Annotated in this window: 50 protein-coding genes (2 of these 50 cut by a window edge); 9 read left to right on the top strand and 41 right to left on the bottom strand. The window is 38.3% G+C overall.

Annotated elements, in window-relative coordinates; genetic code table 11:
- The 4 genes from ACMX9J_RS22235 to ACMX9J_RS22220 form a co-directional block, all read right to left on the bottom strand.
- On the bottom strand, positions 1-1,390 hold the 5' portion of the coding sequence (locus ACMX9J_RS22235; protein WP_028413932.1) for a glycoside hydrolase family 68 protein. It extends 62 nt beyond the left edge of the window; only the first 1,390 of its 1,452 coding nucleotides appear in the window; its start codon is at positions 1,388-1,390; its stop codon lies off the left edge, out of view.
- Positions 1,391-1,981: 591 nt separating this feature from the next.
- Positions 1,982-3,442 carry a protein adenylyltransferase SelO gene (locus ACMX9J_RS22230; protein WP_416226179.1) on the bottom strand — a complete coding sequence of 487 codons (1,461 nt, stop codon included), beginning with the start codon at positions 3,440-3,442 and terminating at the stop codon, positions 1,982-1,984.
- Between the two features lie 273 nt (positions 3,443-3,715).
- Positions 3,716-5,173: a glycoside hydrolase family 32 protein gene (locus tag ACMX9J_RS22225; RefSeq protein ID WP_416226191.1), complete on the bottom strand. Its 1,458-nt coding sequence runs from the start codon at positions 5,171-5,173 to the stop codon at positions 3,716-3,718.
- A 21-nt stretch (positions 5,174-5,194) separates the two neighbouring features.
- Positions 5,195-6,436 carry an MFS transporter gene (locus tag ACMX9J_RS22220; RefSeq protein WP_033578514.1) on the bottom strand — a complete coding sequence of 414 codons (1,242 nt, stop codon included), beginning with the start codon at positions 6,434-6,436 and terminating at the stop codon, positions 5,195-5,197.
- 326 nt (positions 6,437-6,762) lie between these two features.
- On the opposite strand from ACMX9J_RS22220, the gene ACMX9J_RS22215 reads away from it, so the two are divergent.
- Both ACMX9J_RS22215 and ACMX9J_RS22210 read left to right on the top strand, forming a co-directional pair.
- Positions 6,763-7,746, top strand: a complete 984-nt coding sequence (locus tag ACMX9J_RS22215; protein ID WP_028413936.1) for a LacI family DNA-binding transcriptional regulator — start codon at positions 6,763-6,765, stop codon at positions 7,744-7,746.
- A 90-nt stretch (positions 7,747-7,836) separates the two neighbouring features.
- On the top strand, positions 7,837-8,046 hold the full coding sequence (locus tag ACMX9J_RS22210) for an alpha/beta-type small acid-soluble spore protein (protein WP_013058452.1): 210 nt from the start codon (positions 7,837-7,839) through the stop codon (positions 8,044-8,046).
- Between the two features lie 89 nt (positions 8,047-8,135).
- Here the strand turns inward: ACMX9J_RS22210 and ACMX9J_RS22205 are convergent, their stop codons facing one another.
- Both ACMX9J_RS22205 and ACMX9J_RS22200 read right to left on the bottom strand, forming a co-directional pair.
- Positions 8,136-8,336 carry a hypothetical protein gene (locus ACMX9J_RS22205; RefSeq protein ID WP_028413937.1) on the bottom strand — a complete coding sequence of 67 codons (201 nt, stop codon included), beginning with the start codon at positions 8,334-8,336 and terminating at the stop codon, positions 8,136-8,138.
- A 369-nt stretch (positions 8,337-8,705) separates the two neighbouring features.
- Positions 8,706-10,091: an amino acid permease gene (locus ACMX9J_RS22200; RefSeq protein ID WP_033578512.1), complete on the bottom strand. Its 1,386-nt coding sequence runs from the start codon at positions 10,089-10,091 to the stop codon at positions 8,706-8,708.
- A 464-nt stretch (positions 10,092-10,555) separates the two neighbouring features.
- Here ACMX9J_RS22200 and ACMX9J_RS22195 point away from each other — a divergent pair, with 464 nt between their 5' ends.
- A complete protein-coding gene (locus ACMX9J_RS22195) occupies positions 10,556-11,287 on the top strand; it encodes a ZIP family metal transporter (protein WP_416226178.1) in 732 nt (243 codons plus the stop codon).
- Between the two features lie 96 nt (positions 11,288-11,383).
- On the opposite strand, the gene ACMX9J_RS22190 is transcribed toward ACMX9J_RS22195, so the two are convergent.
- The 4 genes from ACMX9J_RS22190 to ACMX9J_RS22175 form a co-directional block, all read right to left on the bottom strand.
- The gene (locus tag ACMX9J_RS22190; RefSeq protein WP_028413940.1) at positions 11,384-11,608 is read right to left on the bottom strand and encodes a hypothetical protein; all 225 of its coding nucleotides are present in this window, start codon (positions 11,606-11,608) and stop codon (positions 11,384-11,386) included.
- Between the two features lie 147 nt (positions 11,609-11,755).
- Positions 11,756-13,342 carry a DNA-binding protein gene (locus ACMX9J_RS22185; protein WP_155008590.1) on the bottom strand — a complete coding sequence of 529 codons (1,587 nt, stop codon included), beginning with the start codon at positions 13,340-13,342 and terminating at the stop codon, positions 11,756-11,758.
- A gap of 181 nt (positions 13,343-13,523) precedes the next feature.
- Positions 13,524-13,670 carry a hypothetical protein gene (locus tag ACMX9J_RS22180; RefSeq protein WP_155017158.1) on the bottom strand — a complete coding sequence of 49 codons (147 nt, stop codon included), beginning with the start codon at positions 13,668-13,670 and terminating at the stop codon, positions 13,524-13,526.
- 68 nt (positions 13,671-13,738) lie between these two features.
- A complete protein-coding gene (locus tag ACMX9J_RS22175; protein ID WP_165635728.1) occupies positions 13,739-13,882 on the bottom strand; it encodes a hypothetical protein in 144 nt (47 codons plus the stop codon).
- Positions 13,883-14,098: 216 nt separating this feature from the next.
- Here ACMX9J_RS22175 and ACMX9J_RS22170 point away from each other — a divergent pair, with 216 nt between their 5' ends.
- Complete coding sequence (locus ACMX9J_RS22170; RefSeq protein ID WP_034266664.1) at positions 14,099-15,772, top strand: ribonuclease J; 1,674 nt, start codon at positions 14,099-14,101, stop codon at positions 15,770-15,772.
- A gap of 227 nt (positions 15,773-15,999) precedes the next feature.
- The gene (locus tag ACMX9J_RS22165; RefSeq protein ID WP_014460817.1) at positions 16,000-16,152 is read left to right on the top strand and encodes a YpzG family protein; all 153 of its coding nucleotides are present in this window, start codon (positions 16,000-16,002) and stop codon (positions 16,150-16,152) included.
- Between the two features lie 44 nt (positions 16,153-16,196).
- On the opposite strand, the gene ACMX9J_RS22160 is transcribed toward ACMX9J_RS22165, so the two are convergent.
- From ACMX9J_RS22160 to ACMX9J_RS22150, 3 genes are all read right to left on the bottom strand, one after another.
- Positions 16,197-16,337 (bottom strand): hypothetical protein, encoded by a 141-nt coding sequence (locus ACMX9J_RS22160; RefSeq protein ID WP_013082476.1) that lies wholly within the window; start codon positions 16,335-16,337, stop codon positions 16,197-16,199.
- A gap of 69 nt (positions 16,338-16,406) precedes the next feature.
- The gene (locus ACMX9J_RS22155) at positions 16,407-17,750 is read right to left on the bottom strand and encodes an amino acid permease (RefSeq protein WP_028413943.1); all 1,344 of its coding nucleotides are present in this window, start codon (positions 17,748-17,750) and stop codon (positions 16,407-16,409) included.
- Positions 17,751-17,869: 119 nt separating this feature from the next.
- Positions 17,870-18,493, bottom strand: a complete 624-nt coding sequence (locus ACMX9J_RS22150) for a LysE family transporter (protein ID WP_080754396.1) — start codon at positions 18,491-18,493, stop codon at positions 17,870-17,872.
- Positions 18,494-18,663: 170 nt separating this feature from the next.
- On the opposite strand from ACMX9J_RS22150, the gene ACMX9J_RS22145 reads away from it, so the two are divergent.
- Complete coding sequence (locus tag ACMX9J_RS22145) at positions 18,664-18,900, top strand: hypothetical protein (protein ID WP_033578506.1); 237 nt, start codon at positions 18,664-18,666, stop codon at positions 18,898-18,900.
- A gap of 142 nt (positions 18,901-19,042) precedes the next feature.
- Here ACMX9J_RS22145 and ACMX9J_RS22140 read toward each other — a convergent pair whose 3' ends face one another.
- From ACMX9J_RS22140 to ACMX9J_RS22070, 15 genes are all read right to left on the bottom strand, one after another.
- The gene (locus tag ACMX9J_RS22140; RefSeq protein ID WP_049163757.1) at positions 19,043-20,482 is read right to left on the bottom strand and encodes an aldehyde dehydrogenase family protein; all 1,440 of its coding nucleotides are present in this window, start codon (positions 20,480-20,482) and stop codon (positions 19,043-19,045) included.
- Between the two features lie 481 nt (positions 20,483-20,963).
- Positions 20,964-21,254, bottom strand: a complete 291-nt coding sequence (locus ACMX9J_RS22135) for a putative quinol monooxygenase (protein ID WP_033578504.1) — start codon at positions 21,252-21,254, stop codon at positions 20,964-20,966.
- A 197-nt stretch (positions 21,255-21,451) separates the two neighbouring features.
- Positions 21,452-22,117: a type 1 glutamine amidotransferase domain-containing protein gene (locus ACMX9J_RS22130; protein ID WP_028413948.1), complete on the bottom strand. Its 666-nt coding sequence runs from the start codon at positions 22,115-22,117 to the stop codon at positions 21,452-21,454.
- A gap of 266 nt (positions 22,118-22,383) precedes the next feature.
- Complete coding sequence (locus ACMX9J_RS22125) at positions 22,384-23,604, bottom strand: MFS transporter (protein ID WP_416226177.1); 1,221 nt, start codon at positions 23,602-23,604, stop codon at positions 22,384-22,386.
- Between the two features lie 354 nt (positions 23,605-23,958).
- The gene (hutP, locus tag ACMX9J_RS22120; protein ID WP_028413950.1) at positions 23,959-24,423 is read right to left on the bottom strand and encodes a hut operon transcriptional regulator HutP; all 465 of its coding nucleotides are present in this window, start codon (positions 24,421-24,423) and stop codon (positions 23,959-23,961) included.
- Positions 24,424-24,630: 207 nt separating this feature from the next.
- Positions 24,631-25,590 carry an L-threonine 3-dehydrogenase gene (locus ACMX9J_RS22115; RefSeq protein ID WP_034266646.1) on the bottom strand — a complete coding sequence of 320 codons (960 nt, stop codon included), beginning with the start codon at positions 25,588-25,590 and terminating at the stop codon, positions 24,631-24,633.
- Positions 25,591-25,627: 37 nt separating this feature from the next.
- Complete coding sequence (locus ACMX9J_RS22110; protein ID WP_416226176.1) at positions 25,628-26,818, bottom strand: glycine C-acetyltransferase; 1,191 nt, start codon at positions 26,816-26,818, stop codon at positions 25,628-25,630.
- Positions 26,819-27,280: 462 nt separating this feature from the next.
- Positions 27,281-28,741 carry an MDR family MFS transporter gene (locus ACMX9J_RS22105; protein ID WP_047751323.1) on the bottom strand — a complete coding sequence of 487 codons (1,461 nt, stop codon included), beginning with the start codon at positions 28,739-28,741 and terminating at the stop codon, positions 27,281-27,283.
- A 302-nt stretch (positions 28,742-29,043) separates the two neighbouring features.
- A complete protein-coding gene (locus ACMX9J_RS22100) occupies positions 29,044-29,478 on the bottom strand; it encodes a ferritin-like domain-containing protein (protein ID WP_013056263.1) in 435 nt (144 codons plus the stop codon).
- Between the two features lie 106 nt (positions 29,479-29,584).
- On the bottom strand, positions 29,585-31,150 hold the full coding sequence (locus tag ACMX9J_RS22095) for a glycoside hydrolase family 32 protein (RefSeq protein WP_047751324.1): 1,566 nt from the start codon (positions 31,148-31,150) through the stop codon (positions 29,585-29,587).
- A gap of 96 nt (positions 31,151-31,246) precedes the next feature.
- Positions 31,247-32,701, bottom strand: a complete 1,455-nt coding sequence (locus ACMX9J_RS22090) for a glycoside hydrolase family 68 protein (protein WP_416226175.1) — start codon at positions 32,699-32,701, stop codon at positions 31,247-31,249.
- 585 nt (positions 32,702-33,286) lie between these two features.
- Positions 33,287-34,975: a gamma-glutamyltransferase gene (gene ggt / locus ACMX9J_RS22085; protein WP_033578497.1), complete on the bottom strand. Its 1,689-nt coding sequence runs from the start codon at positions 34,973-34,975 to the stop codon at positions 33,287-33,289.
- A 219-nt stretch (positions 34,976-35,194) separates the two neighbouring features.
- A complete protein-coding gene (locus tag ACMX9J_RS22080) occupies positions 35,195-35,911 on the bottom strand; it encodes a YjjG family noncanonical pyrimidine nucleotidase (RefSeq protein WP_311265165.1) in 717 nt (238 codons plus the stop codon).
- A gap of 36 nt (positions 35,912-35,947) precedes the next feature.
- The gene (locus ACMX9J_RS22075) at positions 35,948-36,640 is read right to left on the bottom strand and encodes a Crp/Fnr family transcriptional regulator (RefSeq protein WP_047751326.1); all 693 of its coding nucleotides are present in this window, start codon (positions 36,638-36,640) and stop codon (positions 35,948-35,950) included.
- Positions 36,641-36,813: 173 nt separating this feature from the next.
- Positions 36,814-38,187: an amino acid permease gene (locus ACMX9J_RS22070; protein WP_228307642.1), complete on the bottom strand. Its 1,374-nt coding sequence runs from the start codon at positions 38,185-38,187 to the stop codon at positions 36,814-36,816.
- Positions 38,188-38,476: 289 nt separating this feature from the next.
- Here ACMX9J_RS22070 and ACMX9J_RS22065 point away from each other — a divergent pair, with 289 nt between their 5' ends.
- Both ACMX9J_RS22065 and ACMX9J_RS22060 read left to right on the top strand, forming a co-directional pair.
- Complete coding sequence (locus tag ACMX9J_RS22065) at positions 38,477-39,091, top strand: LysE family translocator (protein WP_416226174.1); 615 nt, start codon at positions 38,477-38,479, stop codon at positions 39,089-39,091.
- 186 nt (positions 39,092-39,277) lie between these two features.
- Positions 39,278-40,417 carry a SpoIIE family protein phosphatase gene (locus ACMX9J_RS22060; RefSeq protein WP_416226173.1) on the top strand — a complete coding sequence of 380 codons (1,140 nt, stop codon included), beginning with the start codon at positions 39,278-39,280 and terminating at the stop codon, positions 40,415-40,417.
- 30 nt (positions 40,418-40,447) lie between these two features.
- Here ACMX9J_RS22060 and ACMX9J_RS22055 read toward each other — a convergent pair whose 3' ends face one another.
- The 11 genes from ACMX9J_RS22055 to ACMX9J_RS22005 form a co-directional block, all read right to left on the bottom strand.
- Complete coding sequence (locus ACMX9J_RS22055) at positions 40,448-41,302, bottom strand: CheR family methyltransferase (protein WP_028413962.1); 855 nt, start codon at positions 41,300-41,302, stop codon at positions 40,448-40,450.
- Between the two features lie 18 nt (positions 41,303-41,320).
- Positions 41,321-44,074: a CHASE3 domain-containing protein gene (locus ACMX9J_RS22050; RefSeq protein ID WP_034266623.1), complete on the bottom strand. Its 2,754-nt coding sequence runs from the start codon at positions 44,072-44,074 to the stop codon at positions 41,321-41,323.
- Between the two features lie 492 nt (positions 44,075-44,566).
- On the bottom strand, positions 44,567-45,619 hold the full coding sequence (locus ACMX9J_RS22045; RefSeq protein WP_416226172.1) for a pyruvate kinase: 1,053 nt from the start codon (positions 45,617-45,619) through the stop codon (positions 44,567-44,569).
- Positions 45,620-45,748: 129 nt separating this feature from the next.
- The gene (locus tag ACMX9J_RS22040) at positions 45,749-46,630 is read right to left on the bottom strand and encodes a glycine betaine ABC transporter substrate-binding protein (RefSeq protein ID WP_416226171.1); all 882 of its coding nucleotides are present in this window, start codon (positions 46,628-46,630) and stop codon (positions 45,749-45,751) included.
- 21 nt (positions 46,631-46,651) lie between these two features.
- The gene (locus ACMX9J_RS22035; RefSeq protein ID WP_028413966.1) at positions 46,652-47,515 is read right to left on the bottom strand and encodes an ABC transporter permease; all 864 of its coding nucleotides are present in this window, start codon (positions 47,513-47,515) and stop codon (positions 46,652-46,654) included.
- A 2-nt stretch (positions 47,516-47,517) separates the two neighbouring features.
- Positions 47,518-48,771, bottom strand: coding sequence for a quaternary amine ABC transporter ATP-binding protein (locus ACMX9J_RS22030; RefSeq protein ID WP_416226170.1), 1,254 nt, complete (start codon positions 48,769-48,771; stop codon positions 47,518-47,520).
- An 81-nt stretch (positions 48,772-48,852) separates the two neighbouring features.
- Positions 48,853-50,001 (bottom strand): aromatic ring-hydroxylating oxygenase subunit alpha, encoded by a 1,149-nt coding sequence (locus ACMX9J_RS22025; protein ID WP_047751332.1) that lies wholly within the window; start codon positions 49,999-50,001, stop codon positions 48,853-48,855.
- 66 nt (positions 50,002-50,067) lie between these two features.
- A complete protein-coding gene (solA, locus tag ACMX9J_RS22020) occupies positions 50,068-51,228 on the bottom strand; it encodes an N-methyl-L-tryptophan oxidase (protein WP_028413969.1) in 1,161 nt (386 codons plus the stop codon).
- 30 nt (positions 51,229-51,258) lie between these two features.
- On the bottom strand, positions 51,259-53,682 hold the full coding sequence (locus tag ACMX9J_RS22015; protein ID WP_416226190.1) for a GcvT family protein: 2,424 nt from the start codon (positions 53,680-53,682) through the stop codon (positions 51,259-51,261).
- Positions 53,683-54,044: 362 nt separating this feature from the next.
- On the bottom strand, positions 54,045-54,686 hold the full coding sequence (gene hxlA, locus ACMX9J_RS22010) for a 3-hexulose-6-phosphate synthase (RefSeq protein WP_013056245.1): 642 nt from the start codon (positions 54,684-54,686) through the stop codon (positions 54,045-54,047).
- 203 nt (positions 54,687-54,889) lie between these two features.
- Positions 54,890-55,255, bottom strand: a complete 366-nt coding sequence (locus ACMX9J_RS22005; protein WP_014460848.1) for a winged helix-turn-helix transcriptional regulator — start codon at positions 55,253-55,255, stop codon at positions 54,890-54,892.
- Between the two features lie 164 nt (positions 55,256-55,419).
- Here ACMX9J_RS22005 and zwf point away from each other — a divergent pair, with 164 nt between their 5' ends.
- Positions 55,420-56,934 carry a glucose-6-phosphate dehydrogenase gene (gene zwf, locus ACMX9J_RS22000; protein WP_080974242.1) on the top strand — a complete coding sequence of 505 codons (1,515 nt, stop codon included), beginning with the start codon at positions 55,420-55,422 and terminating at the stop codon, positions 56,932-56,934.
- Positions 56,935-57,116: 182 nt separating this feature from the next.
- Here zwf and ACMX9J_RS21995 read toward each other — a convergent pair whose 3' ends face one another.
- Both ACMX9J_RS21995 and ACMX9J_RS21990 read right to left on the bottom strand, forming a co-directional pair.
- Positions 57,117-57,365, bottom strand: a complete 249-nt coding sequence (locus tag ACMX9J_RS21995) for a hypothetical protein (RefSeq protein WP_028413972.1) — start codon at positions 57,363-57,365, stop codon at positions 57,117-57,119.
- 38 nt (positions 57,366-57,403) lie between these two features.
- Positions 57,404-57,671, bottom strand: the 3' portion of a protein-coding gene (locus ACMX9J_RS21990; RefSeq protein ID WP_416226169.1) for a PaaI family thioesterase. The gene runs 218 nt beyond the window's last position; only the last 268 of its 486 coding nucleotides appear in the window; its start codon lies beyond the right edge, outside the window — the gene reads right to left on this strand; the stop codon is at positions 57,404-57,406.

Genomic DNA, 57,671 nt, shown 5'->3' with positions numbered 1-57,671 from the left:
ATCCTTTAATACTTAACAAGAAGCTAGGAGCAAACGTAGAGTGTTCCTCTGAATAGAAGCCTCTGTTTGTCATGTAACTTGTAATCACGACATTGTCTCCTTTAACTTGCGGAACTGCAAAATGTGAATACGTGAACGTTTTGTCATTAGGATCGAGGTTCATATGTAAAACAAGTCCTGTATCATTTAGCGGTTTGTATTTTCCTGTCAGCGTATTTGATACGTATCCTAGCATATATACGTCATCTTGGCCGATACCATCAATGGTCATTTTAGACCCGCGAGAATCTGTGAATAAGTACCATTTTCCATCTTTTTTGAATACATTTGCGCGTTCAATTTCATCTGTTACCGTGTTTGAGGTAATCAGTGGATCCATTACTTTTTTTAAGGTATAGTCGTTATTTAGTTCTACAATGCCTAATGCGCCGTTTGCTAAAGAGGCTTTCTTTTTATTAGAACTCTGCAGTAATTTCTCTTTTTCTGATTGGAAAAATGGATTGTTTCCACCGTAGTAAGCTCGATTGTAAAGAGAATCCTCCCCTTGATAACCATCTTCAGTTCCTGTGTTTGCTTCAAACACAAGGTATTTATGCCCTTTATCTTCTACATAGTGAGGATCTCTCAACGTATGATTATCTTCTGAACCATATGCGCCTTCGTCGATAAACTGCTGAATATTTTGATATTTTTTACCATCACCATCAAAAATGGATTTATGATCTTCAACACCTTCAATTTTTAACGTATCTGCACTTGGCTGAGATACATTTACTTGAGCTGTTGTTAAAGTTTGTTTTCCATAGTTTGCACCTGAAAAATTAGTATAGAATAAGCGTACTTTTCCGTCTGATGTTAAAGTAGCAGATCCTGACCATTCTTGTGTTTGTTTTTTCAAATGAGGGTCATTCGGTACAAATTTATCACTGTCTTTGAACACTCTTCCTGCATTTTTCCAACTGTCAATCGACTCTTCACCTATTTTTTTATAAAACACATAAATAGATGTATCATCCGCATCTTTAGGATTGCCTGCTAGCGCAAATACAACTTGGTAACCATGGTAGTTGGCTACTGTTCCGTCAGCATTTTGCAGAGGCCAGCTGTCCCATACGTCTAAGTCAATTAAATTACCCGATTTATCATACCCTTTTGCAGAGGCAATATTTTTGATTGTTGCTTTATCAAAAGCTGGAACTTTAAACTGTTCGCTTTTTTGCTGCTGAGGAATTTTCAGCATGTTATCACGTGTAATATGAGAAACTCTATAATTATTATTTGTATCTTTATGATTGCTTTCAGCTGCCCATGTTTGAGATCCAGCACCTACTAACATAGCTGCAGCAAAAGATAATGCTGTTGTTCGCTTTGCGATTTTCTTAATGTTCATCTGTTTTCTCCCTTTTGTATCATACTTTTTCTTGTGTTACTCACAAGTGATCCATTTTCTATGTATCGAGAAGTCATATCCATCTGGTGAAATAACAGAACCGGTTCCATTACCTTTCCAAGATTACTTGCATAATATTGAAAAGTCAAATAGGTAAAATGGAGTGATCATACCCTTTTTTATCCCTTTGTTTTTTTAATTTAGTTATAAAGTCTTAAATCTTTAACTTTTTAATTAAATCGGCAAATTCATCATCATATTTAACCTACTATTCTTTTATAAGCTTTTCTACAGCTGTTAAAGTACCCAAACTTCAAGAAAATATCGTTAATGTATTTTTTGTGAAATAGTGGAATAATTTATTATATAATAGTTTCTACTGGTAATAATAAGAGACAAAAGAATTAGGTAATCTCTTTTTATTTTGATTCTTTTATACTGTTAAATTTTATGAAGCTCTTCCCAAGGAATCGCTATCATTTCAATTAATCAATCATACATTTTTCAGGAAATCAAAAAAGAGCTCTTTATAAAGAGCTCTTTTTGATTTCATTTATGCTGTCTTTAAATAGCTGTTCTTATCTAAATAAATCAAGTGCCGCAGTACGTTTGATAAGGCTGATTAGACGGAGCAGACGGTGTACAATACTCTGACTGATCCGGCGATTCATATGGGCTAGAAAGCACTTCTAGAAGATCTTCCATAACGCTGTAGTCTCCTTTTTGTGCTGCATCTAGCGCTGCTTCTACTCGGTGATTTCGAGGAATGACAGCGGGATTGTTATGTTTCATAAGCTCTTCCGACTCTGCTTTAGATTGTTTTTGTCTGCCTAGTCTTTTCTGCCATAACTCCTGCCACTGTGCAAATTCTTCGCTTTCAAACAGGTCACTCTTTCCTAGCTTATTGAAAGTTAATGCACGAAATGTATTTGTATAGTCAGCTTTATAGTTTTTCATCATGGTAAGAAGCTCTTGGAATAATGCTTCATCTTCTTTTTCTTCGTTAAAAAGCCCAAGTTTAGCCTGCATACCCGCCAGCCAGTTTTCTCGATAGAATTTTGGAAATTCCGTCACGGCGTTTTGTGCTATTTCAACTGCTTTTTCTATATCTTGATCCAACAGAGGTAATAAAGCTTCAGCAAACCTCGCAAGATTCCACCCTGTAATGCCTGGTTGATTTTGATATGCATAGCGCCCTTGTACATCAATTGAACTAAATACAGTTTCTGGATCATAGGTATCCATAAATGCACATGGCCCATAATCAATTGTTTCTCCGCTAATTGTCATATTATCCGTATTCATGACGCCATGAATAAAACCAATAAGCTGCCATTTAGCAACTAGGGTAGCGTGACGCTTAATCACTTCTTGAAGCAATGATAAATATTTTTTTTCATTCTTTTCTATGTGGGAAAAGTGACGTTCTAATGCATAGTCAGCTAAAGCTTGAAGGTTTTCGACTGTTCCCCATTTTGCAGCAAATTGAAATGTGCCAAAACGAAGGTGACTGGAAGCTACACGCGTCAAAATCGCCCCCGGCAGTTCTTTTTCGCGAACAATGGATTCGCCTGTTGTTACGACTGCCAGGCTCCGAGTAGTCGGAACACCAAGGGCCTGCATCGCCTCACTAATCATATACTCACGCAGCATAGGTCCCAGAGCTGCACGACCGTCTCCACCCCGGGAATACGGAGTTCGGCCTGAGCCTTTAAGCTGAAGATCCACTCGTTCACCCGAAGGCGTAACTTGCTCCCCTATCAGCATAGCCCGTCCGTCTCCTAGCATGTTAAAGTGGCCAAATTGATGTCCTGCATAAGCCTGTGCAAGTGGGAAAGCACCTTTTGGAACACTGTTTCCAGCCAAAATGCTAACTCCTTCTTGGCTTTGCAGCTGTTCTTTTTGTAACCCTAGAGATGCGGCTAAAGAGTCGTTAAATTTGACTATTTTAGGTGAACTCACTGGATTAGGATCAAGAGGCGTAAAAAAAATGTTTGGTAACTCCGCATAGCTATTACGTAAATTCCATCCTGTTTCTTTTTGATTAGTCATCGTATCTCCTTTTCTTCTTGTGTCTTAAAACATAACTCTTTTCTTTACTGATCGTGGTTTTATAAGTGCAGCAGCCCTGCTCTATCCTGCTTTCTTTTGGGCATCTTAGAGCAGGACAGTTTCTCTTTCATTCATTATCTCTTTTACTATTATATCGTATTTGCTCGTACTTTTAATCTAAAGTGCCTTATCCATTTATATACCGCCACTTTGTTGACGAGCTATTAAATGCTCAAAAAAGAAGAAGTATTAATATACTTCTTCCTCTGTATTTTACCCCCAAATATCTTTTAAATTCCAATACGTTAACTCTTTTACGATTACGTCTCCTCCTTCAGTAAATAACTCAATTCCAAGCCTGCTTTCTTTTGGATAAATGCGGCTTGTCATGGTAGCTTGTCCTTCGTTTGCAAATACTTCGATGGAAGAACGATCCACAAATATTCGTAAAGCTAGTGTCTCACCTGCTTGCAACGCTACTTTCCTCACTCCATCTTCTTTTCCCGAGTGAGTACAGTCAAGCACTAGCTTTTGCTCATTAAGGTTATAACACATAAGCGTTTCTTCATTGTTTATTCCACAAATTTTTATTCCTACTGATGAAGCTTGGCAGTCCGCTAAATCAAATACAGCTTGTATCTCTAGCAAATCTTCATTCACTTCTACTACATAGCTTTCAGAAAGAGCTTTATTGGTTAGCATATTATATTGAGTTTTCCGAAGTGATGTCAGCTCTTGGACGGGGTTCATTAACACTTTATCCTCTCTTAAAGTTAGTTCTCTCGGAAGCGTTAGCGCACCACACCATCCATCCTCTTTCGTTGGCATATTAGCTTCCCACATGTCCATCCACCCGATTGCAATTCGTCTTCCTTTATCATCTAAAAGCGTTTGAACAGCATAAAAATCGTGGCCGTGATCTAATTCAGTAAATGACCCATGATGAAAGGTATTGGTTTCATAACTATATTCTCCAACTAAATATCCCGTTTGGAAAAGGTTGTGATAGGAATCACCTTTTGCTTCTATCCCTTGAGGAGAAATCATTAACACATGCTTTCCGTCTAACTCAAAGAAGTCCGGACACTCCCACATATATCCTAGATCTCCATCGCTTTTAGCAAGGACGCCAACATATTCCCATTTTCGTAAATTTGAAGACCGGTATAAAATAACGCGTCCCTCTTGTTTCTTTGTTGAGTTTCCTAGAATCATATACCAGAAATCCTCGTGCTTCCATACTTTAGGGTCTCGAAAATGATGAGAACTATCTGCTGGCGGCTCCGCAATAACTGGGTTGACCTCTGCTTTTTCAAAGGTAATGCCGTCTTTACTAACAGCTATATTTTGGTTTTGAAAAAAAGTATCCAGCTCTTTGTCTATATAATTATGTCCTGTATAAATTAGCGTAAGCTCTCCTTCGTTATCCACGGCACTTCCAGAAAAACATCCATCTTTATCAAATGTATCTCCAGGAGCTAAAGCAATCGGTAAATGCTGCCAATGAACAAGATCTTTGCTTTTGACATGTCCCCAATGCATCGGTCCCCAATTCTCGTCATAAGGATGATGTTGATAAAAAACATGATATTCTCCTTTATACTGAACCAACCCATTCGGATCATTAATCCAGTTCGCTGGCGCCATAATATGATACCCTAACTGATATTGATGATTTACCTTTTTCTCTGCTTCATTTAATGAACGTTGAGCTTGCTCGATTTTATTTATCGTTAACATCATCATATCCCCCTATATAATCTGCGTGTTTTCTTGTACATCTTTTCTTGTAAACTTATGTTTTTTAGAGTTTAGTAGTGTAAACATGGAAATAACGTTAAATACCAAAACCATACCTCCCATAATTAAATAGGTACGGGAAAAGCCTACGCTATCATATAATCCTCCCGCTATGGGTGAAAGAACTGAAGCACCTATTTGTGAAGCGAATTGGAATCCAACCAAATAAAGGATAGAAGATAGGCGCGTGTCAAAGTTAGCTGCCAAATATTTAAAGATGGCAATGAGCATAATAGGAAGTTCTAATGCATGAATAAGCTTCATCGAAGATATTCCAATTGGACCAACCACAAGTCCTGACCCAATAATACGAAATCCCATTAGAAATCCTGCTAAAATCAAACTATTTTTTGCACCGATCTTATTTACAATAAACGGTGCTGCGAACATCATTCCGGCTTCTAAAAATACTTGAAACGAATTTAAGTAGCCAAATACTTGATTACCTATCGATTCAGTAGGAAACAAAGATGCGTAATAGATAGGAAATTGCTGATCGTATACCCCATACACGCACGTAACGCCAACAACATAAATCATAAAAAACCAAAATTCCTTCAATAAGAATAAATTACCTACATCTCTCAGCGTGACAGATTCAGCTTTTTCCATTTCATAGCTGCTCATTTCTACCTTCACAGAAAAAATAATAGCCACTAGGATAACCGCTGAAACGGATGCCACCCAAAAATTAATATGAGGATTAATGTTAAATAGTTGTCCTGCAAAGAATGTAGCTGCAGCCCATCCTAATGACCCCCACATTCTAGATTTCCCGTACTCAAATTTATATTTTCGGCTGACTTTCTCTATGTATGTTTCAATCGCTCCGATGCCCGCCAAAAACGCTACTCCTAAATATAAGCCTCCAATAATAGCTCCTATCAACACATTGTATTGAAGTAAGGGCCCATAAACAAAAATATAAAATGGTCCTACAAACACTAAAAGACAGCTAATAAAAAATAAAATGTGTTTCTTTAAACCTATCCTGTCAGATATATATCCGTACAAAGGCTGCATACACAATGCAAAGATAGCGTTTACAGAAAAGATTAAGCCTGTAGCTGATCCGTTCAACTTAATCTCTTGCCCTAACCAGATAGAAAATAAAGAGTAGCTCGACGACCACGTAAAAAAGAAGAAGAAAAAATATGCACTCAGCTTCCAATATAAACTTTTTGAACTTTTCATTTTAGTTACCCCTTTAGCTTAAGATATAAAATCTTTTATCTAACAAAATGAAAGCACTTTCAACTTGATTTTATGTCAACCGGTTTCATATGTCAACCGGTTTCACATTTTATATTGCAAAAAGCTTGTATTAGGCGTAAAAGTGGGCTTTGTGGTATGTTTAAGTTGTTCAATAAACCGTTTACAATCCTTACATAGATTTTTATGTATCAAAATAAAACGTAGCGACTGGAAAGCTGCTTGCTTGATTGCATTTATTTTAAGGCTTTTCCACAGCAGATATATACTATAAAAGCAAGGTTTTGGAGAAATTAGGAGGAAACTAGATGAAAGCCAAAATTAGTGATGTAGCAAAAATTGCAGGTGTTTCACCGACTACAGTTTCTCGTGTATTAAATAACCGTGGTTACATAAGCAAAGAAACGCGAGAAAATGTCTATAAAGCAATGAAAGAAATTAATTATTTCCCAAATGATATTGCGCGTTCATTATTTAATAAGCGAACAAATTTAATCGGGATGATTGTCCCGCAAACGAGCAACCCTTTTTTCGGAGAGTTAGCCTTTCATATTGAAAGTATATGTGCTTCCCTTAACTACAAAGTACTTCTTTGTAACAGTCTGAATCGCATTGATAAAGAAAAAAAATATGTAGAAATGCTTATCAGAAATCAGGTAGACGGTGTTATTGCCGTTACTTATAATAGAGGTATTTTTGATTCCGAAAGTCAAAGCCTTCCTGTAGTAGCAGTCGATCATTATTTATCAAAAGATATTCCTACCGTATCTTCTGATAACTATTCTGGAGGAGAACAAGCCACGGAATTGCTTATTTCAAAAGATTGTAAGCATATTATTCATATTAACGGTCCCCTTAAACTTGAAACTCCAGCTAACTTAAGAAGGAAAGCATATGAAAACGTGATGAAACAGTACGGAAAACAGCCTATCACGTATGAGATTTCAAATACCTTTGACCGCAACATTCAGCGAGAAACTATTTCTAAGGTTTTTGAAGAACATCCGGAAGTAGACGGTATTTTTGCAAGCGATGACTTACTTGCAGCTTTAGTAGTTGCTGAAGCACAAAAAAGAGGAAAATGCATCCCAAAAGATTTAAAAATCGTGGGCTATGATGGAACAGAAGCCAGTCAGACTTTGTTACCTGGCCTAACTACAATTCAACAGCCAATCGAATCGATTGCTCAAACAGCCATTGATATTTTACTAAAAGAAATTGAAGGAGAATTTAGTAATGTCCCCCGTGAAATCTGTCTTCCTGTTAAGCTTCTAGAAGGGCAAACGACGTAAAAATATGTTTTTTATAAAATAAATATCAGTTTGTTGCATATTCTTCTTCCTTTATTCACACCTTAACGTTACAGAAAGGAGTTGAATACAATGGCAAACAATAAAAGCAGCAATAATAATGAATTATTAGTATACGGAGCTGAACAAGCAATCGATCAAATGAAATATGAAATCGCTAGCGAGTTCGGAGTAAATTTAGGAGCTGACACTACTGCACGTGCAAACGGATCAGTAGGCGGCGAAATCACAAAACGTCTTGTACAATTAGCTGAGCAACAACTTGGCGGCGGACGTTTCTAAGACAATTTCATACACACCATGACTTAAGGAAGAATGGATATCCATTCTTCCTTTTCATATATTTAATTTCCATCTTTATATAAAAATTATTATTGCTCATCTTCTTTACTGACTGATTTTGTTTTTCCTTTCTTTAGTACAGCACTGATTCCTAAACAACAGACAGCTGCTATCCATCCGGAGATGAGAAAATAAACAGAAGTATTTGCAAAGAGTGTACCTATTAAAATAAACAGGCCTCCGAGAATAATAAAAAAGACGTGACCTTCACCAATTTTTTTCACCTTCATCACCTCTCCCCTACCTGCGTATACAAACTAATGTTCAGATACAAAAGAAACTTCTTGATAAACAAGAAGTTTTCTTACGTCCGTTTCTTTTTCAATAAAAAATAAAGGTGTTTTCTTTTTATTTATTCAACAAAACCACTCAATATTCTTCTCAATTACGTGCTATTTAATAATTTCTTCTGTTTTATACTCTTTCATAAATACATCAATAACATCTCCTGCTTCCTCGTTCTCCTCCTGCATTTGAACGAGTATTTCGTTTTGTGCATTTAATGACATTTTTTCTTATGTCTTTTATTTAAGCAAAACAAAAAAACGGCTTTTATCAGCCGTTTTTTTGTTTTGCTTTTCGATTATGAAAAAGCATATTTATTTCTTTATTTGACCGTTCTCTGTATCAGGTATCATACGTTTATTGATTCCGAATGCGTAAAAACTAATGACAACGAGAGCGAGGAAAATAACCCCTACAATAAGTGAAATACGCGTTTCATCATTAAACCACATGCCTACGAGCACCATTAGTAGAAAAGCAATGGTTACATAGTTCGTTACAGGCGCAAAAGGCATTTTGAAAGGATGACTATCCATTTCAGCACCTTTAGCTTTACGGAAACGAATTTGGCTGATAAGAATAATGAACCAAGGAATCATTCCAGGAAGCACGCTAGCACTGTATACATAAACAAATACATTAGGTGGAGCGATGTAGTTTAAAATAACACCAATTACTAATCCAATCATAACAGCGAGCGTACTGTAAATTGGAACGCCGTTGCGAGAAATTTTTGTAAAGAATTTAGGTGCTTGACCGTTTACACCGAGCGTATAAAGCATGCGTCCTGCACTAAAGATTCCGCTATTACAGCCTGACATCGCTGCCGTAATGACTACAAAGTTAATGATACCTGCAGCTGCCGTAACACCAACTTTAGCAAATGTAGATACAAATGGACTTCCTAAAGAATCTAACTCATTCCAAGGATATACCGTCACGATGACGAAAATAGCGCCAATATAAAAAATTAAAATGCGCCAGATGATGCTTTGAATTGCGCTTGTTAACGTTTTTTTAGGATCCTTTGCTTCACCAGCTGTAATCCCAATTAGCTCGACTCCTTGATAAGCTGCAATAACAAGAGATAGCGCGAAGAAAAAGCCTGACCATCCCCCTGCAAAGAAGCCTCCGTGTGCCCAAAGATTTGATAACCCGATTGCGTCTCCATCATTTCCAAATCCAAAGAAAATTAATCCAAGTCCCGCGATAATCATTAAAATAATTGTTACAATTTTAATCATCGCAAACCAAAATTCAAACTCTCCAAATGATTTCACTGAAACTAAGTTTGCTGTGCCTAAAATCAACATGGCGATAATACCAGGCACCCAAGCTGGTAAATGAGGGAACCAGTAATGCATATATGCTCCTACCGCTATAATTTCGGACATCCCTACGATTACAAATTGAAACCAGTTACTCCAAGCAGCCATATAACCTGCTAATGGATGAATATATTTGTGGCCAAATGTAGCGAATGAACCTGTGCTTGGTTCCATGTACAGCATTTCGCCCATAGCACGCATAATAAAGAAAATAAACATTCCGCAAATTGCGTAAGCAAGCAATACCGATGGACCTGTCCATTGAATCGTGCTTGCTGATCCCATAAATAATCCAACGCCAATTGTTCCACCAAGCGCGATCATTTGAATGTGACGAGATTCTAAGCCTCTTTTTAACTCTTTGTCTGCCATTCCATTTCCTCCTCCTAAACTTGTTATAGCTCTGTTAGGAAAGATACTTTCTGTTTCTGATGGAACAGCTGTCGTTTTTAAATCATTCCATTTTTACCTAGTACCTTTACAACTAAACTATTTTTTCTATTTTTAGCTATTCGACTGTATAATTACTTATTTTATAATAATAAATTTTCCTCAGAAATACAATTGTTTTTTTCAGAAAAACACTTAAGTAAACCATTTACCTCTGTCAAATCAGTCATTTTCGTAAAATAGTTTTTTATTTCAGTATAATTAAAATTTTATGAATATTAAAATAAATATAGTCTCAGCTTGGATGCTGGAACACTCTCTTTCACAAGGATAACGAAATGAAACCATTACTTAATCGAATAAATTCCTTTTTTCTACTTTTACGTTTTTTCTTTCTTTTCTTAGGGAAAGTATCCATAGAAAATAGAGATGAGGAGGGATTTTTCATGTGGCAAGCTGCGATGTGGGGCGGAATTTCAGGATCAGCTGTCCTTCTTGGTGCTTTGGCAGCAGTTTTTTTGCCTATCGGCAAAAAGATAATTGGTTATATTATGGCTTTTGGGACGGGTGTATTAATTGGAGCATCTACCTATGAGCTGCTTGGAGACTCGGTTCATAGCGGCGGGTTAAAAGCTACTTCTCTTGGGTTCCTTGCGGGGGCTGTCGTTTTTACTTTTTTAGACTATCTAATTTCACGTCAAGGAGCGAATAAAAGAAAGAGGTCTACAAAACAAATGGCCGCGAATAGTTCTGGAATTGCTATATTTATAGGAACCGTCATGGATGCAATCCCAGAGTCCATTATGATTGGAGCTAGCTTAATTGAAAAAGCAACCGTTAGCTGGCTTCTTGTTATCGCTATTTTTATAAGTAATATTCCTGAAGGACTGTCCAGTACGACCGGTCTAGTAAAAAGCGGATTCTCTAAGAGGAAAATTTTTTTACTATGGGCAGCTATTTTGTTCATTTCAGCTTTTAGTTCATGGACAGGCTTTGTTTTTTTAGATCATGCATCTGAGACACTTATGGCTGCTATTGCTGCTTTTGCCGGCGGTGGTATTATTGCTATGGTAGGTTCTACAATGATGCCAGAGGCCTACGAAGAAGGAGGTTCTATTACAGGATTGATTGCTGCACTTGGATTACTTGCTTCATTGATACTGGATCATTTTTCTTAATCGTCTTCATACTACTTTTATCGTTTCCAAGTAGAAAACAGAAAGCCTTCTACTTGGAGATATTTATCTCAAGCACATTATGATAAATGTGTCTTCTTAATAAATAAAATCGTAGTTCTCTCTTATTTCCTGAGTAAAAGCTTTCCAATCCGTAGCTTCAAATTCCGCATCCCGTGCTTTTAACTCTTTTTCCATTCCTTGAATCTCTTGAACAGCTTCTATTGTTCTTTCACTTCCTGGCCCTACTCTCCAAATTAATTCTTTGTATTCTTTAATTTTATCCATTAGATAACCTGTCTCTAATTCTTTATATTTAGACATATTAGCTGACTCCTTTTACTTCATTCTTTCTTCTAAGATATCATATTTCTCCTTTATGGATAAGCCTCTCCTCTGACGTTTCTTTAACCTCAAAGATAGGAAATACAACAACAAAAAAGCAAGCACAAGTGCTTGCTTTCACTATTATTAAGGCAGTGGTTCAACCGCTACGTTCCCTACCGTTACAGCTTCTGTATATGCGTTCGTACTGCTTTGGCGTAAACGGAGATTAGCACTCCCCGCTGCACTTGGATTTAGTTGGACATTTACAACCTTTTCTCCATTTCCAGCTGCGTCCGTTGTAATTGAAAAATTGCTGCTGTATCCATAGGATGACGGCCAGCTTCCATCTGCGTTTTGGACTTTAGCAATTTGAGTTCCCGATCCGTTATATACACCTAGATTAAACGTGCTGTACGCAGTGTTAGCTGAAAGCCCGCTTACCTTTACGCGTATTTGGAATACGCCGCTCGTTGGTAAAATGGCTTGATGTTCAAATGTGTAAGCACTAGCAGTTGGTGGTTGCGTAGTTCCACCTTTATAACCATATGAACCAGATGCAAAAGTTGACGTATCGTACCATTTATACCCTGCTGTAGGTGAAGACCATGGTTCTGGCTGAGGCTCAGTGGACTGACTTGGCGTTTCCGACGAAAGTAATGCTGTAGCTTGATCCAATTGAAGTCCTGATACTTGATTCAAAGAAATATAGCTTTCTTGCTTCGCTAACCAATTGACCATATTTACAAGCAGTGTAGAATCGTCTTGTTCCTTAAATCCGTCATATGTGGTTTTAGAAGATCCTGTATCTTCTCGTTTATATTTTGGTGTAGCATCTTCAACCGGTGAAGAATCTCCTATAAAAGCAGCTTTACCTGCCCCTACTTTTGAAACAGCAGCAAAAGGACCTTCTGCTCTTCCCCCTCCGTTATACACTCCTTGATCTACAGCATTTGACCATTTTGCCGTTGTCTTAGGAAGATACACAATTCCTTTTGCTTTGTTTGGGTCCGTAATTGCAACCGTAGAACCTGCATGCATAGCAACGGTGGAAACACCTAGCGTAATACCGAATGCTTGAGAAGGAGATACAATATCATTGGCTGTCACATCACCAATGGCATTATAGCGAAAGCGAACACCAAAGTTACTTGCTAACCAGTCAGAACTTGTTACGTTTTGCATTGCCTCAGAGTTTGCTTCTTCCGTTGTCATGCCTTTTGCTGGGTTTGTCCATGCTCCACGACGGTACCCGTTAAAAACTTCTGAAGAATCCCAGCGGTTTTTGTTTCGGTCTGCATTGTAATGATCAGCAATAAAGAAGACGCTTCCCCCGTTCTGAACATATTGTAAAAGGGCAGCTTGTTCAGAAGATTTATACGGAATATTTGCTTCTGGCACAACAAACACACTATAGCCGCTAAGGTCACTGTATGTAATCGGCGTAGATTTCCGCAGCTCTTTTACATCAAACCCGCTGCCAGCCAGCCCTTTCCCAAAATCAGAAAAACCTCCGTCAATAACCCAATCTGCTGTACCCGCCGTTTGACCATGGGTATTATCAAACAAGATTTTTTTACCATTGTTTTCATTTACAACAGAAGCTTTAATTTCTGGTGCAGGGTCAGCAGCGCTTTCTGCTGATGCTGGATGAGTAGTAAAAGGCAGTGAGATAGATAAAGCTGTACACATTGTCAAAACGGCATAACCTACGCGATTATATTTTTTCCGCATATAAAATGCTCCCCTCAAATTTTTGCAACGCTTGTCTTTTCAAGAGGATTATAGCAGGTTCATTTATGATTTTTTTAAATTTATTGTAAATAATATATATTTTTTCAAAAAAGGTTCTTTATACCTTATATTTGTCGAGACATTCCCTTTTAAATATGCCCATGATTATATGTAAAATTTGTTAACGATAACGACTTGAATATTCGAGAATACTGCGCAGCATTTGACGTGTACTCTTTGATTCGTTTGCGCGTTCTTTATATTCAAGAGGACGACTAGGCGTTGACTTATTTTCTTCTTTATACTGAGAATTTTTGTGTTCTGACACGTTTTTTCACTTCCCTATCTCTATTTTATCCAGAGCAGCTCAAAGCTGCTCTTTTGTCTGTCACTCTTTTATTTGTTATGACGACTTGCTTTTGCTTTTTGAAGCTCATCTGTATGAATATCGTTTGATAAAATATTTTTATTCACATTATCAACAGGAGCTGCTGCACTGCTGCTGACTCCTTGGTTTGTGCTTTTATTTTGTTTACTCATTTCATCCACCTCCATGTGTAACGTCTATATTTTATGGAGTTATAAAAAGAAAATAAGAGGTAGTATTAGGAAAATGACTTTCTTTTCTTTTTGCTTGCATCCTCATATTGAATAAAAATAAAATCTCCATATTTAACAGAATGCACCAGAAATAAATGTTCATACTAAGAGTAGAAATTCTGCATATTCATTTTGAAAATATAGGAGGAACTAAGTGTGAGTACAAATAGAAACACACTATCCATTTTTGCTTTAGGGGGCATTAATGAAATAGGAAAAAATATGTATGCCGTTCAATATGATGATGACATCATTGTAATTGACTGTGGCTCTAAATTCCCTGACGAAAGTTTATTAGGAATTGATTTGATCATACCTGATATTACATACTTGCAAGAGAACCGAGAAAAAGTTCGAGCACTGGTTGTTACACATGGTCATGAAGATCATATCGGAGGTATTCCTTATCTTCTAAAACAGTTAAGCCTCCCCATTTATGCAACAAGCCTTACACTCGGATTAATCGATATTAAACTCCAGGAGCATCAATTATCTGCTGAGACGGAGCTTATTGAAATCAACGAAGAGTCAGAAATTACATTAGGCAATATTCCGCTTTCTTTTTTTAAAACGAATCACAGCATTCCAGATTGTCTTGGAATTGTCTTTCATACGCCTGAAGGAGCTGTTGTACATACGGGAGATTTTAAGTTTGATTTAACTCCTGTTAACGACCAATATCCAGATCTTCATAAAATGGCGAAAATCGGCAGTGAAGGTGTACTGGCTTTAATATCAGAAAGTACAAATGCTGAACGCCCCGGATTTACACCTTCAGAAAAGCTAGTTGGCAAACATATAGAAGAAGCTTTTCGTAAAGCAAAGCGAAAAGTGATTATTTCTACTTTCGCCTCGAATGTTAACCGCGTACAGCAAATTGTCGATGCAGCGATTAAAACGAACAGAAAGCTTGCGCTGCTAGGAAGAAGCATGGTTAACGTTGTATCAGTTGCCTTAGAGAAAGGATATTTAACCATTCCTGAAGGGATGCTGATTGAACCTTATGAAGTACATTCACTTGCGCCTGAACAAGTCGCTATTCTCTGCACTGGAAGCCAAGGCGAGCCGATGGCCGCTTTATCTAGATTAGCCAGCGGAAATCATCGACAAGTAGAGATTCTTCCTGAAGACACGGTCATTTTATCAGCAGGGCCTATTCCTGGCAATGAACGTAATATCTCTCGTATTGTCGACAGTCTTTTCACACTCGGGGCTCATGTGATTTACGGTTCAGGAAGCGCAACAGGCATGCACGTATCAGGACATGGCTATCAAGAAGAGCTAAAATTAATGGCTACATTGATGAAGCCAAAGTATTTTATCCCCATTCACGGTGAGTTTCGAATGCTTCATCACCACAGCTTATTAGCAGAATCCGTAGGGGTGGAAAAAGCGAACATTTTTATTATAAATAACGGTGATATTGTCGACATCAAGGGCGGAACAGCTGTTCAAACAAGAAAAATCTCTGCAGGCAATGTATATGTAGATGGGTTTGGCATTGGGGATGTTGGAAATGCGGTTTTACGTGACCGCAAACAGCTTTCAGAAGATGGTATGCTGGTTATTGTGATTACTTTAAATAAAACGGAAGGAAAAATTGTGTCGGGTCCAGATACAATTTCGCGAGGTTTTGTTTATACAAGAGACTCAGAGCAGCTATTAAAAGACGTTAATCGACAAGTGACTAAAATTGTAAATCAATTGCAAAAAGCGCACGTTCACCAATGGAACATCATGAAAAAAGAAATTAAGACCACCCTTGGACAGTTCTTATATAACCAAACGAAAAGAAGACCTATGATTCTTCCCATCATTATTGAAGTTTAATCCCTCCAGCAAAAACTGCCTTAGTCCCCACTAAGGCAGTTTTTCCCTTATAAATCCGAAGCTTAACCTAAAGTTAGAAGTTGCCTTCTGTAGTTTATGAATAGGCACTGCTTTTATATGTATGGTTAAAAGTGTTAGGTGTATTTCTTCTTTTTTACCACATTCTATAAGAGAGATATTTCACCGCAAATATCTTGTGAAAGTATCCTATCCTTGAGGTGATTATGATGAATGATAAAAATCATGTAGATCAGCATTCAGAACTATTCCGCCACAACTGGACGAGACCGAAGCGTTCAAAGTCCCAAGTAAATGGACATACAGAGATGTCTCAAACGAACATCATCTTGCGAAGTAATGCAAAAGCTCATCGTTGGTAAGGATACACTTCAACAAAAAAAAGACGCGAACGCGTCTTTTTTTGTTATTGGCCGTCTGCCCCGCTTTGAGTTATCTTGCGAATATGACCATCTTCATAATTATTTTCTCGTAGCGCTTTTGCTTTGTCATCTACTACTTGTTTTTGATCTACTTGTGAAGAAGGAGTCTGCTTGTTTTTTGGCATGATCATAACCACCTTTTATTTTGTAATTGTACAACGTGCATAGTGTCCCTCATAAAGATTAAATATATGTTAACTAGCGGCTTCTTCTTCTTTCCACTTATGGCGCAGTTTTAAAATAACAAGGCTTATAACAATTAAAAAGCCTAAGCTTGCAAAGAAACCTGGTCTGCTTGCAGATTCTAACAGCGTACCGCTTACTGCTAGCAGGATTAATAAGAGGCCAACAGCTTGTTTTACTTTATCCCAAACGGTTTGTTTAATTAAGCGATGAAACGAAATTAAAATAAAAAACCAGTTATAAATCAGCATCAGTCCAGCTGCTGTTGTAATGTACTCATAAATTTTCCCGGGCAATAGCAAGGAAAGGACAATAGAAATAACTAATCCCGCTGTTGTTAAAAGTAAAGCCGGTAAAGGAAACTGCAGCTTTTTCTGTTTTTGTTTTGAAAACAATGCAGGAGCATCTCCATCTTCTGAAAGAGTGACAATCATTGTTGTTACGGAAAAAAAAGACGCTGACATCGTTGAGAAACCCGCAATAATCATTGCTCCATTAAAAACATGAGGAAAAAATGGAAGATGATATGTTTCTAAAGCCTTTATAAATGGACTTTGATTTCCATGGAAATCATGAAATGGCACAATTAAAATAGCTAAACTCAGTGAAACAATATAAATAATTCCAAGAAGAATAAGCATACTTCTTCCCGCTTTCGGTGCGTCTTCTTTTTTTTCTAAACGAACCGTCATGATTCCCATGACTTCGATGCCGCCGAAAGCATAAAAGGCATAAAGCAAAGCGCCCCATAAACCTAAAAATCCATGAGGAAATACTTCACTTATCGTTCGCGGCACTCCTTGTTTGGCACCTTCGTCAAGAAATCCAAATAAAGCGAGACTAGCTAATACAATAAACATTAAAATAGCAGCCACTTTTGTGACAGCAAATACATTTTCCATTCGTTCAAAGCCTTTTGTCCCGATTAATACAACACTAATGCCTAAAACAGCATAAATAGAGGCAAAGACCCACAGTGGAATATCTTCAAACCAAAAACGTGTAAAAAGAGATAAAGCCGTGAGCTGACTCCCCATGATCAGCATCTCTGAACTCCAGTACACCCATCCGCTGCTAAATCCTGCCCATCTTCCATAAGCTTTTTTAGCATAGGAGCGAAACGAACCTTTTTGAGGATCTTGAGCACTCATTTTAGCAAGCGCCTCAAATACAATAAATGTGCATACTCCTGCCAGTAAAAAAGCAATTAAAACAGAGGGACCGGCTGCTTTTATGGCAATACTTGATCCTAAAAAATAGCCTGTGCCGATTATGCATCCTACTCCGATTAAAGACAGCTGCCACCATTTTAATTTCCCTTCAACTTGACTTCCGCAGCCTATTTTCTTTTTCACTCTATCACTCCTCACACTTCGATGTAGTGTGTGATAGTTTGAAAAATTTATGCGTAAAAAGAAGCATCTTTTCTATTATTTTTCAACGTACTGAAAACACTTTAGATTCAGCACTTCTTTTAGCCTAATTGCTGTGCGGCTTGCCAGCCGAAATATAGGCCAAACCCTATTAAAGATAACCCCGATACAACGGACACGGCAGTTAAAAACGTCGCAGCTAAGTATCGTCGAAACGTGCTTGCTAAAGCTGCCATCGCAATATCCCAGGCCAGAATTCCCGTAAAAATAGCGCAGCTATATAAGATAAGCTGTTCAGTTTCATATGTATTAGCCGTTTTTGCTAAAACAGAGCCATAAATACCAAGCCAAAAGAGAATTGTAAGCGGATTCGTTAATGACAGCAAAAAACCTGAGAAAAAACACTTTAACACAGAATCACCGTTTGTTTTTCTATGCTGTGTAATCCTCCCTGCACCCATTAGCCCCTCAACACCTGTATAAATTAATACAAAGCACCCAAACGAAAAAAGAAACGTTTTCATAAAATCGCTACTTAAAAAATGAACGGACCCAAAATAAACTACAAGCATATAAAGAGCGTCAACCGATGTTGCTCCTATACCTAAGAACCAAGCATGCAAAAAACCACTTTTAATTCCTTTATCAAGCTGAGCTGCATTGATTGGACCGATTGGCGCAGCTAATGATAGCCCTAATAATACATAGCTGAAAAAAGCCCCCACATACATCCACCCTCTATCACTTCTAAGATTTTATAAATTGAACTATGATAAATCTATGCAACCTGCTTAGCTTGTACTACGTAATTTTTATTTTATTTCTAAATCCTTTTGTATAGCTACGAAAAACCAGCGCATGTTAACTGTAAATACTATACAGAAGGGTGAGAAGCATGAATTCATACACTCATATTAAAGAAGCATTACAATTAGCTGAACAGGCTGTTTATCAAGGGCAGATGAATTTGGATGCAGCCAATTTTCAAAAAGCTCAAATGCAGTTGAATATGGTTCAGCAGCAAATTAATGAACAAAAAGAAGCGGCGTCTGGTGATAAAGAATTAAATCGAATGGAAGAACACTTAAGACATTTACGCGAAGCACAGCAAGCTATTCAGCAAAATTTTTAATAAGAGTAATAAACATAACTGTTTTCTCACTTCCAGATAAACAAATCTGAAAAAGCTCTAAGAACACACTGCGTTCTTAGAGCTTTTAATCCTTTATCCTAAAAAAAGAAAGGAGAAAAACTCCCTTCTTTTTTTACATTAATTATACTTTTGCCGGAACTTTAACGCCCATGATCGCTTTTGGCTCTAGATATTCTTCAATACCAAATGCTCCCCACTCGCGTCCAATACCAGATTGTTTGAATCCGCCGAATGGCGCAGCTCTGTCTTGCTCGGCATCGTTAACGATGATTTGACCAGCTCTAATGTTTTTAGCAACATAGTCAAGTGTTTCTTGGTCTTTTCCGACCGCATAGCCTGCAAGTCCATAAACTGTATCATTTGCAATTTCAAGAGCTTGCTCTAGATCATCATACGTAATAATAGTTGTTACAGGTCCGAAGATTTCTTCTTGTGCAATAACCATATCATTTGAAACGTCAGTAAAGACTGTCGGTTTAACAAAGTATCCTGTCTCTAAGCCGTCCGGTTTGCCCGTTCCGCCAGTAAGAAGCTTTGCACCTTCATCCATTCCTTTTTTAATATAATCCTGTACGCGATCCCACTGTTTTTCCGCTACGAGCGGTCCAGTTACGTTGTCTTTATCTAACGGATCACCAACTGGGAATGATGGTAGAACCTTTTTCACTGCTTCTTCAAATTTTTCTTTCATAGAGGCAGGAATGATAATGCGCGTTGCTGCCGTACATACTTGTCCTGTATTCATTGCAATGTGTGAAACTGCTATTTTAGCCGCTTCTTCTACATCCGCATCCTCTAATACAACTAGCGGTGATTTCCCGCCTAGCTCAAGCGCTACTTTTTTGATTGTTTTAGCAGCGTTTTGCATAATTTTCTCGCCTACAGCACCTGACCCTGTAAATGATACAAAATCAATGTCCGGGTGAGAACTAATACCGTCACCGATTGTGCTTCCCGTTCCGTTTACAAGGTTAAAGGCACCTTTTGGTACACCAGCTTCATCAATGATCTCTGCTAATATCATCGCTGCATACGGTGTAAGTTCTGATGGTTTTAATACCATTGGACTTCCTGCTGCGATAGCTCCTGCAATTTTAGTAGACGTTTGATTTGTTGGGAAGTTCCATGGTGTAATAAGTCCGCTTACTCCAATAGACTCTTTTACGACCTTGTAGCTTCCATGATCTTTTTCAAATGTGTAATCTTCAAGCGCATTAGCTGCTTCTTTAAAGTGGCTAAGTCCCATTTCATAGTGCACTTCTTCTGAAATTTTTAAAGGAGCGCCAAGCTCTTCAGTCATAACTTCAATAAGCTCCTGTTTACGCTTTTCATATCCTTTTGCAATATTGCGAAGCATTTTAATTCGCTCTTCTTTTGTTGTTCTTGAAAATGTGGGAAGGGCTGCTTTAGCTGCTGCCACGGCTTTATCTAGATCTTCTTTTGTACCTAAGCTAATTTTACCAATTGATTTTTCAGTAGCAGGATTGATCACATCTGACGTTTCGCTTCCTGTTGATTCAACCCATTCTCCGTTAATAAAGTGTTTTAAATTTGTACGCATTGATTTGATCTCTCCTTTTAGTTTGTTAATTATTGAACTATGTCATCTAGTTTTTATCTACCCGCCTGTCTGCTTCTCAAACACCACTGGTATTATTTTTTGTTTCTTTCACAGCCTTATCCCTTTTCCAATCGGCTTTTTGCAGCTGAAATTTTTTTCCTCTGCAGCTTTTTAGTTCTTTATAACAAACAGAGATTGAGTCATAACGAAATCAATCCCATCTAAAGATAAACAAATGGGATAAAGGACTTAGTATGGGTTATTTGTTATTCCGCTGTTGATTTACCTGCAAGCCTTTTCTTTCTGCGTGCGGTCGATTAGCCTCCTCATCGCTTACGCTTCTGCTTGGTCTCACTAAATGAAACTCATATTCACCATAACCACAAAAAAATCCGAACGAGTTTGATTCTCCATCAAGAATCTCGATTACTCGTTCGGATCTTCCTTCAACTAAAACACTTTTGTTCCAGCTTCTTTTTTATTAACGTACTTCTTGTAAACGATGTACTGCTCTGCTTTCAATTAACGGTTCTGTTTGCTGTCTGTATTGTTGATAGTGAGGTGTTTCAATGTGAGCTTCAACATCTTCTTTGCTTTTCCATTTCTCATAAAAAACAAATGTGCCTGCTTTGTCTGTATCCTGGTGGAGAGTGTATTGAATACATCCTTTTTCTTCTCTTGATGGTTCAATAACTTTTACTAACTCTGATCGAAGCTCTTCTTCTTTTCCTGGCTTGGCTTGTAAAATGGCGTTAATAATAACTTCTGACATCGTTTTTCCTCATTTCTTTTAAAAAATAGTCTCCATAAAAAGCTTCCCTCTTTTTGTATTCATTACACTGACATCATATTTTTTGTATGATGATGGATCTCTCTAGTCCAAAACAGCAAAACATACACATTATCTACGGCGGTCTTTGTTAATGCTGTTAATAAAAAAGCCTGTAGTCCTACAGGCTTTTTTACATCTTAGTTTAATAATTGTTTCACGACTGCTTTTGCTACACTGATTGTTGACTGAGGATTTTGACCTGTTATTAGGTTGCCATCTGCTTGTACATTATCTGTCCAGTTTGGAGCAGTTACTACATTTGCACCAAGTTCACGCAGACGTGTTTCCAAAAGAAACGGCATGAAGCGGTCTAATGTTGTTTCACGTTCTTCATCATCTGTAAACGCAGCAACATCTTTTCCTTCCACCAACGGCTTTTCATCTGATAATGTAACACCTACTAAGCCTGCGGGTCCATGGCATACAGCGGCTACTACTTTGTCTCCTTCGTATAGTTCACGAATTAAAGCATGAAGCGTTTGATTATCTGGCAGATCAAACATTGTGCCATGACCGCCTGGTAAGAAAACAGCATCAAATTTAGCACTGTCTGTAATTGTATCAAGTTTTAGGGTATTCTCTAGATGCTTAGCTGTATTTAAGATTTCTTGAGAAGTCTCTCCTTCAAGGCTGCGAGCATCCACCGGCGCTTTTCCTCCTAGAGGACTTGCTACAGTAATCGTAAATCCAGCTTTTTCAAACTCTACGTACGCTTCACCAAATTCTGAAAGCCAAAGGCCTGTTGGATGATTTTCTTTCATTTTGTCAGCCGTTGTTACGACCATTAATATATGTTTAGACATAGTAACGTCCTCCTGTAAATAAAGATAGTATTTTCTGTTTCCGCCTTACACATCATATTGTAAGAGAGGAATTACTATAATACAAATTAGAAAATATCTGCTTATCCATAAATATTTTTATAGATACTGTGGACGTCTTTGTTAATAAAGCATCTGTGAAAGAAACAATCATCTAACACCTGAACTTATTTTTTATACACTCAAAAAAACCGCCCTTTTGAGTAAGCGCGGTTTTTTCCAGAAAAGCATAGAATCTATTTTTTATGTTAAAGAGCAGATTGAGCGTTCATTTGTTTCACGTTCTTTTCTCCCGTTTTTTTAAGACTCATCATAAAAATAAACGAAATACAGTACAGCCCTGCCAAGTACGTCATCGCTACCGTCATATCATAGCTTTGCAAAAGATAGCCGACAAGAATGGGTGACAACCCTCCGAGCGCTCTCCCGAAGTTAAAAATAGTGTTCGTTGCAGTACTGCGAACTTCTACCGAATAGTGACTGCTGATCAAGGCTCCGTATCCTGCGAACATTCCGTTTGAGAAAAATCCGACAACAGCCCCTCCTATAAGCAGCCCTGCATTTCCTTCGGCATACGAGTATAAAAATACCGCACAAGCTGAAGCGAGAAGAAAAATTCCAAAAGTACGCTTCGAACCAAAACGATCCATAAATTGACCAAATGTTAGCATGCCTATAATCATTCCAACGGCTGTACTGATTGTCCAAAGAGCTGAACTTGAAACAGAGAGTCCTTGTGATTGCTGAAGCATAGACGGAAGCCATATCATGAGTCCGTTATAGCCTGCAATTTGAACGGTAGCCATCACTGCCAGAGAAATAGTCGTCATCGCCGTCTTAGGCGTAGCAAATAGTTGACGTAGCTTGCCATTATTTTTAACAACGGCTGTTTTCTCTTTTTGAGCTTTTAACCACTCAGGAGATTCGTTTAAATTTTTTCGTACGATAAAAGCAAAAATGACGGGGATAATTCCGACAAAAAACAGCGCTCTCCATCCGAAAATCGGCAGGATCAGAGAACTTAAAAGCGCCGCAAGAATAACTCCAAATTGTGCGCCAATACTAACATAAGATGAAGCTCTTCCTTGCTTATGTTTCGGCCACGCTTCTGCAACAAGAGCCATACCGATTCCGTACTCTCCTCCAGCCCCAATTCCGGCAATAAATCGTGAAGCATACACTTGTTCAACATTTGCTGCAAAACCTGTTAATGCCGTTCCGACTGCAAATAGAAGAACCGTGTAGGTAAAAACCCGCACTCTTCCAAATTTATCTGCTAAAATTCCGAAGATGACTCCGCCTATCAGCATTCCTATATTCGTGATAGAAGAAATAAGTCCACCCGTTGCTAAATCAATGTGAAATTCAGCGATAATCATTGACATAGCAAACGAGATAAACATAATGTCCATCCCTTCTAACGTCAAACCTGCTACTGATGCTACAACTGTCTTGTTACGATAATTCATGTTGTTCCACCCTCCACTGTATTCTTTCTGTATCAACGCTCTTTCTTTTTTGAAGGAATGGATAAAATAACATATGTCCATTCTCTTTTGAAGCCTCTCTGGACTTCGTTTAAAAGAGGTACGCAACGCATAAAAGCCCTTTTGTCGCAGAGGGCAAAAGGGCACAGATAGGCATAGAAGCAGTAAATAAGTGATCCGTCCTTTTCGGCCTCTCTGGACCGTCTTAAAGGCAATTATTATATTAATCATTATGTTAACACGCCGCACAAAAGCTTTCAATAAGAAAAATATCTTTTTTAAAGCAGCTATGTGCATCTCTCACTTTTTACGTTCATACTATTTTGTCCATTATTTTTAAATATGGTTAAAACCAAAACCTAACGTATCATGTTCAAAGCCTTTTTTCGGTGCGCCTATCGTTCCATACACACAAACGCTAATCCATTCGTCGCTTGATCCTGAGAACTCAATTTTTCCGCGCACAATTGAAAATGTGAGTCCTACCGTCCGTAAAATATCACCTAGCTGCAGCGTTCCTCGACTAACTCCTTGAATAGCTTCAAGTATAGCATGATAAAGAGCGTGGACTTCCCGGTACGACTGGGCATTAATAATGTTGTTTGTCTTGGCGCTCGTTTCAATTGCGGCCACAACTTTAGACAGCTCCATCGCTCCGACTTTTCCAACTGTATAGCTATATCCTCTCTCATTGATTTCCTTTTCAATACCTTCAGCTAGTTCCGTATTATGTAAAAGAACGAGTAAAGATGTTAATCTTCCCATTGAAAAATCATTAACTTGTTGAAATTTATTGCTCAACTGTCATTCCCTCCCTTCTATCCCCTTATTATTTTAACAGACGGTACCTAAAAGGGTGCTGATTATTCAGCGAACGAGCGCTCACTTAAAGGGTCAGAGAATCTATGTGTACTGTCCACCACTGTTACGAAGTAGAACTTGCAACAAGTAACTCACCTTTTAGTAAGCGCTTACTTTATTGTCAAGGAAGAAATCATTTTTCTCTACTTACGTTAAGACAAGCTGTGATTCAACTTTTAACTTTCCCAGCATCTCTCTCGTCATTTTTTCTAGGTTATATTCTGCTTTAAATCCCCACTCTTCTTTCGCACAGCTGGAATCTATATGGTTGGGCCAGCTTTCAGCAATTGCTTGTCGAACAGGATCTACTTGGTAATTCAGCACAAATTCCGGAATTGTTTTTCTGATTTCAGCTGCCATTTGTTCTGGATCAAAGCTCATGGCAGAAACGTTAAATGAATTTCGATGCTTCAGCTTAGAACCGTCTGCTTCCATTAGTTGGATGACAGCGTTTAGTGCGTCAGGCATATACATCATATCCATATAGGTTCCTTTGTCGATATAAGACGTATAGCGCTTATGTTTAACGGCTTCATAATAAATTTCAACAGCGTAGTCCGTTGTCCCTCCACCTGGAGGCGTTACGTATGAAATTAAGCCTGGAAAACGTAGCCCTCGTGTATCTACTCCGAATTTATGGTGATAGTAATCGCAAAGTAATTCACCCGCTACTTTATTAACACCATACATCGTGGTAGGACGTTGAATTGTATCCTGCGGCGTCCAGTCTTTTGGAGTCGTTGGACCAAATGCACCAATTGAACTTGGAGTAAAAAATTGGCACTTCAGCTCACGCGCTACTTCGAGCGCGTTTACTAATCCGCCCATATTTAGATTCCAAGCTAGAAGCGGCTTTTGCTCGGCTGTCGCTGATAACAGCGCAGCCAAGTGAATAACCGTATCGACTTTATGCTTTTCGGCGATCGTAAATAACGCAGTCTGATCCGTTACGTCTAAAATCTCGAATGGACCTGAAGTCACAACATCGCTCGTCGTCTTGCGAATATCAGTGGCAATAATATTTTCTGAACCATATATCTCTCTCATTTTCATTGTTAATTCAGAACCGATTTGTCCTAGAGACCCCGTTATTAATACTTTTTTCATCTCAATATCCTCCTCATGTACTGCTTAGATTCAACGTTTAGATTAATTTCATTTCCTTGCCTACTTTTTTGTAGATACGAAGTGCTTCATCTAACATTTCTTTTGTATGAGCAGCCGTTGGCATATTGCGAACGCGTCCTGTTCCTCTTGGAACGGTAGGGAAAACAATTGATTTAGCGTATACCCCTTCTTCTATTAATCTCTCACTAAAAATCTGCGTTTGATTTTCATCTCCTATAATGCACGGAGTAATAGGTGTTTCACTTTCGCCGGTATCAAAGCCCAGCTCTTTTAATCCTTGCTTTAAATAACGGCTGTTTTCCCACATTTGATCCTGCAGCTCTGTACTTGTGCTTAGAATTTCAATCGCTTTAATACATGCAGCAGCCGTGCCTGGTGTAATAGCAGTCGAGAATAAAAACGGGCGGCTTCGTACTTTCAACCAGTCAATTAAGTCTTTTTTTCCAGCTACGTATCCGCCTACAGCTCCAATCGCTTTTGACAATGTTCCAATTTGGAAGTCTACTTTTTCAGATAAGCCAAAATGTTTGACTGTCCCCATACCGTTACCTAATACGCCCGATCCGTGAGCATCATCTACGTATGTGATTAAATCAAATTCCTGTGCGATTTCTACAATTTCCGGAAGCTTAGCAATGTCTCCATCCATTGAGAATACACCGTCGGTAATTACCATTATTTTATTATAGGCACCGGACTTTTGTGCTTCGCCTGCTTTTGCACGGAGATCTTCCATATCCGAATGTTTGTAAGGAATAATTTTTGCTTTTGATAGCCGACACCCGTCAATAATTGAAGCGTGATTCAGCTCATCTGATAAAATCGCGTCATGTTTATCCATAACTGCAGAGATGGCTGCCATATTGCAGTTAAAGCCAGATTGGTAAGCTATAGCTGCTTCCGTATGCTTAAACTCGGCAAGCTTTTCCTCTAGCTTAATATGAATATCTAGAGTTCCATTAATCGTTCGGACAGCTCCAGCTCCCACCCCGTATTTTTCAGTGGCTTCGTTGGACGCGTTAATAAGCCTTTCGTCTGTAGCAAGCCCCAAATAGTTGTTGGATGATAAATTAATTAATTGTTTTCCATCAATTTGAATCAAAGGTCCATTTGGTCCCTCTACTGTATTAATGACGTTGTATAGCCCTTTATCTTTTAAATCTTCTAAATTATTATTCAAGAATTCTTTTAAACGTCTGCTTGTCATCTTCCATACCCCCTCATTGTTGTTCAACACGTCTTATAAACTTCTCTTTTCCCCATTAAAAGATTAATCTAAGCACTTGTAGTATATGAATTAAAAATCAAGTGTATTCCTGAGAAAGACAAATGTTTCTTTTGTAAGCGCTTAAAAATCAATACTTATAGAATTTATAATAATCAACAACCAAGTAAATGTCCATACTAAAAAAACAAAAAATAAGAAATTTTCGGCAATAATAAAAATCCGTCCTTCTGTTAACGATTTTTCCCGAACGTTATTAGACAATATCTTTTTTCTTTTCTCTCTTTGATAATTCTTTTAGAAAAGAGACTAATGCATAACTAATTCAACAGCTAAAAGCACCTACATTCACCTACCAATAAAAAAATCCGAACGAGTTTGGTCCTTAATCAAACTCGTTCGGATTGTCCTTCAATTAAACTACTTTTGTAACAGTCTCTTCCGTTACTTTTGCACAGATATGTTTTTTATTTTTTTATGGCCGTTTTTTACTAATAAGCATGAGACAGCAAAGCTTAATAAAGCAGCTAAAAACGTTCCACTGTAAATAATGTGAACACCTGATGCAAGAATTTCATGCAGCTTTGATAGTTCTTCTGCCGGTACTCCGCCTGTCTCAAACGAAGCATTTAAATTTTCTTGCCCTAATTTCTTTGCCTGTGAAAGCGTCACTAAGTTAAAGATTGTACCAAACACTGCGGAACCTAGCGTTTGACTAAATGTATTTGTAAACGTATTAAGAGCCACCGCTACTCCTCTTTTGCTAGCTGGGACTGCTGATTGAATAACTAACATAAAGATAGGCGTAATAATCCCCATTCCTAACCCAAGAACCCCAACGGCTACATAAATTAAAAATATGGGTGAGTGCGTGGAGACTAAAAACAGCATAAAACATGCCGTACTTACGATTGCCGTTCCTAGCGTAAGGATGGAGTGCGTTTTAAGACGCCCTACTAAATTCCCTGAAAGCAGTGAACCAATTGTCCAGCATACTGGCATGGGCATTAACACAAAACCGGCAGCGGTTGCACTTTTTCCCATCACTCCTTGGCTCCAAATTGGCAGGTAAACCGTAATACTAATAACTACTGATCCGACAAGAAGTGTTAATAAGTTTATAACAGATACACTTCGAATAGAAAACAGCTCAAGCGGAATAAGAGGTTCCGGCGATTTCTTTTCGATATAAATAAAGCCAATGAATGTCAGAACAGCTAGAACAAATAATCCTATAATGATCGGATCTCCCCAGTTTTGATGCTGACTTCCGGTTAAAAGCGCGTATAAAAATGCAATGGTTCCAACTGAAAACGTCACCGCTCCAATGTAATCGATATAGCGTTTTTCTTTTACCACTTCTTCTTTATAGTTTACTAGAAGAACAATAAAAGCCATTAGTCCAAACGGTATATTTAAAAAGAAAATATAGCGCCAAGACAGCGTATCGACTAAAAATCCCCCAAGAAGAGGACCGAGAACTCCAGCAACTCCCCAAACTGCGCTAATCCAACCTTGCGCTTTGGCTCTTTCTTTTGCTTCTTCATACAAGTCGCCAATAATAATCATTGTAAGCGGCATAACGACCCCGGCGCCTAGCCCTTGGATTGCTCTGTAGACAATTAATTGTTGCATCGAAAAGCTAAGCCCGCAAAGTATAGATCCGATTAAGAAAATAATAATTCCAACAAGCATAACTTTTTTGCGGCCGAATAAATCCGCTAACTTTCCGTATATAGGTGTAGATACAGCGGTTGTCAGCATATAAATGGCATATACCCAGCTAACTAGCTCAATACCCGACAAATCACTTGTAATTCTTGGAACAGCCGTACTGACAATGGTTCCTTCCATTGCAGCTAAAACAGTGACAAGCAGCAGCGCTGTCATGATTCGTTTCCTCATCTTTTTCTCTCCTTGCAACTGCGGGCATACCATCGTTTTTTTTACAGAAGATAAAAGCGGTTTCAATATACTTATACCCTTTTAGCCTTTATATGTATGTGATGCTCCGCATATAGTTACTGCCATATGCAGCCAAATAATTATTTTACTATAAAATTTTTCAAAGCGATAGAGAATTTCAAAAATATGACTTTCCTCTCATTTATAAAAACATGCGTACATGATGTTTAATTTCCTTTTTCAATTACAAAAAAGCACCCCGTAACACCTGGTACGGGATGCTTTTTACGTATTTTGTATGATTAACTTAGTCGGGGATCTTTTAATAAACGTTCCATTTCTTCCATATGATTTGTTTCATCTGCAATCATATCCTCAAGTTTGACAACAAGCTCTGTTAACCCTAACTCTTCTGCTTGTTTTTTACGTTCTTCGTAGCGCTGGATCGTTTCTTTTTCAGCCTTGCTCGCTTCTTTAAGCATTTCCGTCACGTTTGAGACGTGCTTCACCTCAGCTGGCTTTGTTGTTGGCTCACCGCCAAGGTTTTTAATTTTTTCTGATAAATAAAGGGCATGCCCTTGCTCGTCAGGAATTTCTCCTTCAAAGAAAGGTTTTAAAATTTGATATTCTAGGCCGGTTACTGTAGACGCATAGTAAGTGTACTGAATAACCGCTGAATATTCACCCGCTAAATCGGTATTAAGTCCCTCTATTAGTTGTCTCATTTTCTCTTCCATTTGAATAAACACCCTTTCATTTACTGTTAGTAGGCATATACCCTTTTTAACGAGTCCTAAACCATAATAAGGTGATATTCTGCTCCCTTTTTTAAAAATAGGGAATTTACTGACTGGAACGAAAATGTTTGATTTCTATGTTCTTAAAGAAAGACGTTCCTCCTTGGGAAAAAAGCGTAATTCCTTGGTCGTTGTGACGCGGAAAAATCTCGCTAGAATGCACGGTTTTCCCATCATCAACAAAGACTTCAATGCTTGTTTTATCTACCAATATCTTCAAATGAACATTTTTCTTGCCTGCATCAAAGTAATCGCGGCTTTCCACATATTTTTTGCTTTGATCAGGCTGATTACTATAGCTTCTATTCACATATGAGACGTTATCTTTTGCAAATATGCCCACATCAATGTGCCGCTTTTGATCTGCGGACTCTCGAAGTCGTAAGCCTACATTTTCTGCATCTGACCATGAAATATCTGTATCAAGCTGATAAGCTTCACCTTTTACCTTTAACTTTTTCTCTCCGTTTACTTCTACTTGCTTGAGAGAATTTGTTGAATCAGTTAGCTGATTTAATTCTTCGACAGGCTTTGATAACAGGCTGTACTGATCGTTGTCTTGTTTTGAAAGCGTAATTTCACGGGTTACTGAATCGAATCCGTTAAACCCATCTTTCATCGTTGGTGTCTTATCTGGATAATCCCAGTTGTTCATCCATGCAAAAGCGTAGCGTTTTTCTAAAGAATCCTCATTTTTACCGTCTTTAAACGTGACTGCTCCGTACCAATCAAAACCATGATCTAGCCATTGCGGCTCATCCATATCGGGAGTGAATGTTGTTCCATCGTAATTTCCTGTCCAATAAGCATAGGTGTTTGGCTTTCCGCTTTCTTTTCCATTTGCACTTGTCCCGAGAACCCACTTAACTGTCCCGTCATCCGCCTTCATTTGAAAAAGATCTGGACATTCTGTAATGCCAATATCTTTAGTGACAAATCCTCCCGTATACGTCCAATCCTTTAGATTAGAAGATTCATAAAATCCGATTTTTTCACCTTCTGACATGACGAGAACCCACTTATCATGTTCATTATCCCATATGACTTTGGGATCTCGAAAATCTTTGGTGCCTGGATTAGGCATGATAGGATTTTTGCTATATGATTTAAAGGTTTTTCCTCTATCGGTGCTATACCATAAATACTGTTCTTGCTTTTGTCCATCAGCAGAAGGCTGGGTCATAATCGCTACAATTGCGCCTTTACCAAAACCTGCTGTGTTCTCTTTATCTTCTACAACGGATCCGGACCATATATCGCCATTTTTATTTGTATACTTTGGAATAGCTACTCCTTTATCTTTCCAATGAACCAAATCTTTAGACGTTGCATGTCGCCATTCCGTCCCGTTCCCTTTAGGGTAATCATGATTGTATAAGTAATAGTAATGATACTCTCCGTCAAAATAAATGGGCTTTTGAGGATCATTTTTCCATTTATCAGGCGTGCTAAAATGATACACCGGGCGATAAGTGGATTCACTTTTATTTCCTTTTTCTTTTCCTCGATCTTTTGTATCCTCTTTTTTGGATACGCCTGCTATAATGAGTCCGGCTATTACAACTAAAAGAACGGCAAGCGTTATCCATTTATAAGCACCTTTTTTCTTCAAACAAACCCCGCCTTTCTCTTTTTTGTCCACATCGAATAAAACAAAAGAAAATGGTGATTACAATCACCATTTTCTTTTGTTGCTATTGCAAAGGGCTTAGTCTTCATCCACTGTTAACTGACCTTGTTCAAGAACGCTATCTTTTACAACAGATGTTTTTGAACCGTCAATATTTACTAAGAAGCTTGGTGCAAATGTAGAGTGGTTGTCTTCATAAAAGCCTCTGTTTGTCATGTAGCTTGTAATAACAACATTATTACCTTTTGTTTGCGGTACGGCAAAGTGAGAATACGTAAATGTTTTATCATTAGGATCTAAATCCATATGAAGAACTAATCCCGTATCATTTAAAGGCTTATATTTTCCTGTTAACGTATTTGAAACATAGCCTAGCATATACACATCATCTTGTCCGATTCCATCAATCGTCATTTTAGATCCGCGAGAATCAGTGAACAAGTACCATTTTCCATCTTTTTTGAAAATGTTTGCACGTTCAATTTCGTCTGTAACTGTATTTGATGTGATAAGCGGCTTCATTACTTTTTTGAGCGTATAGTCATCATTTAACTCAATAATGCCCAAAGCCCCGTTTGCTAAAGAAGCTTTTTCTTTATTAGATCCTTCAAGAAGCTTTTTCTTTTCAGATTGGAAGAAAGGATTGTTTCCTCCGTAGTATGCTCTGTTATATAGAGAGTCTTCGCCTTGATAGCCATCTTCTGTTCCAGTGTTAGCTTCGAAAACAAGGTACTTATGTCCATTGTCTTCTATGTAATGAGGATCTCTTAGCGTATGGTTATCCCCTGTGTCATAACCGCCTTCATCAATAAACTGCTGAACCGTTTGATAAATCTTTCCGTCACCATCAAAGATTGACTTGTAATCTTCTACTCCGTCAACTTTTAACGTATTATCGTTTGGCTGAGACATGTTCACTTGAGCTGTCGTTAACGTTTGTTTTCCGTATTGTTTACCTGAATAATCCGTGTAGAATAAACGAACTTTACCATCTTTGGTTAATGTGGCAGAACCAGACCATTCTTGTGTTTGATTTTTAAGATGCGGGTCATTCGGAACGAATTTATCGCTGTCTTTAAACACTCTTCCAGCGTTTTTCCAGCTGTCAATCGATTTGTCTCCAGCTTTTTTATAGAAAAGATAAACAGACGTGTCATTCGAATCTTTTGGATCACCTGCTAGGGCAAACACAATTTGATATCCATGATAAGTCGCCACTGTTCCGTCAGCATTTTGTAATGGCCAGCTGTCCCATACATCTAAGTCAATTGTATTTCCCGATGCATCTTTTCCCTTAGCAGAAGCAATGTTTTTAATAGTTGATTCGTCAAAAGCAGGAACTTTAAACTGATCACTGTTTTGCTGCTGTGGAATTTCCACCATATTATCGCGAGTAATATGCGAAATTCCGTAGCTGTTATTAAAGTCTTTGCTGTCGTTTCCTTTAGCAAATGTTTGGTATCCCCCGCCTACTAGTAGGGCTGCAGCCAATGTAGCAGCAGTTGTATGCTTAGCAACTCGTTTCATTTTCATATGTTTTCTCCTTTTGGGTTAGTAAAGAATATAAATTTATTAATTCAATTAGCTATTAAAAATCCGAAAACAGAACCGGTTCCGTTCAACCAAAAGATTACTTGGATAAATGACGAAAGTCAAACGTGCCAAATGTAGCTATTTCTCATTTTCATCTTTTTCATTGAGCTGTAACTAGGACCAAAGTTTACGTGCAAGAGACTTTTTATGTAACCGTTTTTCAAAAAAAGGGTACGACTTTTTTTACATTCCAAACTACGTTTTCCAGCCGTTGCGTTTTATACTCTTTACACGATTAAATACTCTATCTTTCTAGCATTGAAAGCGCTATTCCTTTTTTTATGCTTTCCAATCATTTTGTTTTCATCAATATCTTGAAAAATCAGTACTCTTTTTTATTATTCGGACATGAAAACGTTCTATTCTTTTTCCTTTCTGGAGATTAGGATGATGCTAATGAAGGTCTAAAGTATGTTTTCTAAAAAAAATATTCCTTCTTTTTACCTACTCATTTTTATCTTTTTTAATGCATCATACGCCATCCCTTCTTATAAAAGAGGGAGCGTATGATGCATCTTTTTAATATTAAGAGTCTAAGCCAGTTGCTTTTCCTTCACGGCTGGAATCAGCTGCTCCAAATAAACGGCCGTTTTCTTTATCAATTTGAATACCTTGAACATTTCCGATTGGGAACGGCTCATCTCCAAAATTAAACCCCATGGCTTCTAGCTCTCCTTTGGCATTCATATCCACTCCGGCTTCCCAACCGATAAGTGATCCTGTACTATTAAAAATTCTTGGTTCTTCAATCGCTTCTTTTATATCCATTCCATAGTCTAAGACATTCATAAGCGTTTGGAACACAGAGCCTACAATGGTTGGTCCGCCCGGAGACCCTAAAGTGAGTACAGGTTCACTATCTTTAAAAACGATGGTTGGGCTTTTACAGCTAACCGGACGCTTTCCTGCATCCGCTTGGTTTAGCCCTCCAGGAATAGCATCAAAATCAGTAAGCTCGTTGTTGAGTAAAAATCCATGGTCTTTAACCATAATTCCTGTACCAAAAGGATGTTCCACAGTTGATGTACAAGCGACAATATTGCCCCAGCGGTCAACTACCGTGAAGTGAGTTGTTTCACTAAGCTCACGTTCAGGTTCATAAGGCTGACGCACAACGTTCACTTTTTGGCCTTTCTCATAATCCCACGGGTTGCCAAAATCAACTTTCTCATTTTTATGCTTCCAATTAATTAATTTTTGACGTTCCTTTATATATTCGTCATTTAAAAGCCCTTTTAATGGAATGTCACTGTAGGCTGGATCTCCAGAGAATGCAATTTTATCTGAAAATGCAATGCGCATAGCTTCTGCAAACAAATAATACTTTTCCCACGATTTCACGTCGTACTGAGACACATCGAAGTTCTCTAATAGCTTTAAAATTTGCAGCACCGTAGCTCCTCCTGCACTAGGCATGTTGGAAGAAGCAATTCGGTATCCTTTATAATCTCCCCACACGGGTTCATCAATCTTAATCTGGTATTCTTTCAAATCTGACAGTTCCATAAAACCGCCGTGCTCTTTTATCGTTGAAATAATGGCTTCTGCAATTTCACCTTCATAAAAAGCCTCGATACCTTTTTCTTGAAGAATGCGGAATGTTTTAGCAAGATCTTTTTTATTAATCATATCTCCTTCTTGCATAGGCTTGCCGTTTGGAGAATATAGCTGCTTAGCATGTTCTCCTAGTCGATAGGCATATGTTTTTAAAATATCTCCAAGCACCCAGTTTGTTTCCACACCCGCTTCTGCTGCTTTGGCAGCCGGTTCAATTAATTCAGCAAGGGGTTTTGTTCCATACTCTTTACGAGCTGCTTCCATCGCCTTTAAAATCCCTGGAATTCCAATTGCCGTTGCATGAGTAGAACGCTTTCTAAACGGAATAACTTCTTTATTTTCATCAAGAAACATTTCAGGATAAGCTGCTTTAGGAGCCTGAGAATGCCCGTCAAAAATTTTAGTTGTTTTGCTTTCATTGTGGTATACCATAAAAAAGCCGCTGCCTCCAATACCGGTCATCATCGGTTCTCCAACGTTAAGCCCAAACTGAACGGCAATTGCTGCATCAATTGCGTTGCCGCCAGCTCTTAGCACCTGTTCTCCGGCGTCTGTTGCAATTGGATGAGCACTGGCTACCATTCCTGTTTTTCCAACCGCTGTTTCTCTTCTATATGAACTCTTTCCTGAACGAGATAAACTTTTTCCATTAATCATCTTTTACGACCTCCTAGTTACTTACTTTATCTGGGATATTGGTAAAATACCCTATTGCTTTTGGGATAAAACTGTTTAAATTTGTATTGATTACTGTACCTAGACCGATATCCCTAGCATATTTTAAGCCTGTGAAAGCCATAAAATAGAAAAAGCGCCACCCCTTTTTGTTTAAAGAAAAGGTTAGCACTTTTTGTGTTTTTTAACATTTATACACTTTTATACTTGTACCGAAGCTACTTCATTATTTACATTCAGCAGGGTATAAAGCTCTTGAAGCCTTCCTATTTCATAGGTTGAATTCCAATTTGTATCATTCTTTTTTTCCTGAGGATTAAACCAGCACGTATCAATACCGGCTAGCTGCCCGCCTTGAATGTCTGCACTCAAAGAATCTCCAACAATTAATGTTTCATGTACGGACAGCTCTTTTATACGTGAAAAAACATAATCAAAATATTCCTTCATAGGTTTTTGAAAGCCCGTATCTTCTGAAACAAATACTTCTTTAAAATAAGGATATAGACCTGAGTCCTGAAGGCGCTTATATTGAGTAGCCGATACGCCATTTGTAACAACATATAATTCATAGTGACAGCTCAGTTTTTTAATTACCTCAATTGCTCCGTCAATTAGCTGATGGCCATTATTCAAATACGTTCGGTACTCTGCTTCAAGCAGCTTTCCGTCTTTCTCTATTCCATATTCTTTACATAGAGTAGAAAAGCGAGTATTTACAACTTGCTCACGGCTTATTTTATTTTCTTCAAAAGCTGTCCATAACCCCTGGTTTATCAAACTATAACGTTTTTTGCTTTCATCAGTCAGCGGAATACCGTGGTTAGCAAAAAGAAGCTGTAAAGCCTGCTCTTCGGCTGCGTTAAAATCTAAAAGCGTATTATCAATGTCAAATAGAAGCGTTCTGTATGTTTTCATTCTTCTCTCTCCCCTTCAACTAATCTATTGCTTTTTCTACTCGTATATATTGTCGTTTGCTAGACAGCTCAGTTTTTCTTTATCTTTGAGAATAATAGAGCCTTTCTGTTTTTCAATAACTCCTTGCGCTACAAATTTCTGAAGAACACGATTTAAATGCCGGTAAGTCGTTCCGATTAAATTGGCTATATCTTTTAGGCTTTCTGTTTTTTGATCCATAACCAAATGTGATTCTTCACAAAAAATAGAAAGCAAGTAGCTAGCCAGCCGCACTTCAACTGGGTACATTAAATTAAAGCTGAGCGAGTTCGATTTTGCGCAAAACTTTTTTGTGAGCATTTCCAGTAAAAACGTCAGCAGCTGTGGATCATCGCTCGCATGCTGTTTTAATCGTTTGTATGGTATACCAATTACAACTAAAGGTGAAACGGCTTCAACCGTATTCATAATATCAACATCCTGTACATACTCAATATCGCCTATCACTTCAAGGGGCTGTTTAAAGGAAAGAACAAGCGTCTTGCCTTCGGGCGATATGGTATAAACTTTAACCTTGCCTTTCACCAGTATGTACAAACAATGAGACGCATCTCCTTGAGAACAAAGACGTTCTCCTGCCTCCACATCATACAGTGACAAATGCGGTAGTAAGTCTTTCTTGAAAACTGACTCTAATCTATAAGTATTTATATACTCCAGCAGTTGTTTCTCACTCGTAATTTCCCTCATGTTTTCCTCTCCATCATAACGGTTTCTTTTTATTAAACAATAACACTTCCCAAAATAAAAAGGACATATGTCCCGAATAAAATTTTAATTTTTACGTTATGTTCATAGATCCCTTTCAAAAGAAATATATACACAAAAAAGACTCTAGCTCGTTTGCTTAGAGTCTTTTTTTGCTAAACGCTCTTTTTATTTCTCCCGTATCCAACGTAAATAAAGACGCCAATCAGCATCCAGCCGATTGAGTACATCCACGTTACCATTGATAAGTTAAACATAAGAAAGATACAGCAAAGAATAGCAAGAATCGGAATGAATGGCACAAAAGGTACTTTGAAACCGCGCTTTAAATTAGGCTGAGTTTTTCGCAGAGCCAAAATTGAAAATGAAACGGCAGCAAACGTAACAATCGCTAGCATATTGGCTAAATCCGCCAGCTGTTTTAAATCAACAAAACCAGCTACGATCGCGCCTAATGCGCCGACAAGCCATGTGGATATAACAGGCTCACTGTTCTTTCGGTTTACTTTTGAAAAAAGAGAGGGCAATAATCCATCATGACTCATTGACATCAGTACGCGAGGCACAACAAACAAATAAGCAAACACGACGGCCATTATACCAATAACTGCTCCTATAGATACAATAAGCGCTGCCCATTCTTGTCCAACGCTATTGAGCGCATATGATAACGCATCGCCCACGTTTAGCTCTTTATAAGAAACCATCCCTGTTAATACTAATGCAATTACTACGTAAATGACTGCACAAACACTCAGTGCAATCAAAATACCTAGCGGCAAGTTTCTTTGCGGATTTTTCACTTCTTCTGCCGAAGTAGAAATGGCATCAAATCCGTTATAAGCGAAAAAGACGGAAGCTGCGCCTGCAAAGATTCCTTTCACACCAAAAGGAGTAAATGGGTGCCAGTTATTTGTATGAATAAAAAAGACGCCGACGGCTACAAATAAAAGAACAATACCTATCTTGATTAAAACCATTAAGTTATTTATTTTTTTACTTTCTTTTACCCCTCTTGTTAATAAAAACGACATGCACAGCACAATAAATACTGCCGGAAGGTTAATGATACCTCCGTCGCTCGGTATGGCGGTTAACGATTCAGGAAGTCTAATACCAAACTCAGTAAGCACATTATTTACGTAAGAAGACCATCCGCCTGCTACAGACGCTAAAGACACCGTATAGCATCCTACAATGGACCACCCTATTAAATGCGCTACAAATTTTCCTAATGAAACATATATGTATGTATATGCGCCTCCTGAACTTGGAACAGCTGAACCAAATTCTGCATAGCACAACGCAACAAGAATACAGGCTATTGCAGAAATAATAAATGAAACGGAGACTGAGGGCCCTGCATCCCTGGCGGCAACTAGTCCTGCTATAACCAGAACTCCTGTCCCAATGGTTGCTCCTACTCCCATCAAAATAACATCAAATAACCCTAGTGTCTTAGTTGATTCTTTTGCTGCATTTTCCTCTAACAGCTTATTAACATCTTTTTTTGCAAACAGATTACTCATGATGACTAACCTCTCTTCATCTCATTACGAATGACTACTTTATAGTGGTAGATCTTTCTATATATGTAACAGTGAATTATTTTACTACATTTAATTTTCTGTGTAAAATAATTTAGTCTTTGAACTTTTTAATGATTAAAACAAAATCACTAATAATGTTTTCTGTCACACCATTATGATGTACCCGAACAGACTAAAAACATGCGTTAACACCTTTCTCAAAATTAGCTTCATTCATAATTGCTTTTGTACTATACTAAAGAAAAACTTCATAGGAGCAACGTAAAAGATGAACTTATTTTATTTTCTAAAGGGGTTAGTGATCGGTTTTTCCGTTGCTGCTCCCGTGGGTCCCATTGGTATTTTATGCATCAATCGCACGTTATCTAAAGGGCGATTACACGGGTTTGTATCCGGGCTGGGAGCAGCTACAGCAGATGCTCTTTATGGATGCATCGCTGCGTTTGGCCTAACGTTCATTACAACCTTTTTATTAACCCAAAAGATTTGGCTTCAGCTGATTGGGGGATTATTTTTATGCTATTTAGGTGTACAAACTTTTCGTTCTCAACCTGCAGAGCACGCTGCTGCTGCTAAAGGAGAAGGGTTGCTTCGTTCGTATACATCCGTTCTTTTTTTAACGGTTACGAATCCAATGACGATCTTATTTTTTATTGGCGTGTTTTCTGGTGTAGACATTAGTAAATCAGCATTTGATGTTGCTTCTGCGCTGACAATGGTTGCAGGCGTATTTTTAGGATCGGCCTGCTGGTGGCTTTCGCTCAGTTTTGCTATTAGTCTTGCCCGGTCGAAGTTTACGAATAACAGCTTGATCTGGGTAAATCGTATTTCGGGAGCGGTGGTACTGACTTTCGGGATATTTGCGTTATACAAGTTGCTATAAAAAGTCACTTGTCTCCTTTTCTGGGGACAAGTGACTTTTTTAATAGAAAAGAATAATCTTAAAAAATACCCTAAACGCTGTGTTTTCTGTATAATAGATAAATAGAAAAACAGAAAAAGTATAAAAAATGCTTGAAAACTACATACTCAATCAATAGTCTTCAAACATAATAAGGGGAAATAAAGCATGACCATTCTTCTCGTAGATGACAATCAAGTCAATCTATTTGTGATTGAAAAAATTCTAAAAGGCGCTGGCTACGATAACTGTGTGTCTCTTACGTCTGCCCATGCGCTTTTTGACTATCTTAACCTGGACGATGAGAACTCAAAAACGAATTCGGTCGATTTGATTTTACTTGATATTATGATGCCCGAAATTGATGGAATCGAAGCCTGCAGGCGAATTCAACAGGTAGAACGCTTAAAACATATTCCAATTATCTTTGTCACAGCCCTAGAAGACAGCAGCAAATTAGTAGAAGCTCTAGACGCTGGCGGAACAGATTACGTCACAAAGCCGATTAATAAAGTGGAACTGCTGGCTCGTATGCGGGTAGCCTTACGCCTTAAAGCAGAAATTGACTGGCACACGGAACATGAAAAGAAAATTCAAACTGAGTTAGATTTAGCTACGCACGTACAGCAAAACTTACTCAGCCCCCCTTTACAAGAGAAAGATATTCAAATGGAAGTTTCATATTATCCTTCTTTTAAATTAGCGGGTGATATGTACTATTGGCACAAAATTGACGAGCACCGGTACGGTATTATTCTTTTTGATATGATGGGGCACGGCATCTCTGCCTCGCTTGTTTGTATGTTTATTTCGTCTGTGCTCAGAGAAGCTATCAAGTCCCTCATAGACCCTGAGCAGGTTATTACAGAGTTGAATCGCTACATGGAATTATTGCACAGCGAAAAAGATGAAATTCCTTACTATTTCACTGCTATTTATTTAGTGATTGATACGGAAGCTAAGACAGTAGAATATGTGAATGCCGGGCACCCAGAAGGTTATATGTTAGTGGATGAACATACGCTCGTTCCTCTTCAACGAGGAAGCTGCCCTGTAGGGTTTTTTGAAGAAATGGACGTTCAGAAATCTGTTGTCAGCTTTGAGAACGATGTGCAAATTTTGCTATTTACAGACGGAGCTCTTGAATCGATGGGCCCTTGCGAAAATGAATCTGCTCTTCGCCTTCAACAACTTACTGAACAAAAATGGACAAATCCGCAGGCATTTATGAATGAAATTTTCTCAGAAGAACAAAAGTTAAATCAGCCTGATGACATGTGCGTGCTTATGATTCAAGCACAAGCATAATAAAAAAGACCTCACAAATGAGGTCTTTTTTTATTGCTTTTGATAGATGCGCTCGTTCCCTGCAAACTCAATATAAGAAGCTGCTCCCTCAGCAAAGCGAAGCGTTTCTTTATCGCCAAGCCCAAGAAACCCTTTTACACACAGGCTTTCTGAAAATAAATTATACACTTGATTTTGCAGCTGAGCTGTAAAATAAATAAGGACGTTTCGGCAAATGATGACGTGAAATTCATTAAATGACTGATCCGTGACTAAATTATGCTGAGCAAAGATAATATTTTTTAACAGCGACGGATGAAAATATGCATAGTGATGATCCGTTTGATAATATTCCGAGAAGGCATTCTTTCCCCCGGCTTGAATATAATTTTTTGTATATGACTTCATTTTACGTAAAGAAAAGGCGCCTTGTTTTGCTTTTTCTAATACATCTTCGTTCATATCGGTTGCGTAAATGACCGTTTTATCCATTAACCCTTCTTCTTCTAAAAGAATCGCCATAGAAAATACCTCTTCGCCCGTTGCACAGCCAGCGTGCCAAATGCGAATTTCCGGATAATCCTTTAATACCGGAATCACTTTTGTGCGAAATGCTTTAAAAAAGCTTGGATCGCGAAACATCTCTGTTACATTTATTGAAAAATCATTTAAAAGCTGATTCATAAATTCTTCTTCGTGAATCGCTTTTTCTAACAATCGAGACACGGTTGGAATACGTTCAATTTTCATTCGATTATAGACTCGGCGACAAATAGAAGATTTAGCGTACTGTCTGAAATCGAATCCCGTTAATCGATAAATAGCCGTCAGCAGTAAATCGATCTCTAAATCTGTTTTTTTATTCATAACTAAGTCTTCACTTAAATCTAGGTGCTTCATATCCATTTATGTTTCATACCCCGCTTAATTTACTAGCCATACACGCATAACGGAGAACAGCTGATTTAAATCTAAAGGTTTACTGATATAATCTGAAGCTCCAGCTTCCAAGCATTTTTCACGATCGTTTTTCATCGCTTTAGCGGTTAATGCAATAATAGGCAAATCAACAAGCTTTAGCTCTCCTCTAATTTTCTGCATGGCTTCATATCCATCCATTTGCGGCATCATAATATCCATTAAAATGAGATCAAATGGTTCACTATTTTCCATCATTTCAAGACACTCTATTCCGTTATGAGCTGTCATAATGGTCATACCTTGTTTAGCTAGCGCAGTTTTTAAGGCAAAGATGTTGCGCTGGTCATCATCTACGATGAGCACTCGCTTATCTTGAAACACATTTTCACCATCTTGCAGTGAAGATTCAACTGGTTGTACAGGATGATCAATTTCAGTTATTTCTGCTTCAGGTTCAGCTTCTTCTACAGATACCGCTACTTCTTCATATGCAAAATTCACTTTTTCATAGTCAATAAGACCATTAGAGAGGCTAGGAAGGTATAGCGTAAACGTACTTCCTTTTCCTACTTCACTGCTTAGAGAAATCCAGCCGCCCAATAATTTTGCAAACTCACTGCAAATAGATAAGCCAAGTCCCGTTCCTCCGTACTTGCGGACCGTAGCTCCATCTGCCTGCTGAAACGCTTCAAAGATAAGCTGATGCTTTTCTTTTGGTATACCAATCCCTGTATCAGCTACAGCTATTTCTAGCCAGCAATCCGTATCAACTGTACGCATAGCTGTTGTAAGACGATGGTCAGCTACTCGTTGAATGGATACGGTGACAGATCCCGATTCTGTAAATTTAAATGCATTTGATAAAAGATTTTTCACAATTTGCTGGAATCTCTTTTCATCTGTGTGAATGATGTCCGGTACATCTTGTGCTTTATTAATTTTCAATTGTACGTTTTTCTGTTCAGCAACGTGGCTGAAATTACGTTCGATTTGATCTGGAAGCTCACTCATATTCATCTCAGCTAGTAAAATATCTAGTTTTCCAGACTCTACTTTTGATAAATCCAAGATATCGTTGATTAACGCGAGCAAGTCTTTTCCTGAAGAATGAATAATACGAGCGTATTCTTCTTCATCTTCAGATAGCGTTTTAGCTGCGTTTTCCTCAAGCATTTCAGACAGAATAAGAATGCTGTTAAGTGGTGTTCGAAGCTCATGCGACATATTAGCAAGAAATTCAGATTTATATTGAGAATTCAACTCCAGCTGATGCGCTTTTTCTTCTAAATCTTCTTTTGCAGCCTCTAATTCAAAAGATTTTTCTTCTGCGTCTTTTGTTCTTTCTTCTAGCTGTTCATTAATCATACGCAGCTCTTCAGACTGCATTTGCAGTTCTTCTGATTGTGTTTGAAGTTCTTCAGACTGAGCTTGGAGCTCTTCTGTCATCGCCTGAGATTCTTTTAATAGACGAGCAATTTCCATACGTCTAATTACGCCATTGATAGTGAGACCAAACGTTTCAATCACTTGACTAATAAGTTCTTGCTCTAAAACTGTAAACTCGTGCAGCGATGCAAGCTCGATAACAGCAATTACTTCATCTTCAAACAAAACGGGTACAATAAAAATACTCTTAGGTTTTACGTCTCCTAATCCTGAAGTAATGAGCTGGTACGTGTCAGGTACATCGTTTATGACAAAGGTTCTTTTCTCTAAAGCAGCTTGTCCAATGAGCCCTTCGCCTATCAAAAAGCTCTCTCTTCCCGCGTCGCCTTTTCTATCTGCAAAAGCAGCTTGTTTGACGAATAAGTTTCCTTTATCATTTTCCTCTCGAACATAAAATGCTCCGAAAGAAGCTTGTGTCATTTCTGAAACCGTAAAGAGAAATTTTTCCGCAAGCTTGTCTACAGATGCTATGCCTTGGTACATCGTTACAGCATGAGCAATGTTCGTTTGAAGCCAGTTTCGCTCTTCAATATTTTCTAACAACGCGTTCGTGGCTAGCCCTAAATCTTTAATTTCATCATTAGATCGAACTTTAATTCTTCCTTTTAACTCGCCTTTTGAAGCCGTAATTCGTTTGATCGTTTGCGTAACTTCTTTAATCGTATTCACAATAGAATTAGACAACACAATAGCGATAGCAAGTGAAATAAGCGTAACGAATAACAGCAAACCGTAAAGTCCAATTTTAATTTTTTGATTTTTCTCGTCTAACTCTGTTGCTCTTGTTTCAGTCGATTTTTTCTCTACATTTCTAAAAGAAGTAAACTGGCTGCGTATATCGTCCATATACTGGCGCCCAGGATCTTTCTCAAAAAATTGCTGAAGCTCTTTTGTATTATTTTCTTTTTTTAATGCAATGGTCGGTTCACCAGCAGCTTCAATCCAGTCTTGAATACTTCCTTTAATCTTCTCCAGTTTCTCCTGCTGATTTGGATTATTATTTAGAAGCTGATACAGCGCATTATAATCTTTTTCCCAACTTGTTGCTGCACTGTTATAAGGTTCTAAGTAACTCGCTTCTCCTGTAATAATATAGCCTCTTTGTCCGGTTTCCATATCAAGCAGGTGCTTTTCAATTCGATTGGTCAGATCATGGACTTCAATATCATGATCAATGATAAAATTTCGCTCTTTTTGCAAAGATGAAATTTGACTGTTTAAAACAATAAATGCAATAAATAAACAGACAATAACAATTAAATATCCAATAATAATTTTGGATTTGATGCCAAACCTCATTTTCTTTTCCATAATGTTCCTACTTTCATTCTAGATATTCTTCTAGAAGCATTCGAAAAACATGTTTATTTTTGCCGCTGGACAATTTCACTTTCAGTACACACTCTCCACTCCATCTTCCTTTGCTTGATAAGGCTTCTCTCTTTTTCCTATCAAGTCAACATTCCTATTATACACTCTATTTTTGTACAGAAGAATATTTATTGTGCAAGAGGTGAAGATTAATTCCCCAATTAGAAATTGACGTTTTAAAACGCCATATAAAGATAAGCCCATGCCTGTACAGGCATGGGCTTATCTCATAATATATTTGTACACAATAAGGTAATGAAAAGTAATTTATGCTTTGGGGAATCACATAAATTATGACAACATAGGTATAAATACTTATATGCAAAATGCAAAGCATTCATTAATTGAATTGTACTTGGATAGTAGAAAACATTGCCACTTTTTTTAATTTAAATATATTTTTTAAACTTACATATCTACTTGCTGTACTTTTTATCTCGAGCTCTTTAACATTGCCAAAATCTCTGCGGAGCTCGCAACTCTTTTATTTTGAATCGTTTCAGCAAGATGTGATACTTTATAAAGTGTTTCCATGCTTTCAATCGGATATTTCCCAGCTGCTGTTTCAGCAGAAAGCATCACTGCATTCGTGCCGTCCAGTACTGCCTGAAACACATCCGTCACCTCGGCTCTTGTAGGAATTGCGCTGCTCACCATTGATTGAAGCATTTGTGTCGCGGTGATCACATATTTATCGTGCAAGCTGCATTCATGAATTAATATTTTTTGGAGAAAAGGAATCCATTCATACGGTAGCTCTACCCCTAAATCTCCTCGTGCAATCATAATTCCATCGCCTTCTTCACATATTTGCTTGAAATTTTCTATAGCTTCCATTGTTTCCACTTTCGCAATCAGCTTTGGTGCATTTAGATGTTTTAAATGGATAAAATCTTTAATGTCTTTTAAATGTTCAGGGGTTCTTACGAACGAACAAGCAAGAAAATCTACTTTTTCTTTCAATAAGAATACGATGTCTTTTTTGTCTTTTTCAGTAATGGCCGGCAAACCGACGCGAGCACCTGGCAAATTCACGCCTTTATGAGACGAAATAGATCCGCCCTTTTTTACCTTTGTGACAAGTGTATCTTCTTCTACTCCTTCAACAGCCAGTTCTACTTGACCGTCATTGATTAAGATTTTGCTTCCTGTTTGAACATCCTTCACGATACCCTTATAGTCAACGCTGGCTCCTTTTTCATTTCCTGACATCTGCTCTGTATATAAAATAAAAGATGCGCCTTCTTTTAACACTATTTCTTTTGACTTTATCACTCCAAGTCTAATTTTAGGACCTTGTAAATCTCCTAAAATTTGAATAGAGGAATTTAAAGATCTTAACGTATCTATAATTGTTTTATGACTTTCATGCGACCCATGAGATAAATTCAGCCGAGCAATTGTCATTCCTTTTTCCAACAGTCTCTCTAGTACATCTTTCTTATTACTAACAGGTCCGATTGTACAGATTCTATCGATTGCCACTGCCTTTCACCATCCTTTTAATGTAGGATGCCCATTTCCATAAAAGAGATAAGCTTTATACAAAAATAGGTATATCACCACAAAAAAATGCCTCTTAGTCAATAACTTGCCTAAGAGACAGCCTTTTTATTACTTTACCCAGCTTTCCGTCACTTTCTTATTTTTAGAAATCCAGTTTTTCACGCCTTTTGTTTCGTCTTTTGCACTGTTAATTTCTGATTCTAATGATGCCAATTGATCAGCGCTAATCGAAAAATCTTTAAGCCACTTTGCTGCTTCTGGATAATCTTCCTTAAAAGCTTTTTTACTGATTGACTGTATTTTCTCAGGTCCAGTTGGATTCATCGTATTTTTGGGATCTTTTAAGTATCTGAGATTATACTTTTCAAAAGCCCAGTGCGGGCGCCATAACGTAACAACAATAGGTTCTTTATTAGCAATGGCTTTATCCAATTCCGATAGCATCGCAGCTGTACTGCTCTCTACTAAATTCCAGTCTGTTAACCCATAGCTGGGCATGGCATGGTCTTTCGTAAGACCATTGATTCCAGATCCCGGTTCAATGCTAATAATCTTTCCGTTAAACTCCCCTTTCTTATTTTTTAAATCACCTATCGACTGCGCGTCTACATAGTCGGGAACGGCTAATCCGCTGTCTGCTTGATTGTACCAAGTGCCGAGAACGTCTACTTGTTTTCCGAATCTTTTCATGTAAGAACTATGGGTAGTAGGCATCCATACATCCAAAAATAAATCAATATTTCCTTGAGCAACTCCTGAGAAAAGCGGGGCTACGTCACTTTGAACTGCTTTAACTTTATAGCCTTTTTCCTCTAATAATTCCTTCCATAAAAACGTAACGGCTACGGCTTCGTCCCATGGTATGTACCCAATTGTAATTTCTTTTTTAGTCGTCGTGCCGCTTGCCGTATTGCTATTTCCGCATGCAGAGACAAGCAGCATGACGACGATTGTTAGCATAATAAAAGAAATTTTTTTTGAATGTTTCATCTAATCCCACCTTTATCCATTTTATTTGCTTGATTGAATATCTTGGCTTTTTCGAGTAGAAAGATGCGTTAAACGATCTAAGATAACGGCAATAATAACAACCGCAATCCCACCGATAAACCCTAAGCCTACATCCAGCATACTGATGCTTCGTAATACCTCTGCACCTAGGCCTCCCGCACCGACCATGGAAGAAATAACAACCATCGAAAGTGATAGCATAATAACTTGGTTTACACCCGACATAATCATAGGCAAAGCGAGCGGCAGCTGGACTTTAATTAATTTTTGCCATTCTGTCGCTCCAAAAGCTTCCGCTGCTTCTAAAGTGGTGTGCGGAACTTGCTGAAGCCCAAGCAGCGTCAGACGAACGGCAGGCGGCATTGCGAAAATAAACGTAGCAATAAGAGCTGTAACATTCCCTAATCCAAACAAAAGTACGGAAGGAATTAAGTAAACAAAAGCAGGCATCGTTTGCATAATATCAAGAATAGGCTTTATGACTGCCCCCACTTTGTTAAAGCGGTGTGATAATATGCCTAAAGGAACGCCGAATAAAAGTGAGATAATCGTAGAAGCTAAAACGAGAGATAAGGTCAGCATTGATGCTTCCCATAAATCCAAGCTAATAATAAGAAGTAACCCAAAACACGTAAATGCAGCTATCTTCCAATCTGTCAACCATAGCGCTAATAGAACAAAAACAAGGACAGTTACTAGCGGAGGAGAGGCTGTCAATGCCCATTCAAGGCTGCTGATTAAACTGGTCATTATCTGGTTGATTCCAGTAAATACACCTGAAAAACTATCAATCATGTAATCAACAAATGAATTTGCCCATTTATCTAAAGGAATACGAGGAATCATCGCAGCATTCACCATCATATTTATCGAACCTCCACTTGATATGATTTAACTTCTTGCTGCTCGGTCACTGCAATACGTTCAGTGAGATTTGCAATAAGAGTGCTCGGGGAAATCATACCTTGTAGGCGATGATGATTATCAACAATGACTACAGGCGAATGACTGTCTGTAAATAGAGGAATCATTTCTTGTAAAGACATATCAGGATTGACGCAATGCGGCTGTGTCAATGCTTTTCCTTTTAAATCATGCTTATGAGCTTCAATAAGCTCCATCACTGTATAGATGCTCATCATACCTAATAAGCGGTCAGAACTATCAAGAACAAAAATCGTAGATAAATGATTGGTTCTCATTCTTCTTAATATAACTTGTGGTGATTCATACTCATAGGCAGCCGTTTCTACCGGAATAACAGCGTCTTTAGCAAGGCGGATTTTGCCGTAATTAACGTCTTGAACAAGCAGTTTTACATAATCGGTTGCGGGTTGACTTAAAATATCTTCAGCCGTTCCAAGCTGTACAATCTCTCCGTCTTTCATTACGGCAGCCCGGTGCCCTAAAGTTAATGCTTCATCTAGATCATGCGTTACAAAGATAACTGTTTTTTGTACTTCTCCTTGAATATCAAGAAATAGCTTTTGCATATCTCTTCGAATAAGAGGATCTAACGCCGAAAAAGGCTCATCCATCAGCAAAATCTCTTGTTCAGAAGCAAGGGCTCTCGCTAATCCAACCCGCTGCTGCATACCTCCTGATAATTCATAAATTCTTTTATAAGCTTGTCCATTTAACCCCACCATTTCAAGCGCCTCTTTCCCTCGCTTTTCCCTTTCGCTTGCTGATATGCCTTGAATTTCTAGACCGAACGTAATATTGTCAATTACGGTGCGGTTTGGAAGAAGGCCTACATTTTGGAATACCATTCCAATTTTATTTCTTCGTACTTGCTGAAGCTGTCTTTTTGGCATATGAGAAATATCTGTATTTTCTAGATATACCGTCCCTTTTGTTGGTTCTATAAGTCCGTTTAAACATCGAAGTAAAGTAGATTTACCGCTTCCTGATAATCCAATTAACACAAAGGTTTCTCCCTTTTTCACTTCGAAATGAGCATTGTAAATAGCAACGGTTGTCTTAGTATCTTGTTCGACTTCATATTTACTTTGTCCAGACTCTCTCAGCTTAAGAGCCTGTTCTTTTTGACGGCCAAACACTTTTGAAACATCGGTAACGCGGATAATGGGTTCTGTTAGTTTAGAGCTTGTACTCAATTTATTTCCCCCTTATTTTTAAAGTAGATTGTTAGAGATGGTCTGGCACACCGAGATAATGTGCCAGACCGCTTCTATTTACTATTCGACCTTCATACCGATTGCTTCTAATACATAATTGTAAAAATGCGAAACGTGCTGTTCGATAGGTACTAAAATCCCTCCTTCTTTATAAGATTTTGAGCTCATATTTTCTTGACACCACTCACACGCTTCAAAATCTTGTAAATTAACGCGGTGAAATAATTCCACGGCATCTTTTGGGTCAAAATCAGGCTTAGCCATTTCTTCCGGGTCGAATAACCATTCGCAAATTACTTTGGACTTTTCTGCACTGATTGGAATAATACGATGAATAATAACGTGATCCGGTGTTAAGTTGATAAATACAAGCGGCAGAACGGTAATGCCAAAATACGTGCGGTCATCTTCAGGAAGCAACCCTTTTAACATAGGACGGCTTCCTTTCCCGCTAATTGAAAAACCTTCTAACTCATTGCCAAACTTAGCTCCACCCCCTACTGAATTTTGAGTGCCGACTCCCGAACGAAATTCAGGCAACGTTGCCGTAAGCTCAGGGTGAATAGAGGAACAGTGATAACACTCTTGAAAGTTTTCTACAATAAGCTTCCAGTTTGCCTCGACTTCGTACTCTTCACGATGAGCGGATTTTAAATTTTGAATTTCATACCTAGCAAACGTATAAAGCTCTCCAAAACGATCAAAAATTTGTGCGTCTAGCTGATATTCAACAGATATCGGATTGTCTGATAAATTAACCCAAACCATGCCGTGCCACACTTCAATGTGAACGGATGTTAGTCCGTAACTTTCGTTATGCACGAGTTCTTCTCGACAGTGGCTTGTGTTAGGAACACCTACTAAATCACCATCTAAGCTATAGCTCCACGAATGATACGGACAGCGAATGACCCCTGCTTTACCGGATGCTTGGCTGCACAGCTTAGCTCCTCGATGCCGACATACGTTTAAAAATCCTCGCAGTATATGGTCTTTTCCTCTAGTAATTAAAATATTTTCGCCTTCAACTCTCGTTGTAATATATTGTCCTGGTTCTGCTATTTCGTATTCAAATGCAACTAAACTCCATGATTTAGAAAATATATGATCTTTTTCTAACTTAAAAATGTCCGAAGATGTATACAGCTCTCCTTTCAACGTGGGCTCAAGTCTCCCATTATCATTTACTAAACCATGTTCCATAACCATCTGCTATTCCTCCTTCGCTTCTTTAGAAACATTTAAATAGAACCATTCGCAAGAGCTGACGACGATTTATACTATTTTGTTCGCCGCAAATCGCTGCGGAGCAAACAAATCAATGGGGTGATTGGTTTTTCCCTCTGTCACTAAATCTGCTAAAATCTCTCCTACTACGCTTGCAAACTTAAAACCATGTCCGGAAAATCCCGCTGCAATTGCTACTTGAGGATATTCAGGATGCAGCGAAATGACAAAATGTTCATCTGGTGTATTGGTATACATGCACGTTTTCCCTTGTAAAAACCGACCGTTGAGCTGCGGAAGACCTTGAGCTAGATAGTGCCGCATCATGTTCACTTCATCTTCATATATATTTCGATCAATCGTTTCCGGCGTACACGCCGTTCCTTTTCGGAAAAACGCCACTTTTGCTCCTTCAGCCTTTAATCCAAAAGAAGGGAAACCATACAACTGTACATAATCATCTGCTTCCCAAATATAAATCGGCTGTTTTCCCACTGAAAAAACGTCTATTCCTTGTGTTGGTTCAAAAAACATTTGCACATGACGCTCTACTTGTAAGCTAACACCTAATTCCCGTAATAAATCGGGTGCCCAGGCGCCTGCAGAAATAATGATTTTTCCAGCTTCATATATTCCATTAGCTGTTACAACACGCACGCCTTCACCAGAAGGATGGGCTTCCCACGACACCACTTCTTCAAAAAAATGAAGCTCAGCTCCGTATTTTTCTGCTTGAAGAAGGTGAGTATATACGCTTGCTTCCGGCCTAACGAATCCAGCTTTTTCTTCATATAGAGCAACCGTAGCAGGTGAAGGTGTAAATACCGGAAACCGTTTGTAAATATCCTTTGCTTCTAGAATCTCATACGCAAGATTCCACTGTTTAGAGCTTTCGATGCTTCCAGAAACCGTCAAGCTATCAGGAGGTCCCATCATAAGTCCACCGGTAACCGTAAGAATTTCTTGACCGCTTTCTCTTTCAATTTCATTCCACAATTCGTAGGCGCGAAGCAACAATGGAACATAAGCAGGGTCTTCAAAATACGACTGCCGAATAATTCTAGAACCGCCGTGACTCGATCCTAGATCATGAGCAGGACCGTATTGTTCTAACCCCAATACCCGCTGCCCTTTTTTGGCGAGCTGATAAGCAGCCGTACTCCCCATAGCTCCTAATCCGATAATAATGACATCATAATGTGTTGACATCTGCATTCCTCCTGCCTTTCGATTGATCAATTAAACTACCGCTGGGGAGTGTGTCATCATTGCTGCTTTATAACGCTGACCAAAGTATTCAACTTCTAAAACCATTTCTTCATGTACAGCTTGAGATAATAAGGTGTGTACAATTCCTTTGCCTAAGCTGTATGAATAGCCAGCACTTGTCACAAATCCGAGGGCCGTTTCTCCATAAAAGACCGGTTCATATCCCATTACTATCGCTGAAGGATCATCTAATACGAGCGTCGCTAATACTGTTTCAGAATCTTTTCGCTGACGATCAAGCAATGCCTCTTTTCCAATAAAAACTGGTTTTGTTAAATCAACCATTTCATGAAGGTCGACTTCATATGGATGATGTTCACTCCAAAAGTCTTTCCCGCTTTTTAACGAAAAAGATTCAATTCGAAGGTTTTCAAGAGCTCGGTCTCCCCCAGCAATCAGCTGATAAGGCTGTCCTTCTTCCATTAATAAATCCCATAAATTCAGACCTTGATCGGAAGTCGTAATTAATTCCCAGCTCTCCATTCCCCCGCAGGAATCACGCAGAGCAAGGACTGAAACATTTTCGATAAACAGCGTTTTCGCTTGCCCTTCAATCCAAGTGTTGCCAAGGTCTGAGCGTTGAACCATGGACTTCATTACTCCTGTAGCTTTAGGGCCAATTAATGCTAAACTGCATGTCCCTGACGTTACATCTTGAAAAACAACTTGATCGCTGTGTGGCACGTGTTTTTGAATCCAGCTTGCTTCTACAGCTCCCGTACAAACAATCAAGAAAGTGGATATATTTTTGCGAATAACCGTTATTTGATCTTTTATGCCGCCTCGCTCATGCAACATACACGTGCGTATGCTTTGACCTACTGCAATGTCTATATTTCCTGTCGTTAGCTTCTGTAAAAACTGGAGAGCTCCTTCTCCTTTAATTTCTAACCTTTTCTTTGCTGCCGTTGTATCGTAAAGAGCTGCGTGCTGACGAGTATGCAAATGTTCAGCTTCAATAATTGGTGACCAATATTCAGCAGCCCATCCATTTCTTATTACCATCACCTTTTCATAAGTAGATATAAGCGGATAGTTAGCTTCATACCACTGGGGCTGCTCCCATCCTGCTTTTTCATTAAAATAAGCTTTCAGTTCTTGTTGACGCATATAAAATGGACTCACGCGCATGTTTCGCGATACTTTTCGCTGCATAAATGGATGGTGAATACTATAAACCTCTTCATACTCTTCAATAGACCGCTGTTTGTAATAAGCAGGGCTGCATGCATACGTATCGAAACGATTAATGTCGCATAGCTCTAAATCCACAGTCGGCGCACCATTCATCATCCATTCAGCCATCTGTTTTGCGACACCTGCAGAGTGCGTTACCCATATAGCTTCTGCTACCCAAAATCCCTGTACCGTTTGTGATTCACCAAGCAGCGGCATACCATCGGGCGTGAATGAAAAAATGCCGTTCATTCCTTTTTTTATTCCCGTTTGTTTTAATGCCGGAATTAACTCTATTGAATCTTCCCACGGTTTTTCAAAATCTTTTGGTGTAAAAGGTTTAACAGAAGGCATTTCTTTTGTTTCTCCGTATTTTGTAATATCACTGAGTTCGACTGGAAACGGCTCATGCTGATATGATCCAATCCCAAGCCCTTTTTCTACTTGACGAAAATAAATTGAATTATCTTGATCTCGAATAAGAGGAGTGGCGGCTTCTTCCGTTTCTCCGTTCAACTCAAGTAAATCATTTGTAAACACATATTGATGAGCCATTGGCTGAAGAGGGATCGTTACACCGACCATTTCTCCGATGCGAGGTCCCCAAAATCCAGCACAGCATACGATTACATCTGCTTCGAATTTCCCGACACTTGTGTACACTGCTTTTACTTGACCCTTTGTCACTTCAATATCCGTCACTTCTGTATGACCGTAAAACTCTACTCCGCACTCTTTAGAAAAACGAGTCATTTTATCAACGGCATGCAAAGGTTTAGCAATACCGTCTGACGGAACATAGAGACCTCCGCAAATACAATCAGGACAAATCAACGAATTTTTTTCCGCGCATTCCTGTGGTGAAAGAAGAAAAGCTTCGATTCCCCATGAGCTGGCAACACCAGCCTTTCTCTTTAGATCTTCTAATCGCTCTGGTGTACGGGCAACTTCTAAACTGCCGACAGGATAAAACGAGCGCTGTTCATCTGTACTCAACTCTTTAAAGGTCTCGACTGTTTGAGAAGCTAGTGTTGTCAGGATTTTTGAAAAGCTAAGCTGAAATACAAGCCCCGGAGCGTGAGAAGTAGATCCTCCTGTTTCAAGCAAAGGGCCTTGCTCAATCACTGTTATGTTTCTTTGCCCCATTTTACTTAAATAGTAGGCAATGCTGCACCCGACAATTCCAGCTCCTATCACTACTATCCTCTTATGTTCCATCACTTTATATCTCCCTCCTTTTTTGGTTTGAAGATGTTAAATATTGTCGATAGTTAATTATATTTTTAATATTCATAATTTTCAAAGTATTTTGTCAAAAAGTGTGACATAGATTTTTTTTCCCTTTCTTCCGCTAATGTTCGGATAACGCTTTCTTAACTTTAAAATACCAGAAAAATCGCCGTTTTTTTCTTTCGAATAACGAATTTTAAAGAAACTATCTATCTGTCAAAATGACACTTATCAATGAATGGTTATACCAAAAATGACGGAAAGAAGATAGCTAAAATAACTTAGCTATCTTCTTTTTAAACCATTTACCGATTAATTAATTTTGAAGGCTTAAATACTTTTGCTTATTTTTAGACCAAAGTTGCCTGTTTGACTACTTTTTTCATTTCTTCCGCAACGTTTCTTTTGTCTTTTTCACTTGTAATCCCCCCGCCTACAATCACAAGATCCGGCTGTGACTGCACGACTTCAGGAAGTGTATTCAGTTTAATACCTCCTGCCACCGCTGTTTTTGCATTTTTCACAACTCGTTTAATCGTTTGAAGCTGCTCAAACGGAGTCTCTCCTTCAGCTTGAAGATCATACCCTGTGTGTACACAAATATAGTCAACACCGAGTGCATCGACTTCTTTTGCACGTTGTTCAAGGTTTTTTACATTAATCATATCGACAAGAATTTGTGTTCCTTGTTTTTTGGCCTCTTCTACAGCGCCTTTTATAGTCGAATCGTCAGTAGCACCAAGAATGGTAATAATACTAGCACCCGCTTCAGAAGCTTTCATTACTTCATAAGCACCTGCATCCATAATTTTCAAATCAGCTAATACCTTTAAAGACGGAAATGCTTCCTTGATTTCTTTGACTGCTTTTAGCCCTTCGTTAATCACAACCGGAGTACCAATTTCTACAATATCGATATACTCTTGAACCTCCTGCACTACTTCTTTTGCCTCTGAAATATTTACAAGATCCAATGCTAATTGAAGTTCCATACCTGCTTCACTCCTTCATTAAATGGGGTTGCCTAGCATGAATTCATTGTAAAACCGTTACTTTCAAAAAAAAAGTAGGCACTTTTAAAACATATAGTCACTAAAAATATACTATGGATGCTTCGGTGTATCTTATCACTTGTATTTATTTTAGAAAATTCTGAATAATAAAGGCGTTTTTGTAACCTTCTCAAGAAAAGATTTTATCCCATATGTGTGGAGTTATTCATTTCAGGTTCTATAAAGGTTTCCATATAATTTTTTCCCCACTCGTCCATGCTTTCAAGAATGGGCATCAAGCTTCTCCCGTGCTCAGTCAAGGAATATTCAACTTTTGGAGGTACAACCGGATAGACTTTTCGGTGAACGATTTGATCTTCTTCTAATTCTCGCAGCTGACTTACTAACATTCGCTGAGTAATTCCCGGCATCATAGATTTTAACTCACCAAATCGCTTTGTTCCTTCTTTTCCTAGATGCCACATAATCAACATTTTCCACTTGCCTCCAATAATCGTCAACGTTAATTCCTTTTCACAGTTAAACGTTTTGCTAAAAAGTCTGCTCAATCCTTTTTCCTCCCTTTTTATGCGTAATAGTATAGTTTTAGACACTATATGAAAATAAAGTGTCTACTTATAAAGGAAAATTGTACCTGCTATACTGTAATCTGTAAAGATGGTAAAAGACTATATTCACTGCAATAGACCGTTAAAATAAAGGAGGAGATCAATTGGACAGCGTAGCTCGTTCACGTGATAATTGTCTCAAGTCTCATTTACCACAAGCGTTAGAAGTGGATTCCATGACCTTTATCTTATTTGGAGCAACAGGAGATTTAGCTAAAAGAAAAATTTTTCCTGCGTTATATAATTTATTTTTAGATAAAAAGCTGCCTTCTTCCTTTTCTATTGTTGGTACGGGTAGAAGCAACTGGTCTAATGATGCCTTTCAAATATATGTAGGAGAATCCGTAAAGACTTTTTCAAGGCGCTTTAGCCAAGGTGAATCCAAGATAAAAGAATTTCTTAAGACAGTTCGCTATCATAAAATGGATGTTACCAACAGTGATGGATATGACCAGTTGCTGCATGCTATTCAAGAAGGTGAAGCAGAATTAAATATTCCTGAAAATCGTCTTTTCTATTTATCAGTGGCTCCTGAATTTGTAGACGTTATTGCTTCAAATATAAATAGCGGCGGATTAGGATCTACAAAAGGCTGGAAACGTCTTATTATCGAAAAGCCTTTCGGACACGATTTACAATCTGCTCAAGTGTTAAATCAAAAGCTTACTGAAACGTTCAATGAAGAAGAGATTTATCGTATCGACCACTATCTGGGAAAACCAATGATTCAAAATTTGGAGGCTCTAGCAGCTGCAAACCCTATTTTACAAGCACTATGGAATCATCACTACGTTGCAAATGTCCAAATTACAGCTAGTGAAACAGTTGGTGTAGAAGAAAGAGCGCCTTACTATGATCAGTCCGGTGCAATTAGGGATATGTTCCAAAACCATATGCTTCAAATGCTTATGATGACTGCCATGCAGCTGCCAAAGACACTTAACATCGCAAAGACTCGCCAACAAAAGATAAAAATTATGAAAAGCCTTCGCCCTCTACAAAAAGAGGTTATCCATTCGAACGTCATAAGAGGTCAATACGAAGCGGGAAAAATCCAAAATCGTTCCGTTATAGGATATAAAGAAGAGCCCGGCATCAATGCTGCTTCCGTCAATGACACATTTATAGCAGTCCGGGTATGGATTGATCATGAGCTTTGGAAAGGAGTGCCTTTCTATCTTCGCACGGGAAAAAGAATGAGTAAAAAATGCACGCGTATCGTCATTGAATTTAAACATCCTTTAAAGGAGGTTTATACAGCCGATGAAATCATTCCTAACCTTTTAGTTGTCGAAATCAGCCCAAATGAAGGTATTTCGCTGCAATTAAACAGCAAAAATCCTTTGAATGGCAATAAAATCGAACCTATTTTTATCAATTTCTCCACAAATCAAAAAGAAGTACCAGAAGCTTATGAACTGCTGTTATTTGATGCTCTACAGGGAGACTCCACATTTTTTGCTCATTGGGAAGAAGTTGAATTATCTTGGAAATGGGTGCAGCCTATTTTAGAAGCTTTTAACAATGAGGGCTTTCCTCTTCATTTTTACTCTGCTGGTACAATGGGACCAACAGCTTCAAAGCATTTGTTAGAAGAAGATGGGTTTAAGTGGTGGTAGTTTTATAATTACCCTAGATTATTTCTAATCTATAAAAAGAGATTGAGACATAACTAAAACAATGGAAAGATCCGAATGATACATTGTTCGGACCTTCCTTTAACTAAAACATTCGTGTTCCATCCTCTTTTTGTACATGTTTCAAATAACTTCACCTGGCTAAATCTATGTCACTTAAAAAATTAAATCTTCGTATCTTCTTTATTTAATATCAGCCATTTGATTTTTCGATCTCGCTCTTTTCTTTCTTGTTCATCAACTAAATCATATTTCTTCAGCAAATGAAACATCTCGTTTAATGTTGTTTGCGAAGGGTTTCGCACGAGAAACTCATGAAATAATGAACGAATATCTTCTGGCAGCCACTGTGACTGCGAATTAAACTTCTGATGTACATCTTCTAACGAGTGGTCTAAATTACATTTACCCATACCTTTTCCTCCCCTTTTATGTAACTGTTTTGCATTTTTTAGTCTTTTTGGCGTTTAAACGTATTTGGCATAACAACTGCCACAACTTCTCCGGTCGCAACAATAATGTCATTCGCGTATACTTCTGTTTTAACTCTCCATTTCTTCGGGTGAATTTCTTCAACGGTTCCTATCGCTTTTAGTACTTCACCCTGTGGCGTTGGTTTTTTAAAATCTACGTGGAGAGAACCGGTAACAAACCGCGGCGGCTCTGCTGAATCTCCTATTTCGCAGCCATTTTTACGGTATAGAGCAAGAGATGCAGAG

Origin of the sequence: Priestia sp. RMT2NF4, from assembly GCF_047872835.1 — a bacterium.
Classification (GTDB): Bacteria; Bacillota; Bacilli; order Bacillales; family Bacillaceae_H; genus Priestia; species Priestia zanthoxyli.
The sequence above is the reverse complement of the archived record's forward strand: the minus strand, read 5'-3'. Positions and strand labels throughout refer to the sequence as shown.

Coding starts and splice junctions, on each gene's coding strand:
- ACMX9J_RS22230 (WP_416226179.1), bottom strand. CDS start 3,442: ATGACTAATCAAAAAGAAACAGGATGGAATTTACGTAATAGCTATGCG.
- ACMX9J_RS22220 (WP_033578514.1), bottom strand. CDS start 6,436: ATGAAAAGTTCAAAAAGTTTATATTGGAAGCTGAGTGCATATTTTTTC.
- ACMX9J_RS22215 (WP_028413936.1), top strand. CDS start 6,763: ATGAAAGCCAAAATTAGTGATGTAGCAAAAATTGCAGGTGTTTCACCG.
- ACMX9J_RS22210 (WP_013058452.1), top strand. CDS start 7,837: ATGGCAAACAATAAAAGCAGCAATAATAATGAATTATTAGTATACGGA.
- ACMX9J_RS22205 (WP_028413937.1), bottom strand. CDS start 8,336: ATGAAGGTGAAAAAAATTGGTGAAGGTCACGTCTTTTTTATTATTCTC.
- ACMX9J_RS22200 (WP_033578512.1), bottom strand. CDS start 10,091: ATGGCAGACAAAGAGTTAAAAAGAGGCTTAGAATCTCGTCACATTCAA.
- ACMX9J_RS22195 (WP_416226178.1), top strand. CDS start 10,556: ATGTGGCAAGCTGCGATGTGGGGCGGAATTTCAGGATCAGCTGTCCTT.
- ACMX9J_RS22190 (WP_028413940.1), bottom strand. CDS start 11,608: ATGTCTAAATATAAAGAATTAGAGACAGGTTATCTAATGGATAAAATT.
- ACMX9J_RS22185 (WP_155008590.1), bottom strand. CDS start 13,342: ATGCGGAAAAAATATAATCGCGTAGGTTATGCCGTTTTGACAATGTGT.
- ACMX9J_RS22175 (WP_165635728.1), bottom strand. CDS start 13,882: ATGAGTAAACAAAATAAAAGCACAAACCAAGGAGTCAGCAGCAGTGCA.
- ACMX9J_RS22165 (WP_014460817.1), top strand. CDS start 16,000: ATGAATGATAAAAATCATGTAGATCAGCATTCAGAACTATTCCGCCAC.
- ACMX9J_RS22160 (WP_013082476.1), bottom strand. CDS start 16,337: ATGCCAAAAAACAAGCAGACTCCTTCTTCACAAGTAGATCAAAAACAA.
- ACMX9J_RS22145 (WP_033578506.1), top strand. CDS start 18,664: ATGAATTCATACACTCATATTAAAGAAGCATTACAATTAGCTGAACAG.
- ACMX9J_RS22140 (WP_049163757.1), bottom strand. CDS start 20,482: ATGCGTACAAATTTAAAACACTTTATTAACGGAGAATGGGTTGAATCA.
- ACMX9J_RS22135 (WP_033578504.1), bottom strand. CDS start 21,254: ATGTCAGAAGTTATTATTAACGCCATTTTACAAGCCAAGCCAGGAAAA.
- ACMX9J_RS22130 (WP_028413948.1), bottom strand. CDS start 22,117: ATGTCTAAACATATATTAATGGTCGTAACAACGGCTGACAAAATGAAA.
- ACMX9J_RS22125 (WP_416226177.1), bottom strand. CDS start 23,604: ATGAATTATCGTAACAAGACAGTTGTAGCATCAGTAGCAGGTTTGACG.
- ACMX9J_RS22115 (WP_034266646.1), bottom strand. CDS start 25,590: ATGAAAAAAGTATTAATAACGGGGTCTCTAGGACAAATCGGTTCTGAA.
- ACMX9J_RS22110 (WP_416226176.1), bottom strand. CDS start 26,818: ATGACAAGCAGACGTTTAAAAGAATTCTTGAATAATAATTTAGAAGAT.
- ACMX9J_RS22105 (WP_047751323.1), bottom strand. CDS start 28,741: ATGAGGAAACGAATCATGACAGCGCTGCTGCTTGTCACTGTTTTAGCT.
- ACMX9J_RS22100 (WP_013056263.1), bottom strand. CDS start 29,478: ATGGAAGAGAAAATGAGACAACTAATAGAGGGACTTAATACCGATTTA.
- ACMX9J_RS22090 (WP_416226175.1), bottom strand. CDS start 32,701: ATGAAAATGAAACGAGTTGCTAAGCATACAACTGCTGCTACATTGGCT.
- ggt (WP_033578497.1), bottom strand. CDS start 34,975: ATGATTAATGGAAAAAGTTTATCTCGTTCAGGAAAGAGTTCATATAGA.
- ACMX9J_RS22080 (WP_311265165.1), bottom strand. CDS start 35,911: ATGAAAACATACAGAACGCTTCTATTTGACATTGATAATACGCTTTTA.
- ACMX9J_RS22075 (WP_047751326.1), bottom strand. CDS start 36,640: ATGAGGGAAATTACGAGTGAGAAACAACTGCTGGAGTATATAAATACT.
- ACMX9J_RS22070 (WP_228307642.1), bottom strand. CDS start 38,187: ATGAGTAATCTGTTTGCAAAAAAAGATGTTAATAAGCTGTTAGAGGAA.
- ACMX9J_RS22065 (WP_416226174.1), top strand. CDS start 38,477: ATGAACTTATTTTATTTTCTAAAGGGGTTAGTGATCGGTTTTTCCGTT.
- ACMX9J_RS22060 (WP_416226173.1), top strand. CDS start 39,278: ATGACCATTCTTCTCGTAGATGACAATCAAGTCAATCTATTTGTGATT.
- ACMX9J_RS22055 (WP_028413962.1), bottom strand. CDS start 41,302: ATGGATATGAAGCACCTAGATTTAAGTGAAGACTTAGTTATGAATAAA.
- ACMX9J_RS22050 (WP_034266623.1), bottom strand. CDS start 44,074: ATGGAAAAGAAAATGAGGTTTGGCATCAAATCCAAAATTATTATTGGA.
- ACMX9J_RS22040 (WP_416226171.1), bottom strand. CDS start 46,630: ATGAAACATTCAAAAAAAATTTCTTTTATTATGCTAACAATCGTCGTC.
- ACMX9J_RS22035 (WP_028413966.1), bottom strand. CDS start 47,515: ATGATGGTGAATGCTGCGATGATTCCTCGTATTCCTTTAGATAAATGG.
- ACMX9J_RS22025 (WP_047751332.1), bottom strand. CDS start 50,001: ATGGTTATGGAACATGGTTTAGTAAATGATAATGGGAGACTTGAGCCC.
- solA (WP_028413969.1), bottom strand. CDS start 51,228: ATGTCAACACATTATGATGTCATTATTATCGGATTAGGAGCTATGGGG.
- ACMX9J_RS22015 (WP_416226190.1), bottom strand. CDS start 53,682: ATGGAACATAAGAGGATAGTAGTGATAGGAGCTGGAATTGTCGGGTGC.
- hxlA (WP_013056245.1), bottom strand. CDS start 54,686: ATGGAACTTCAATTAGCATTGGATCTTGTAAATATTTCAGAGGCAAAA.
- ACMX9J_RS21995 (WP_028413972.1), bottom strand. CDS start 57,365: ATGGGTAAATGTAATTTAGACCACTCGTTAGAAGATGTACATCAGAAG.